50 protein-coding genes (2 of these 50 running past the window's edge) are annotated in these 56,229 nt (G+C 65.7%); 19 read left to right on the top strand and 31 right to left on the bottom strand.

Going from position 1 to position 56,229, the window contains the following annotated elements:
- Both PKKP23_RS17850 and tsaE read right to left on the bottom strand, forming a co-directional pair.
- On the bottom strand, positions 1-1,432 hold the 5' portion of the coding sequence (locus PKKP23_RS17850; protein ID WP_126877887.1) for an N-acetylmuramoyl-L-alanine amidase. 134 nt of this gene lie to the left of the window's left edge; only the first 1,432 of its 1,566 coding nucleotides appear in the window; the start codon lies at positions 1,430-1,432; its stop codon lies off the left edge, out of view.
- On the bottom strand, positions 1,414-2,031 hold the full coding sequence (gene tsaE, locus PKKP23_RS17855) for a tRNA (adenosine(37)-N6)-threonylcarbamoyltransferase complex ATPase subunit type 1 TsaE (protein ID WP_240659049.1): 618 nt from the start codon (positions 2,029-2,031) through the stop codon (positions 1,414-1,416). Before tsaE ends, PKKP23_RS17850 begins: the two co-directional genes overlap by 19 nt.
- A 17-nt stretch (positions 2,032-2,048) precedes the next feature.
- Between tsaE and queG the strand changes: the two genes are divergently transcribed.
- From queG to xerD, 3 genes are read left to right on the top strand one after another with little or no spacing between them, the layout of a single operon-like run.
- Entirely contained in the window at positions 2,049-3,434 is a 1,386-nt protein-coding gene (gene queG, locus PKKP23_RS17860) for a tRNA epoxyqueuosine(34) reductase QueG (protein ID WP_240659050.1), read from the top strand.
- A 57-nt stretch (positions 3,435-3,491) separates the two neighbouring features.
- Positions 3,492-3,965: a methylated-DNA--[protein]-cysteine S-methyltransferase gene (locus PKKP23_RS17865; protein WP_026121874.1), complete on the top strand. Its 474-nt coding sequence runs from the start codon at positions 3,492-3,494 to the stop codon at positions 3,963-3,965.
- Positions 3,962-5,008 carry a site-specific tyrosine recombinase XerD gene (xerD, locus tag PKKP23_RS17870; protein WP_240659051.1) on the top strand — a complete coding sequence of 349 codons (1,047 nt, stop codon included), beginning with the start codon at positions 3,962-3,964 and terminating at the stop codon, positions 5,006-5,008. The genes PKKP23_RS17865 and xerD overlap by 4 nt, the downstream gene beginning before the upstream one ends.
- A gap of 115 nt (positions 5,009-5,123) precedes the next feature.
- On the opposite strand, the gene PKKP23_RS17875 is transcribed toward xerD, so the two are convergent.
- Positions 5,124-6,884: a class I adenylate-forming enzyme family protein gene (locus PKKP23_RS17875; protein WP_420873236.1), complete on the bottom strand. Its 1,761-nt coding sequence runs from the start codon at positions 6,882-6,884 to the stop codon at positions 5,124-5,126.
- Between the two features lie 182 nt (positions 6,885-7,066).
- On the opposite strand from PKKP23_RS17875, the gene ybaK reads away from it, so the two are divergent.
- Complete coding sequence (gene ybaK / locus PKKP23_RS17880) at positions 7,067-7,558, top strand: Cys-tRNA(Pro) deacylase (protein WP_126877889.1); 492 nt, start codon at positions 7,067-7,069, stop codon at positions 7,556-7,558.
- Positions 7,559-7,853: 295 nt separating this feature from the next.
- A complete protein-coding gene (gene plsY, locus PKKP23_RS17885) occupies positions 7,854-8,486 on the top strand; it encodes a glycerol-3-phosphate 1-O-acyltransferase PlsY (protein ID WP_017776915.1) in 633 nt (210 codons plus the stop codon).
- A gap of 106 nt (positions 8,487-8,592) precedes the next feature.
- Here plsY and PKKP23_RS17890 read toward each other — a convergent pair whose 3' ends face one another.
- Entirely contained in the window at positions 8,593-9,078 is a 486-nt protein-coding gene (locus PKKP23_RS17890) for a YajQ family cyclic di-GMP-binding protein (protein ID WP_017776914.1), read from the bottom strand.
- A 154-nt stretch (positions 9,079-9,232) separates the two neighbouring features.
- On the opposite strand from PKKP23_RS17890, the gene murB reads away from it, so the two are divergent.
- Entirely contained in the window at positions 9,233-10,294 is a 1,062-nt protein-coding gene (gene murB, locus PKKP23_RS17895) for a UDP-N-acetylmuramate dehydrogenase (protein WP_126877890.1), read from the top strand.
- Between the two features lie 114 nt (positions 10,295-10,408).
- Here the strand turns inward: murB and argF are convergent, their stop codons facing one another.
- The gene (gene argF, locus PKKP23_RS17900) at positions 10,409-11,338 is read right to left on the bottom strand and encodes an ornithine carbamoyltransferase (protein ID WP_126877891.1); all 930 of its coding nucleotides are present in this window, start codon (positions 11,336-11,338) and stop codon (positions 10,409-10,411) included.
- Positions 11,339-11,814: 476 nt separating this feature from the next.
- On the opposite strand from argF, the gene PKKP23_RS17905 reads away from it, so the two are divergent.
- Positions 11,815-12,162: a DUF3579 domain-containing protein gene (locus tag PKKP23_RS17905; RefSeq protein WP_026121871.1), complete on the top strand. Its 348-nt coding sequence runs from the start codon at positions 11,815-11,817 to the stop codon at positions 12,160-12,162.
- A 163-nt stretch (positions 12,163-12,325) separates the two neighbouring features.
- Here PKKP23_RS17905 and rpsT read toward each other — a convergent pair whose 3' ends face one another.
- Positions 12,326-12,601 carry a 30S ribosomal protein S20 gene (rpsT, locus tag PKKP23_RS17910; RefSeq protein ID WP_017776910.1) on the bottom strand — a complete coding sequence of 92 codons (276 nt, stop codon included), beginning with the start codon at positions 12,599-12,601 and terminating at the stop codon, positions 12,326-12,328.
- A gap of 363 nt (positions 12,602-12,964) precedes the next feature.
- On the opposite strand from rpsT, the gene murJ reads away from it, so the two are divergent.
- Together murJ and PKKP23_RS17920 are read left to right on the top strand one after the other, a co-directional pair.
- On the top strand, positions 12,965-14,515 hold the full coding sequence (murJ, locus tag PKKP23_RS17915) for a murein biosynthesis integral membrane protein MurJ (protein WP_126877892.1): 1,551 nt from the start codon (positions 12,965-12,967) through the stop codon (positions 14,513-14,515).
- A gap of 5 nt (positions 14,516-14,520) precedes the next feature.
- Positions 14,521-15,363: a SirB1 family protein gene (locus PKKP23_RS17920; protein WP_042303350.1), complete on the top strand. Its 843-nt coding sequence runs from the start codon at positions 14,521-14,523 to the stop codon at positions 15,361-15,363.
- A gap of 121 nt (positions 15,364-15,484) precedes the next feature.
- Here the strand turns inward: PKKP23_RS17920 and PKKP23_RS17925 are convergent, their stop codons facing one another.
- From PKKP23_RS17925 to lpxK, 5 genes are all read right to left on the bottom strand, one after another.
- Positions 15,485-16,243, bottom strand: a complete 759-nt coding sequence (locus PKKP23_RS17925) for a 3-hydroxyacyl-CoA dehydrogenase (RefSeq protein ID WP_126877893.1) — start codon at positions 16,241-16,243, stop codon at positions 15,485-15,487.
- A gap of 173 nt (positions 16,244-16,416) precedes the next feature.
- A complete protein-coding gene (gene adk / locus PKKP23_RS17930) occupies positions 16,417-17,079 on the bottom strand; it encodes an adenylate kinase (protein WP_017776906.1) in 663 nt (220 codons plus the stop codon).
- Positions 17,080-17,373: 294 nt separating this feature from the next.
- Positions 17,374-18,174 carry a 3-deoxy-manno-octulosonate cytidylyltransferase gene (gene kdsB / locus PKKP23_RS17935; RefSeq protein WP_126877894.1) on the bottom strand — a complete coding sequence of 267 codons (801 nt, stop codon included), beginning with the start codon at positions 18,172-18,174 and terminating at the stop codon, positions 17,374-17,376.
- A 230-nt stretch (positions 18,175-18,404) separates the two neighbouring features.
- Entirely contained in the window at positions 18,405-18,605 is a 201-nt protein-coding gene (locus PKKP23_RS17940; RefSeq protein WP_126877895.1) for a Trm112 family protein, read from the bottom strand.
- The gene (gene lpxK, locus PKKP23_RS17945) at positions 18,586-19,605 is read right to left on the bottom strand and encodes a tetraacyldisaccharide 4'-kinase (RefSeq protein WP_126877896.1); all 1,020 of its coding nucleotides are present in this window, start codon (positions 19,603-19,605) and stop codon (positions 18,586-18,588) included. The genes PKKP23_RS17940 and lpxK overlap by 20 nt, the downstream gene beginning before the upstream one ends.
- A 610-nt stretch (positions 19,606-20,215) precedes the next feature.
- Between lpxK and xseA the strand changes: the two genes are divergently transcribed.
- Together xseA and sodB are read left to right on the top strand one after the other, a co-directional pair.
- Positions 20,216-21,616, top strand: a complete 1,401-nt coding sequence (gene xseA / locus PKKP23_RS17950) for an exodeoxyribonuclease VII large subunit (RefSeq protein ID WP_126877897.1) — start codon at positions 20,216-20,218, stop codon at positions 21,614-21,616.
- A gap of 451 nt (positions 21,617-22,067) precedes the next feature.
- Positions 22,068-22,649, top strand: a complete 582-nt coding sequence (gene sodB, locus PKKP23_RS17955) for a superoxide dismutase [Fe] (RefSeq protein ID WP_017776902.1) — start codon at positions 22,068-22,070, stop codon at positions 22,647-22,649.
- Between the two features lie 106 nt (positions 22,650-22,755).
- Here sodB and clpP read toward each other — a convergent pair whose 3' ends face one another.
- Complete coding sequence (clpP, locus tag PKKP23_RS17960) at positions 22,756-23,436, bottom strand: ATP-dependent Clp endopeptidase proteolytic subunit ClpP (RefSeq protein ID WP_126877898.1); 681 nt, start codon at positions 23,434-23,436, stop codon at positions 22,756-22,758.
- 196 nt (positions 23,437-23,632) lie between these two features.
- On the opposite strand from clpP, the gene PKKP23_RS17965 reads away from it, so the two are divergent.
- Complete coding sequence (locus PKKP23_RS17965; protein WP_126877899.1) at positions 23,633-24,706, top strand: sigma-70 family RNA polymerase sigma factor; 1,074 nt, start codon at positions 23,633-23,635, stop codon at positions 24,704-24,706.
- 76 nt (positions 24,707-24,782) lie between these two features.
- On the opposite strand, the gene PKKP23_RS17970 is transcribed toward PKKP23_RS17965, so the two are convergent.
- The 3 genes from PKKP23_RS17970 to PKKP23_RS17980 form a co-directional block, all read right to left on the bottom strand.
- Positions 24,783-26,060: an EAL domain-containing protein gene (locus tag PKKP23_RS17970; RefSeq protein ID WP_026121868.1), complete on the bottom strand. Its 1,278-nt coding sequence runs from the start codon at positions 26,058-26,060 to the stop codon at positions 24,783-24,785.
- 287 nt (positions 26,061-26,347) lie between these two features.
- A complete protein-coding gene (gene mdtD / locus PKKP23_RS17975; protein ID WP_051062068.1) occupies positions 26,348-27,799 on the bottom strand; it encodes a multidrug transporter subunit MdtD in 1,452 nt (483 codons plus the stop codon).
- Positions 27,800-27,956: 157 nt separating this feature from the next.
- The gene (locus PKKP23_RS17980) at positions 27,957-29,372 is read right to left on the bottom strand and encodes an aminotransferase-like domain-containing protein (protein ID WP_126877900.1); all 1,416 of its coding nucleotides are present in this window, start codon (positions 29,370-29,372) and stop codon (positions 27,957-27,959) included.
- Positions 29,373-29,497: 125 nt separating this feature from the next.
- On the opposite strand from PKKP23_RS17980, the gene PKKP23_RS17985 reads away from it, so the two are divergent.
- Positions 29,498-29,863, top strand: coding sequence for a DUF2917 domain-containing protein (locus PKKP23_RS17985; RefSeq protein WP_126877901.1), 366 nt, complete (start codon positions 29,498-29,500; stop codon positions 29,861-29,863).
- Between the two features lie 24 nt (positions 29,864-29,887).
- Here the strand turns inward: PKKP23_RS17985 and PKKP23_RS17990 are convergent, their stop codons facing one another.
- On the bottom strand, positions 29,888-31,144 hold the full coding sequence (locus PKKP23_RS17990) for a citrate/2-methylcitrate synthase (protein WP_126877902.1): 1,257 nt from the start codon (positions 31,142-31,144) through the stop codon (positions 29,888-29,890).
- Between the two features lie 158 nt (positions 31,145-31,302).
- On the opposite strand from PKKP23_RS17990, the gene PKKP23_RS17995 reads away from it, so the two are divergent.
- Positions 31,303-32,721 carry a CoA transferase gene (locus PKKP23_RS17995; protein ID WP_126877903.1) on the top strand — a complete coding sequence of 473 codons (1,419 nt, stop codon included), beginning with the start codon at positions 31,303-31,305 and terminating at the stop codon, positions 32,719-32,721.
- Positions 32,722-32,753: 32 nt separating this feature from the next.
- Here PKKP23_RS17995 and PKKP23_RS18000 read toward each other — a convergent pair whose 3' ends face one another.
- A complete protein-coding gene (locus PKKP23_RS18000; protein WP_017776892.1) occupies positions 32,754-33,500 on the bottom strand; it encodes a GntR family transcriptional regulator in 747 nt (248 codons plus the stop codon).
- A 237-nt stretch (positions 33,501-33,737) separates the two neighbouring features.
- Between PKKP23_RS18000 and PKKP23_RS18005 the strand changes: the two genes are divergently transcribed.
- Positions 33,738-34,583: an aldo/keto reductase gene (locus PKKP23_RS18005; RefSeq protein WP_126877904.1), complete on the top strand. Its 846-nt coding sequence runs from the start codon at positions 33,738-33,740 to the stop codon at positions 34,581-34,583.
- A gap of 129 nt (positions 34,584-34,712) precedes the next feature.
- Here PKKP23_RS18005 and PKKP23_RS18010 read toward each other — a convergent pair whose 3' ends face one another.
- The 11 genes from PKKP23_RS18010 to PKKP23_RS18060 all read right to left on the bottom strand — a co-directional run bounded on the left by PKKP23_RS18010 (position 34,713) and on the right by PKKP23_RS18060 (position 47,945).
- Positions 34,713-35,150: a hypothetical protein gene (locus tag PKKP23_RS18010; protein WP_026121866.1), complete on the bottom strand. Its 438-nt coding sequence runs from the start codon at positions 35,148-35,150 to the stop codon at positions 34,713-34,715.
- A 348-nt stretch (positions 35,151-35,498) separates the two neighbouring features.
- Positions 35,499-36,359 carry a hypothetical protein gene (locus PKKP23_RS34320; RefSeq protein WP_205703009.1) on the bottom strand — a complete coding sequence of 287 codons (861 nt, stop codon included), beginning with the start codon at positions 36,357-36,359 and terminating at the stop codon, positions 35,499-35,501.
- A 357-nt stretch (positions 36,360-36,716) separates the two neighbouring features.
- Complete coding sequence (locus PKKP23_RS18020) at positions 36,717-38,945, bottom strand: ABC transporter ATP-binding protein (RefSeq protein ID WP_240659053.1); 2,229 nt, start codon at positions 38,943-38,945, stop codon at positions 36,717-36,719.
- A complete protein-coding gene (locus tag PKKP23_RS18025; RefSeq protein WP_126877905.1) occupies positions 38,942-39,817 on the bottom strand; it encodes an ABC transporter permease in 876 nt (291 codons plus the stop codon). The genes PKKP23_RS18020 and PKKP23_RS18025 overlap by 4 nt, the downstream gene beginning before the upstream one ends.
- Positions 39,814-40,833 (bottom strand): ABC transporter permease, encoded by a 1,020-nt coding sequence (locus tag PKKP23_RS18030; RefSeq protein WP_126877906.1) that lies wholly within the window; start codon positions 40,831-40,833, stop codon positions 39,814-39,816. The genes PKKP23_RS18025 and PKKP23_RS18030 overlap by 4 nt, the downstream gene beginning before the upstream one ends.
- Before the next feature lie 116 nt (positions 40,834-40,949).
- Positions 40,950-42,605 carry an ABC transporter substrate-binding protein gene (locus tag PKKP23_RS18035; RefSeq protein WP_017776884.1) on the bottom strand — a complete coding sequence of 552 codons (1,656 nt, stop codon included), beginning with the start codon at positions 42,603-42,605 and terminating at the stop codon, positions 40,950-40,952.
- 219 nt (positions 42,606-42,824) lie between these two features.
- Entirely contained in the window at positions 42,825-43,343 is a 519-nt protein-coding gene (locus PKKP23_RS18040; protein ID WP_017776883.1) for a cupin domain-containing protein, read from the bottom strand.
- Between the two features lie 195 nt (positions 43,344-43,538).
- On the bottom strand, positions 43,539-45,644 hold the full coding sequence (gene fusA / locus PKKP23_RS18045) for an elongation factor G (protein ID WP_017776882.1): 2,106 nt from the start codon (positions 45,642-45,644) through the stop codon (positions 43,539-43,541).
- Positions 45,645-46,151: 507 nt separating this feature from the next.
- On the bottom strand, positions 46,152-46,658 hold the full coding sequence (locus PKKP23_RS18050) for a DUF192 domain-containing protein (protein WP_126877907.1): 507 nt from the start codon (positions 46,656-46,658) through the stop codon (positions 46,152-46,154).
- A 232-nt stretch (positions 46,659-46,890) separates the two neighbouring features.
- A complete protein-coding gene (locus tag PKKP23_RS18055) occupies positions 46,891-47,088 on the bottom strand; it encodes a hypothetical protein (protein WP_042303276.1) in 198 nt (65 codons plus the stop codon).
- A 290-nt stretch (positions 47,089-47,378) separates the two neighbouring features.
- The gene (locus tag PKKP23_RS18060) at positions 47,379-47,945 is read right to left on the bottom strand and encodes a pseudouridine synthase (RefSeq protein WP_017776879.1); all 567 of its coding nucleotides are present in this window, start codon (positions 47,943-47,945) and stop codon (positions 47,379-47,381) included.
- A 413-nt stretch (positions 47,946-48,358) separates the two neighbouring features.
- Here PKKP23_RS18060 and icd point away from each other — a divergent pair, with 413 nt between their 5' ends.
- Positions 48,359-49,615 carry an NADP-dependent isocitrate dehydrogenase gene (icd, locus tag PKKP23_RS18065; RefSeq protein WP_017776878.1) on the top strand — a complete coding sequence of 419 codons (1,257 nt, stop codon included), beginning with the start codon at positions 48,359-48,361 and terminating at the stop codon, positions 49,613-49,615.
- 136 nt (positions 49,616-49,751) lie between these two features.
- Here icd and PKKP23_RS18070 read toward each other — a convergent pair whose 3' ends face one another.
- Positions 49,752-50,273, bottom strand: coding sequence for a flavin reductase family protein (locus PKKP23_RS18070; protein ID WP_240659054.1), 522 nt, complete (start codon positions 50,271-50,273; stop codon positions 49,752-49,754).
- Positions 50,274-50,277: 4 nt separating this feature from the next.
- Positions 50,278-51,393, bottom strand: a complete 1,116-nt coding sequence (locus tag PKKP23_RS18075; RefSeq protein WP_126877910.1) for an LLM class flavin-dependent oxidoreductase — start codon at positions 51,391-51,393, stop codon at positions 50,278-50,280.
- A 170-nt stretch (positions 51,394-51,563) separates the two neighbouring features.
- On the opposite strand from PKKP23_RS18075, the gene PKKP23_RS18080 reads away from it, so the two are divergent.
- Positions 51,564-52,049 carry a winged helix DNA-binding protein gene (locus PKKP23_RS18080; RefSeq protein WP_017776810.1) on the top strand — a complete coding sequence of 162 codons (486 nt, stop codon included), beginning with the start codon at positions 51,564-51,566 and terminating at the stop codon, positions 52,047-52,049.
- Positions 52,050-52,900: 851 nt separating this feature from the next.
- Here PKKP23_RS18080 and cspD read toward each other — a convergent pair.
- A complete protein-coding gene (cspD, locus tag PKKP23_RS18085) occupies positions 52,901-53,107 on the bottom strand; it encodes a cold shock domain-containing protein CspD (protein WP_017776809.1) in 207 nt (68 codons plus the stop codon).
- A gap of 592 nt (positions 53,108-53,699) precedes the next feature.
- Between cspD and clpS the strand changes: the two genes are divergently transcribed.
- The gene (gene clpS, locus PKKP23_RS18095; protein WP_017776808.1) at positions 53,700-54,014 is read left to right on the top strand and encodes an ATP-dependent Clp protease adapter ClpS; all 315 of its coding nucleotides are present in this window, start codon (positions 53,700-53,702) and stop codon (positions 54,012-54,014) included.
- Positions 54,011-56,229, top strand: partial view of an ATP-dependent Clp protease ATP-binding subunit ClpA gene (gene clpA / locus PKKP23_RS18100; protein WP_017776807.1) — the 5' portion only. The gene runs 79 nt beyond the window's last position; 2,219 of the gene's 2,298 nt are visible here — the first part of the coding sequence; it begins with the start codon at positions 54,011-54,013; the stop codon falls past the right edge of the window. The genes clpS and clpA overlap by 4 nt, the downstream gene beginning before the upstream one ends.

Consider the following 56,229-nt stretch of genomic DNA (forward strand, 5'->3'; position numbering starts at 1 on the left):
AGGCGGTCTCCACGAGGATCGACGGAATGTCCGGCGCCTTCAGCACGGCGAAGCCCGCCTGTTCCACCGCACCCTTGTGCAGCTTGTTGATGTCGCCAATCTCCTTGAGCACGAAGTTGCCGTAGCGCAGCGAGTCGCGAATCTGCGCGGTGGTGGACATGTCGAAGAGCGCGCGGTTGACGGTGGCGTCCGCAGTCTTGATGTTGATGCCGCCAATCAGGTCCGACGAGTTTTCCTTGTTCGCCATCCAGCGCGCCGCGGCGCTCGACGCACCGTGTTCCGAGAGCGCGAACACGGAGGAGCCGCGCGCTTCGGGCGTGGTGAACGCATCGGCGTGGATCGAGACGAACAGGTCCGCGCCCACGCGCCGCGCCTTCTGCACGCGCACGTTGAGCGGCACGAAGAAGTCGGCGTCGCGCGTCATCATGGCGCGCATGTTGGGCTGGGCGTCGATCTTCGCGCGCAGTTTCTTCGCGACGTCGAGGGCGATGTGCTTCTCGTAGCTACCGCCGCTGCCGATGGCGCCCGGGTCTTCGCCGCCATGGCCGGGGTCGATCGCGACGGTGAGCAGGCGCACTGTGTTGCCCCGGCCGCCTTTCGGTGTGGTGAACGCGTAGGTGTCGCTGTCGGTGCCGTCGTCCGTGTTGCCGCCGCTCTTGTCCCGCGCGATGGCGGCAGGCGGCTGCGTGGGCTTCGGTGTGGCGCGCGGACCCGCGGGACCATTCGCGCCCGCGGCGGGCGGCGTATGTGCCGCCGAGGGTGGCCGCGGCACGTCGCCCGCCGAACCGCCGTTCTGCGCGTAGCGCTGGAAGAACGCCTCGCTGTTGTCGGCTGAGCCGGGCGGCGTGTTGGGGCCGCCCAGCGTGGCCGCGGGCGGGGCGCTGTTCTCATTGAGCTGCTGCTCCTTGCGCTCGGTCTGCGCAAGCAGGTCCATCAACGGGTCAGGTGCCACGGCCGGGTAGAGGTCGAAGACGAGCCGGTAGCGGTACGAGCCCACAGGCTGCAGCGTGAACACCTGCGGCTTCACCTGGCCTTTGAGGTCGAACACCATGCGCACCACGTGCGGCTGATATTGCCCCACGCGCACGGACTGAATCTGCGGATCGTTCGGCGTGATCTTGGAGACCAGGTCGCGCAGCGACTGGTCGAGGTCGAGCCCGTTGAGGTCGACCACGAGCCGGTCCGGTCCTTGCAGAAGCTGCTGCGTGTTCTGCAGCGGCTGATCCGATTCGATGGTGACGCGCGTGTAGTCGCGCGCCGGCCACACACGCACGCCGACCACCGACGTTGCCCAGGCGAGGCGCGGCGCAACGAGCCCGAGCACGAGCGTGGACGCGCCCGCCCGCAGGATCTGCCGGCGTCGCCAGTTGTGGCTCGCGGTGGCGGCGGATTCTATGGAGCGGAACGGTTTGATTAACATCTTTCCAGACATGCCTTTCCTGTTTCGCTGTACGCGCGCGCGGTGAGGGCACGCGCGTCATGCTCTTTGCCGTTCCGCAGTTCGCTCACGACGTCGAGCGAAAAAACGAGATCCGGCACGCCGAGCAGCGCGCCTGCCCGCTGAGGCCATTCGACGAGGCAGATCGCGCCGCTGCCGAAGTACTCGCGAAAGCCGGCATCGGCCCATTCGGCCGGATCGGCAAAGCGGTACAAATCGAAGTGATAGAGCTCGAGTTCCCCATCCGGCGTTTCCACGGCATAGGGTTCGACGAGCGTGTAGGTCGGACTGCGCACCCGGCCGATGTGGCCGAAACCGCGCAGCATGGCCCGCACGAGCGTGGTCTTGCCGGCGCCCAGGTCGCCGGTCAGTTGCACCTGCAGGCCCTCGAATGCCGCGCCGCCTTGCGTTGCCTCGGCGCTCGCCTTGGCGTGGCGTACCTCGGCAATCGCGTGCGCTGCGCGCGCGCCGAACGCCTGGGTGGCCGCGTCGTCCGCGAGCGCGAAGTGGCGCTCGAGCAGGACGGTGGCGTGAGCCAGGCTGGTGAGTGCTTCGTGGCCTGACGTGCCGGCGGTACCGGGCGTATTGGGCATTCTCGTAAAATGGCGTGATGAACCGAAGTTCGCCTCTCTCTTCCTGCACACCCTTGCCAGAGCACGACAGCGCGAGCGGTCGTGATGGTGTGCATGCTGGCCGGGACGCGCCCTCGAATGAGGCGCTGGCGTCGCTTGCGGCGCGCATTCGGGCGTGGGGGCGCGAACTGGGTTTCGGTGCGATCGGTATCAGCGATACCGACCTCTCCGATGCCGAAGCGGGCCTTGCCGCGTGGCTCGAAGCAGGCTGCCACGGCGAGATGGATTATATGGCCAAACATGGGCTCAAACGCGCACGCCCGGCTGAGCTTGTGGCCGGAACGCGACGCGTGATCACCGCGCGCATGGCCTATTTGCCGGCTTCGGCGCTCGCCGTCGAAGCGACCCGTGAGCACGATGAAAGTGCTTCGCAAGGCACGCCACCCTCGCAGCCCGCTCGTGACGACTGGCGGGACCGCGAGCGCGCGCGGCTGGCTGACCCTGCCGCGGCGGTTGTCTCCGTCTACGCGCGCGGCCGCGACTATCACAAGGTTTTGCGCCAGCGGCTGCAGCACCTCGCGCAGCGTATCGAAGACGAGATCGGTGCCTGCGGCTACCGCGTCTTCACGGATTCAGCGCCGGTGCTCGAAGTCGAGCTGGCGCAGAAGGCCGGCATCGGCTGGCGCGGCAAGCACACGTTGCTGCTGCAGCGCGACGCCGGGTCGCTCTTCTTTCTCGGTGAAATCTATGTGGACTTGCCGTTGCCCACCGATGCCGAGTGGCACGGGGGCGATGCCGCCGGCGCAGCGAATGTAGCCAATGCGACCGCAGATTCACGCACGTACGACGCACCAACGATCGCGCGGCCGGACGCTGAAGCCGCTGCCCCGCATTCGGCACACGCGCCCGAAACTGCGGGCGCGCATTGCGGCAGTTGCACGCGCTGCATCGGTGCCTGTCCCACGGGGGCGATCGTGGCGCCTTATCAAGTGGACGCCCGGCGCTGCATCTCGTATCTCACCATCGAGCTGAAGGGCAGCATTCCCCAGGACTTGCGGCCGCTGATCGGCAATCGTGTGTATGGCTGCGACGATTGCCAGCTCGTGTGTCCGTGGAACAAGTTCGCGCAGGCCGCGCCCGTTGACGATTTCGACGTGCGGCACGGGCTGGACCGCGCGTCGCTGGTCGAGCTGTTCGAATGGACCGAGAGCGACTTCGACACGCGCCTGCAAGGCAGCGCGATTCGCCGGATCGGTTACGCGTGCTGGTTGCGCAATCTCGCGGTCGGCATGGGCAACGCGCTGCGCTCAACGGCTTTGCCAGCCGAAGCGCGCGAGGCCATCGTAGAAGCGCTGCGCCGACGTGCCGGCGACGCGTCGCCGCTCGTGCGCGAGCACGTGCAATGGGCGCTCGAGGCAGCGTAGAGTAGCGGGGCGCGGCCGTGGCCCTGCCCGCGCCCGCGATGAGGAGAACGCAACATGATGTTCAACGCCGTGATCGATGCGCCGTTCGGCAAGGTGGGCATTCGCACTCAGGCCGATGCCGTGCGCGAGATCGTCTATCTGCCCGAGTCGGTGAAGAACGTGGCGCCCGATTCGGCGCTCACGCGCCGCGCGGTGCAGCAGATCGAGCGGTATTTCGAGCGCGCCTCGGCCACCTTCGATCTGCCGCTCGCTGAAGTAGGCACCGCGTTTCAGCGGCGCGTCTGGCAGGCCATCAGCGAGATTCCGCCCGGCATCGTGCTGACCTACGGCCAGCTCGCGAAGGCCGTGAGTTGCGGCTCGCCGCGCGCGGTCGGCCAGGCCTGCGGCGCCAACTATTTTCCGCTCGTCATTCCGTGCCACCGCGTGGTGGCTTCGGGCGGCATCGGCGGATTCGCGAATCACGACGACGACGGCTACTTCCGCAAAGTGAAGCGGTGGCTGCTCGCACACGAGGGTGTGCCCTACGCATGACGACTGACATCAAACGCGCCGCCACGCAACCAGACGACATCGCGCCAACGCCGGGCGCCGCTTCTGCCGACCTCGCGGGCGCAGAAACGGTGACGGCAGAAACAGCGACAACGGAAACCGCAGCCGAGGAAACCATAGCCGCTTCGCCGCTGCTCACCGTGAGCCTTGCCTCGATCGACGCCTTTTGCGATTCGCTCTGGCTCGAACATGGTCTGTCGCGCAACACGCTCGACGCCTACCGGCGCGATCTGCGTCTTTTTGCCGAATGGCTCGCGAAGGCGCGCAACGGCTCGCTGGATACCGCCACCGAAACCGATCTGCTCGCCTACAGCGCGGCGCGCAAGGAGAGCAAATCGACCTCGGCGAACCGTCGGCTCTCGGTGTTCCGGCGCTACTACGGCTGGGCCGTGCGCGAGCACCGCGCGCAGGGCGACCCTACGGTGCGCATCCGCTCGGCGAAGCAGCCGCCGCGGTTTCCGTCCACGCTCTCCGAGGCGCAGGTGGAGGCGCTGCTCGGCGCACCCGACATCGATACGCCGCTCGGCCTGCGCGACCGGACGATGCTCGAATTGATGTACGCAAGCGGCCTGCGCGTGACGGAACTCGTGACGCTAAAAACAGTGGAGGTCGGCCTCAACGAAGGCGTGGTGCGCGTGATGGGCAAGGGCTCGAAAGAGCGGCTGATCCCGTTCGGCGAAGAGGCGCACGCGTGGATCGCGCGCTATCTGCGCGACGCGCGGCCCGCGTTGCTCGGCGCACGCACGACGGACGCGCTCTTCGTCACGGCACGGGCCGAAGGCATGACGCGCCAGCAGTTCTGGAACATCATCAAACGACACGCGCGCGCAGCCGATGTGCACGCGCCGCTCTCGCCGCACACGCTGCGGCACGCGTTCGCCACGCATCTGCTCAATCACGGCGCCGACCTGCGCGTCGTGCAACTGCTGCTCGGGCACAGCGACATCTCTACGACGCAGATCTACACCCACGTGGCCCGCGAGCGGTTGAAGTCGCTGCACGCGCAGCATCATCCGCGCGGGTGATTTGCGGTTGAAGTGCGGTTGACGCGCAGCTCACTGCTACGCGCATCCTTCTCCCGCGGTTCCTTCGGCGTTTGCCGCCCGCTCGGCGCGCGGCAAGCGCCGGGCAAAGCGTCCGTCAGACCAGTTCGCGCAGCTTGTGCTTCAGGATCTTGCCCGTGGACGCCGCCGGCAGCGCCGGCATGATGCGGATGTGCGCGGGCCGCTTGTAGGGCGCAAGACGCGCGCTGCACCATTCGTCTAGCGCCTGCGTCGTCACGGTGGCGCCCGCGGCGAGCTCCACGAAGGCGATGACTTCCTCGTTGCCTTCCACCGGCCGTCCGATCACGGCGGACTGCATCACCGCAGGGTGCGCGTTGAGCACGTGCTCGACTTCGGACGGATACACGTTGAAGCCCGAGCGAATGATGAGTTCCTTGCTGCGGCCCACGATGTGCATGGCGCCGTCCGGATCCTCGCGCGCGAGGTCGCCGGTCTTCAGCCAGCCGTCTACGGTGACCGCGGCGCGCGTGAGTTCCGGGCTGCGGTAGTAGCCGAGCATCACGTTCGGTCCACGCACCCACAGTTCGCCGATCTCGCCGCGCGGCACGTCGCGGCCCTCGGGCGACACGTAGCGCACTTCGACGCCTGGAATGGCGTGGCCCACGGAGCAGTCCGCGCGGGGTGCGTCGAGCAGAGTCTGCGCCACGGTCGGGCTGCTCTCGGTCATGCCGTAGCCGTTGTGGAGCGTCACGCCATACGCGCTTTCCACACGCGCCTTCAGCGCGGCATCGAGCGGCGAGCCGCCCGAGTAGGCGAAGCGTAGCCGCGGCGCGCGCCATTCGAGATGCTCTGTTTGCAGATAGTCGAGCAGCTTTGCGTGCATCGCTGGCACGCCCTGAAAGATGGAGACGTGCTCGTCGGCCAGCGCGCGGCGCACCGCTTCGGGCACGAAGCGCGGCGCAAGCCGTAGCGTGGCGCCCGCGTACAGGCTGCCGAGGCACACCGACGCGAGACCGTACACGTGCGAGATGGGCAGCACGGCGTAGACGACGTCGTCGGCGTTCACGCGGCGCAGCGTGCTGGAGACCGCCGCGATGAACAGCAGGTTGCGATGCGAGAGCATCACGCCCTTCGGCGTGCCGGTGGTGCCTGTCGTGTAGATGAGGGCCGCGCATTGGCGGTCGGCTTGCGTTTCTACGGGTTCGGCGAGTGCGCTTTCGGTGTTGTGCGCGTTGTGCGTGTCGCTTGCGTCGCTCTTGTCGGTTTGCCAGTGCCACGCGCCGATATCGACCGGTCCGGCGGGCGCGGGCGTGGCGCCGTGTCGTTGCGCGTGGGCGCGCGCATCGGGCGAACTGGCGACGACGTAGGCCGTGAGCCGAGGCCGCGCATGTGCGCGAATGGCGTCGAGTTCGGCCGCCGAGAGCCGCGCGTTCGAAACGAGGGCCCACGCGTCGAGCCGGGTCGCGGCGAAGAGCAGCACGATTTGCGCGACGCTGTTTTCGGCGACGATCATTACGCGGTCGCCGCCTCGCACGCCATGCTCGCGCAAGCGTGCGGCCGTGGCGTCCACGGCCTCGGCGAGCTGCGCGCGCGTGATGACGCGTAGGCGCTCGCGGCCTGCTTCGTCGGCATCGTGCGCATCTTCGATCAGCGCGACGCGGTGCGGGTCGTGCGCGGCGAGTCGAATGGGAATGTCGGCGATGCGGTCGGGCAGGGTGGCGAGCAGCGCGGCGATGTCGAACGAATGGATGGACACAGGCGCGGTGTGCGAGGGCTGCGCCTGTGCGTCGCCGTGGTGAGGCGCGGCATGCGGATGCGAGCGGGCGGTCAAAGCGGTCTCCTCCTGTGCTTCGCCGCGATTGTACGGGCGCGGCGCGAAGCTGGCTGTGTGCGGCATGTGGAGCGTGGACGGCGGGTGAGGCCTGTGCGGCCTGTGCGGCATGTGCGACGGACAGATGCGCCGCCGGCAGATTGCGAACGATCGTGCCATAACTGCTGGGCACGGACAACGGGCGGTTCGTTCATCCCGCTTTGCCTCCCGTCGTACCCTTCGTTCGGACCGGCCATTACAATGCGCCGATGAGCAAGAACCGACACGTTTCCGAAACCCCCGCCACGCAGTTCCTCAGGCGCCATGGCGTGCCCTTTGACGAGTATCCGTACGAGTACGTCGAGCATGGCGGCACGGCCGAATCGGCGCGTCAGCTGGGCGTCGACGAGCATCTCGTCGTCAAGACGCTCGTTATGGAAGACGAGCACGCGAAGCCGTTGATCGTGCTCATGCATGGCGACTGCAAGGTCTCGACCAAGAATCTGGCGCGGCAGATCGGCGCAAAGCGCGTGGAGCCCTGCAAGCCCGAGGTGGCGAACCGGCATTCCGGGTATCTGGTGGGCGGTACGTCGCCGTTCGGCACGCGCAAGGCCATGCCGGTGTATGTGGAGTCGAGCATCCTCGAACTCGAGCGGATCTATCTGAATGGCGGACGGCGGGGCTTTCTGGTGAGTATCGAGCCGTCGGTGCTGACTGCGCTGCTGGAGGCCAAACCGGTGCAGTGCGCAAGCGTCGATTGAGTAGAGGTCTCAGCGCGGCCTTTGCCCGGCAGCGCTTTCCTCAAAGCAGTGTACCAGGGGCGTTTGAGTTGACCGGTGCCGCGCGGGCCGCGCGACGAAAGGGCTCCGGTAGAATGAGCGCCTTTGCGGGGCGGCGCGGCCGTGGGGCGCGTGGGTCCGGCGTCAGGGTTTTTCCGGCTCGCGCTTGCACGGATGCTGCCTGACCATGCGCGCGGATGCCGGCGATGGTCCCGCTGTTCGCGCCGTCCCAGCCGTTCATCCAGTCTTCCGATTCATTACAAGAAGAGTTACCTGCATGTACAACCTGATCGTTGCCGTCCTGGCCTATCTGATCGGCTCGGTGTCGTTTGCCGTGGTCGTCAGCGCCGCAATGGGTCTCGCCGACCCGCGCTCGTACGGCTCAGGCAACCCCGGGGCGACCAACGTGCTGCGCAGCGGAAACAAGACCGCCGCGATCCTCACGCTGCTCGGCGATGCGTTCAAGGGCTGGCTTGCCGTGTGGCTCACGGCGCATTTCGCATCGCGCTTCGGCCTGGACGACGATGCGATTGCGCTGGCCGCCATTGCCGTGTTTCTCGGCCACCTGTACCCGGTGTTCTTCCGCTTCAAGGGTGGCAAGGGCGTGGCGACGGCGGCGGGCGTGCTGCTCGCGATCAATCCGGTGCTGGGCATCGCCACGGCGCTCACGTGGCTCATCATTGCGTTCTTCTTTCGCTATTCGTCGCTGGCGGCGCTCGTGGCCGCCGTGTTCGCCCCGCTCTTCGACGGTTTCCTGTTCGGCGCAAACGTGATCACGCTGGCGGTCTTCGCGATGAGCGCGCTGCTCATCTGGCGTCACCGCTCGAACATTGCCAAGCTGATGGCGGGCAAGGAAAGCCGCATTGGCGAGAAGAAGGGCGCGACGCCGCCGGCGGGTAGCCGGCATTGACGTGATGCTGGAGTGGGGCGGTGCCGGCTGCGGCTGCCGTTGTGAGGAGGCGGGGCCCGGCCGCGCTGGGCCGGGTGCCGTTTGATCGCTTGATCGCTTGAATCGATCAGTCGCGGAAGTTGTTGAAATCGAGCGGCGTGTCGCTCACTTCCTTGCGCAGCATTGCGATTACGCTTTGCAGGTCGTCGCGCTTGGCGCCTGAAACGCGCACTGCGTCGCCCTGAATGCTGGCCTGCACCTTGATTTTGCTGTCCTTCACGAGCCTGACGATCTTCTTGGCCAGATCGCCGGACACGCCCTTCTTCACGGTGATGACCTGCTTCACCTTGTCGCCGCCGATCTTCTCGATCTTGCCGTGCTCGAGGAAGCGCACGTCCACGTTGCGCTTCGCCATTTTCGACACCAGCACGTCTTTGACCTGCCCGAGCTTGAAGTCGTCGTCGGCATAGGCGGTGAGTTCGTGCTCTTTCTGCTCGACACGCGCGTCGGAGCCCTTGAAGTCGAAGCGCGTCGAAATTTCCTTGTTGGATTGCTCGATCGCGTTCTTCACCTCGATCATGTTGGCTTCGCAAACCACGTCAAACGATGGCATTGGTTTCTCCCAGTAGTGCAGTGGAGGCGGCGCAAAGCCGCCGTTCGCACTCGCTATAATCACGGACCGGCCGTCATTTTACCGACGCCGTCCCCTTTTGCCCAAGGCTCGCGCGCGCTGCGCGGCCGCATGTGTGAAGACACGCCGCCCCCCGATGTCCGTTCCCTCCGTTCCCGCTGTTTCTCTGGCCGACCCCGTCTGGTTTGCCGCCGACTATCCCTTGCGCGAGCACAACACCTTCGGGTTCGACGTGCGTGCGCACTTGCTGTGCCGCATCGAAAGCGAAGCGCAGTTCGCGGCTGCGTTGACCGATCCGCGCGCAAAGGGGCTGCGTACGCTGGTGTTGGGCGGCGGCAGCAACGTCGTGTTGACGCGCGATTTCGATGGACTGGTGCTGTTCGTCGCTTTGCGCGGACGCGAAGTGGTGCGCGAAGATCGCGACGCCTGGTATGTGCAAGCGGCGGCAGGCGAGACCTGGCACGAGTTCGTGGCCTGGACGCTCGAGCAGGGCATGCCGGGCCTCGAAAATCTCGCGCTGATTCCGGGTACCGTGGGCGCGGCGCCCATCCAGAACATCGGTGCGTATGGGCTCGAGATGGGCGAGCGCTTCGCGTCGCTGCGGGCCATCGAGCTGGCGACGGGCACGGCGCACGAGTTCGATGCCGCGGCCTGCCGGTTCGGCTATCGAGACAGCTTCTTCAAGCGCGAAGGCCGCGGCCGGTTTGCGATTACGTCGGTCACCTTCAGGTTGCCGAAGGCGTGGCAGTCGCACGCCGATTACGCCGATATCGCGCGCGAATTGACGGCGCAGGGCAAAGCGGACAATCCCGATGCCCAGGCGATCTTCGATGCGGTGGTAGCGGTGCGGCGCGCGAAGCTGCCCGATCCGCGCGAACTGGGCAACGCAGGCAGCTTCTTCAAGAATCCTGTGATCGACGCGGTGCAGTTCGAGGCGTTGCGGGCGCGCGAGCCGGAGGTGGTGTCGTATCCGCAGCCCGACGGACGCGTGAAGCTTGCGGCGGGCTGGCTGATCGACCGTTGCGGCTGGAAGGGCCGCGCGTTGGGGCACGCCGCGGTGCACGAGCGCCAGGCGCTGGTGCTTGTCAATCGGGGCGGCGCGACGGGGGCCGAGGTGCTCGCGCTCGCGCAGCGCATTCAGCAGGATGTGATGCTGCGTTTTGGCGTGGCACTGGAACCCGAGCCGGTCGTGCTCTGAGTGCTGCTCTGCGAGCCCGCGTTTCACGGCGCCAGGAGATCGTGAAACGAAAACCGGCGGTCTTCACCACCGGTTGGTCTGCGTCTGCTACGGTCCCGCGCCAGCGTTTGCCGCTCAGTGATTCAGCCGGCCGAGCAGCAGAAATTCCATCAGCGCTTTCTGGACGTGCAGGCGGTTTTCCGCTTCGTCCCAGACCACGCTTTGCGGTCCGTCGATCACTTCCGCGCTCACTTCCTCGCCGCGGTGCGCCGGCAGGCAGTGCATGAAGAGGGCGTCGGGCTTCGCGCGGGCCATCATGTCGGCATCCACGCACCAGTCCGCGAATGCCTTTTTGCGGGCTTCGTTTTCCGCCTCGAAACCCATACTGGTCCAGACGTCTGTCGTGACGAGGTCGGCGCCGGCGCACGCTTCGTTCGGGTCGTCGAACTCTTCGACGAACGGCGCGCTTTCGGGCGCCACGAGCGCGCAGTCGAGCCGGTAGCCGGGCGGCGTGGAAAGCCGCAGCGTGAAGCCCAGAATCTGCGCGGCCTGGATCCACGTGTACAGCATGTTGTTCGCGTCGCCCACCCAGGCCACGGTCTTGCCGCGAATCGGGCCGCGATGTTCGTAGTACGTGAACACGTCCGCGAGCACCTGGCACGGGTGGTACTCGTTCGTGAGACCGTTGATGACCGGTACGCGCGAGTTTTCCGCGAAGCGTTGGATGATGTCCTGCCCGAACGTGCGGATCATGATGATGTCCACCATGCGCGAAATGACCTGTGCTGCGTCTTCGATCGGTTCGCCGCGCCCAAGCTGCGTGTCGCGCGTGCTCATGAAGACGGCGTGGCCGCCAAGCTGGAAAATGCCGGCTTCGAACGACAGACGCGTGCGCGTTGAGTTCTTCTCGAAGATCATCGCGAGCGTGCGGTCGTGCAGCGGATGGTACGTCTCGTAGTTCTTGAATTTGCGTTTGAGAATACGGGCGCGCTCCAGCACGTACTCGTAGTCTTCCAGCGAGAAATCCTTGAACTGCAGGTAGTGGCGAATGTTCCGGGAGGTCATGAAAGGAATACGGCGGTTAGCCTGACCGGCACGGTGGATGTGTACCGGGAAACGCCGCTGTGATTGGTGGTAAGTCGATGCAGCATAAAGGATTTTGCCGCGTTTGACGAGTCGGCCGGAAGGCCGGTGGAGCCTGCCCGAACGGCCCGGTGGTGGCTTGGTTGCAGTGCGGAAAAAAGCGGCGTGCGCTATAATGCTCCGGTTTTTTCAGGCCCAGCGAGCAGGTCTCGCGCTTGCGGGTGAACCCTGCGCACGCCCCCGCGGTGTGCGGTTGCGGGCTATCCGCAGAATAAGGTCGGGACGATGCCGGGCAGGCCTGTCCGCATGTCCCGCCGCACGCCTCACGGGTCTTCGATGCATCGGGCCGGCTACGCCGGCAGCGCATGGAAGGGTCGCGAAGGTGGGGCGTCAGCCCGGCCACGCGTCACGGCGGGCACGCCAGGTGTAACGCAGCGCAGTCACTCAGGTATTCCTACATGGCCGAAACACCCCCAACCGAGTATTTCATCCAGGGCATTACCAAAAGCGGGAGAAAGTTTCGACCCAGCGACTGGTCCGAACGCCTCGCCGGCGTCATGTCATGCTTCGGTCCTAGTGCGCGGGAGTTGCGGGGACCGAACGCCCGTCTGCAGTATTCGCGCTACGTGCGGCCCACCATGATCGGCGACCTCAAGTGCGTGATTCTCGATTCCCGGTTGCGTGACATCGAACCCATGGCGTTCGATTTCGTCATGAACTTCGCGAAAGACAACGATCTGGTTGTGACCGAGGCCTGCGAATTGCCGCCGGAACACGGCACGCAGCAAAAAGCCAAAGACCGCTAACGACGCTCTACGCGCGGCCCATCTCGGCGCGGTGCCTTGCTTGCACCGCTTGCTTGTACCGTTTGCGAGACGGGCAAGCGGCAACAAAAAAAGCCCGCCGAAGCGGGCTTTTTTTGTTGCGCAGTGGAAACAGGAGGCGGCCCGCTGTGCGGGCCTGCCGGATTTACTGCGCGCTTGCCTGCAGCGCCTTGACGGCGGCAGCGAGGCGGCTCTTGTGACGAGCGGCCTTGTTCTTGTGAACGATCTTCTTGTCGGCAATGATGTCCATCGTCTTTGCCGATGCCTGGAAGATCTCGGCGGCCTTGGCCTTGTCGCCGGCTTCGATTGCCTTGCGAACGGCCTTGATGGCGGTACGGAACTTCGAGCGCAGCGCCGAGTTGTGCGAATTGGCTTTGGCGGCCTGACGGGCGCGCTTGCGTGCTTGTGCGGTGTTAGCCATGACGGTTCCCTTGTCCTGTTTCCTGCTGTGATCGCGGCGAAAGGCCCGGAGATTTACCGCCGGTTCCCTTGCTTTCAGTGCCCGGCAAGCCGGACGAGCTTCGAAACCGGCGATTATAGCAACAAAATCAGGGCTGTGGCAAATGAAGACTGCGGCCAAGCTTGGGCGGGCTGAGGGGACGGCTGACAGGCCATTTCCGCCTGATGTTGCCGATCAGCGAACGTTTGTACGCGCGACCGGTCCGATCTCGCTTGTGCCCTGGCCTCGCTGCCGCGCGCTGCGCCGCGTGCACGAGCGTCCGCTGCGCGGGCCGGCCAGCGGGCTGTCGAGCCCATCACCCGGCTTCCGTATAATAAGCGCCCCATGAATCTATTCCGAGCCCTGCTGACGGTCAGCGGCTTCACGCTGCTGTCGCGCGTGACCGGACTGGCCCGCGAAACGCTGATTGCCCGCGCGTTCGGCGCGAGCCAGTTCACCGACGCTTTCTACGTCGCTTTCCGCATTCCGAACCTGTTGCGCCGCATTTCCGCCGAAGGCGCGTTTTCGCAGGCATTCGTCCCCATCCTCGCCGAGTTCAAGAACCAGAAGGGCCACGATGCAACCCGCGCGCTCGTGGACGCGATGTCCACCGTACTCGCGTGGACGCTGGCCGTGCTTTCGCTGCTCGGCATCGTGGGCGCGTCGTGGGTCGTGCTGGTGGTTGCGTCCGGTCTGCAGGCCGAGGGCGAGGCGTTCAGGCTGGCCGTCGTGATGACGCGGATCATGTTCCCGTACATCGTGTTCATCTCGCTCACGTCGCTTGCGTCGGGCGTGCTCAACACCTACAAGCTCTTCTCGCTGCCCGCCTTCGCGCCGGTGCTGCTCAACGTGTCGTTCATCGCCGCGGCAGTATTCGTGGCGCCGCATATGAAGCAGCCCGTCTATGCACTCGCATGGGCCGTGATCGTGGGCGGGGTGTTGCAGTTCATCGTGCAACTGCCGGGGCTGAAGAAAATCGACATGATGCCGCGCATCACCATGCGGCCCGTCGCGGCGCTCGCCCACCGGGGCGTGAAGCGTGTGCTTGCGAAGATGGTGCCCGCGATGTTCGCGGTGTCGGTCGCACAGATCAGCCTCATCATCAATACCAACATCGCATCGCGCCTGGGCGCCGGCGCGGTTTCGTGGATCAACTACGCGGACCGCCTGATGGAGTTCCCCACCGCGCTGCTCGGCGTTGCCTTGGGTACGATCCTGCTGCCCAGCCTCTCGAAGGCGCACGTGGACGCGGACACGCACGAATATTCCGCGCTGCTCGACTGGGGCCTGCGCGTGACGTTCCTGCTCGCTGCGCCCAGCGCCATTGCGCTCTTCTTCTTCGCCGAGCCGCTCACGGCCACGCTGTTCCACTACGGGCTCTTCAACGGCCGCTCCGTCGTCATGGTGGGCCGCGCGCTCTCGGCTTACGGCGTGGGGCTGGTCGGACTCATTCTCATCAAGATTCTCGCGCCCGGTTTTTACGCGCGCCAGGATATCAAGACGCCGGTGAAGATCGGCGTTGCGGTGCTTGTCGCGACCCAGGTCGGCAACTACGTGTTCGTGCCCATCTTCGCGCACGCCGGGCTGACCTTGTCGGTCGGGCTCGGCGCTTGCATGAACGCGCTGCTGCTGTTCATCGGTTTGCGCCGACGCGGCATCTATTCGCCGCTGCCGGGTTGGACGGCATTTTTCGTGCAACTGCTCGGGGCATGCCTCGTGCTGGCAGGCACCATGCACTGGTTCGCGATCAACTTCGACTGGATCGGCATGCACCGCCAACCCTTCATGCGCATCGCGTTGCTGGGTGCCTGTCTCGTGCTGTTCGCGGCGCTATATTTCGGTATGCTTTGGCTGATGGGTTTCAAGTACGCGTACTTCAAGAGGCGGGCGAAGTGACCACCATGACGCGGGTTCTCGATTATTTCAGCGCGCTCGTTGCCGAGGACGACAGCCTGCCGCTCACCGAGGCAGCACTCGCGATCGCGCAGGACGCCTACCCGGACGTCGACCTGCAAGGCACGCTCGCGGAGATCGACGAACTCGTCCTGCGCGTGAAGCGCCGCCTGCCGGAGGGCGCCGACGTGCGGCAGAAAGTGGGCATCCTGAACCGCTTCTTCTTTCGCGAACTCGGCTTCGCCTGCAATCTCAACGACTACTACGACCCCGATAACAGCCACCTGAACGTCGTGCTCAAACGCCGGCGCGGCATTCCCATCTCGCTAGCCATTCTGTATCTGGAGATGGCGTCCCAGCTCGATCTGCCTGTGCGCGGCGTATCGTTTCCCGGCCACTTTCTGCTGCGTGTTTCCACGCCCGAAGGCGACGTGATGCTGGACCCGACCAACGGACACTCGCTGTCCGAATCGGAGATGGTCGAGATGCTGGAGCCGTACGTCGCGAAGGCCGGCGAGTCGGTGGGGCGTGCGCTGCGCATGTTGCTGCAGCCGGCCACGCGGCGCGAGATCGTGGCGCGCATGCTGCACAACCTGAAGTCGACGTATCTGCAGACGGAGCGCTGGCAGCGCCTGCTCGGCATACAGCAGCGGCTTGTGATCCTGCTGCCGGAGAGTCTCGAGGAAGTGCGCGACCGTGGCTTTGCCTACGCGCGGCTCGATTACCTGCGGCCCGCGCTCGAAGACCTCGAACGCTACCTGGGCGAGCGGCCCGATGCAGAGGACGCTACCGTCGTGGAATCGCAACTGCACGAATTGCGGCAGCGTACGGAGAACCACGGCGGTAATTGAGCGAAGCCAGAGCCGCGCTTGCGAGCCGCAGGCGCTTGCAGCAAGAAAAAATCCCTCGACAAGGGCGCGCCCCATCGAGGGATTTTTTATGCCGCAGCGAAGGCGGCGCTACGCCCTGCGCTTACTTCGGTTGCATCCGGATCGCGCCGTCGAGGCGAATCACTTCGCCGTTGAGCATCGGATTGTCGAAGATCTGCTTGACGAGCATCGCGTACTCGGCGGGTTTGCCGAGTCGCGAGGGGAACGGCACCATCGCACCGAGCGCGTCCTGCACTTCCTTGGGCATGCCCAGCAGCATCGGCGTTTCGAAGATGCCTGGTGCGATGGTCATGACGCGGATGGCATTGCGCGACAGGTCGCGCGCCACGGGCAGCGTCATGGCCACCACGCCGCCTTTCGATGCCGCATAGGCGGCCTGGCCGATCTGGCCGTCGTACGCGGCCACCGAGGCCGTATTCACGATTACTCCGCGTTCGCCCGCGGCATTCGGCTCGTTCTTCGCCATCGCCGAGGCGGCGAGACGAATCATGTTGAAGGTGCCGATGAGGTTGACCGAAAGGGTCTTCGTGAAGATGTCGAGCGGATGCGGACCTTCCTTGCCGACTGTCTTCGCGGCCGGCGCAATGCCCGCGCAGTTCACGAGCCCGCGCAGCGAGCCCAGCGCGAGCGCGGCGGCAACGGCGCGCTCGCCGTCCTCCTCGCTCGCCACATTGCACCGGACGAACACGCCGCCCAGCTCTTTCGCCAGCGCGTGGCCGGCTTCTTCATTGAGATCGGCGAGAACGGTTTTGCCGCCCTCGTTGGCGATCAGGCGCGCCGTGGCTGCGCCCAGACCCGATGCTGCGCCGGTGATCAGAAAAACGTTGTCGCGAATTTCCATCGTTGCTGCTCCTCCTGGGTTTTCCTGGATGTGTCCAGGTTCTTTGTCCCCGGCCTCGCGGCACGGCGCGCGGGGCCGGGGACAATCGGAGAAAGCAGCCGGAAAGTCGCCGTGCCGCGGTGCCGCCGTACCGATGCGGCGGGGCGCTTGTTTTGTGAACGGCGAGTGGCGGCTTACTTGAGCGCGTCGAACACGCGCGCGCGGATTTCGTCCACGGAGCCGAGGCCTGAAATGCGCCGGTATTCGGGCGCCTTGAGGCCGTTTTCGTCGCCGCGCTGCGCCCACGCCTGGTAGTAGTCGATGAGCGGCTTCGTTTGCGCCACGTACACGTCGAGGCGCTTGCGCACCGTTTCTTCCTTGTCGTCGTCGCGCTGGATGAGCGGCTCGCCCGTGACGTCGTCGACGTTCGCGTTCTTCGGCGGGTTGAACTTCACGTGATAGGTACGGCCCGATGCCGCGTGGACGCGGCGGCCGCTCATGCGCTCGATGATCTCGTTGAACGGCACGTCGATTTCGAGCACATAGTCGATCGCGACGCCGGCCTGCTTCATGGCTTCGGCTTGCGGCAGCGTGCGCGGAAAACCGTCGAACAGATAGCCGTTCGCGCAGTCCGCGTCGAGCAGACGTTCTTTCACGAGGTTGATGATGAGCTGGTCAGGAACCAGATCGCCCGCGTCCATGAAGCGCTTCGCTTCGAGGCCGAGCGGCGAGCCTGCCTTGACGGCGGCGCGCAGCATGTCGCCTGTCGAAATCTGCGGAATGCCGAACTTTTCCTTGATGAAGTTTGCCTGGGTACCCTTGCCCGCACCGGGGGCGCCCAACAGGATCAAACGCATGAGATATCTCCAGATCTATGTGAATTCTTGCGGCGCGATGCGGGCAGCCTGCCTTGCGCATGCCGTTCCTGCATTTGCCTCGTTTTTCTGCTGTTCCTTCGTGCGGGTCTCGCGCTCCGTTACGACACCTGCGACACCGGCGGTGCTGCCGCCTCGCGCAGCAACGTCTTGAAGACGGCGCAGCAAGGCTGGCGCATCACGCATGGGCGTCGGCATTGGCATCGGGAAACACGGGGAAACCCTGGCGCACAAAGGCTTGGGAAGGCGCGCGCGAACGTCCGATTATGCCATGGCTTACTGCGTTGTCAGCCCGAAAAGCGCCTGAACGCGGGCAAGATCGGCGGGTGTATCGACACCGGGCGCCGGCGCATCGGCGGCCACGAGCACTGCGATGCGCTCGCCATGCCACATCGCGCGCAGTTGTTCGAGCGCCTCGACTTCTTCGATCGGCGAGCGGGCAAGCGTAGGGTAGGCGCGCAGGAATCGCGCACGATACGCATAGAGGCCGATGTGCCGATACACCGTTGCCGGCGCGGGCGGCGCGGGCATGGCCGCGACGTTGGGCCAGTGGGGCTGCCATGCATCGCGCGCCCACGGAATGGGTGCGCGCGAGAAGTAGAGCGCGAGGCTGCGCGCATCGAGCACGACCTTCACGACGTTCGGGTTGAAGATCTCGGCGGGATCGGTGATGCGGTGTGCCGCCGTCGCGATGGCGCAGTCCGGATTCGCTGCGAGGTGCGACGCAACGTCGCACACCAGCGCGGGGTCGATCAACGGCTCGTCGCCCTGCACGTTGACGACGATCGTGTCGTCGCTCCAGCCGAAGGTCGTCGCGACTTCCGCGAGGCGGTCGGTGCCCGAGGGATGATCGGCGCGCGTCATCACCGCTTCGAAGCCGTGGTTGCGCGCGGCATCGAGCACGGCCTGCGCGTCGGAGGCGATCAGCACCTGGCTTGCGCCCGACGCCTGCGCGCGCTCGGCCACGCGCACCACCATGGGCTTGCCGCCGATGTCGGCGAGCGGCTTGTTGGGCAGACGTGTCGACGCGAGGCGCGCCGGGACGACGGCAATGAACGGATGGGCGGGAGCGGTCATCGGTGCAACGGGCGGTGAAAGAAGGACGGTGAGGGATGCGTGCGCCGCACGCTGTGCGAAGACGTTTGCATCGGGCGATGCCTGCGCGGCGGGCGACGTGTCAGCGCGCAATCAACCTGCCTGCCGATAGCCGCCGTGCGCTCGTTCTGATTTCAGCAGGTCGAAAGCGCAGCGCCCAGCATCACGATGACAAAGCCCAACGGCACAAAGCCCAACGCAACGTCAGCGCGTCAGACGCCGGGACCCGCGGGATCGACGGGCGTGCCTTCAACCGTCTGACGTGCTTCGTCGACGAGCATGACGGGGATGCCGTCGCGAATCGGGTAGGCGAGCTTGTCCGCGTGGCAGATAAGCTCCTGTGCGGCGCGGTCGTAGCTGAGCGGGCCCTTGCAGATCGGGCAGACGAGGATTTCAAGCAGGCGGGCGTCCACGGAGTTTCTCCACAACCAGTGCGATGAGGCGGTGATCGAGCGCAGCCTGGACAGGTACCACCCAGATGCGCGCGTCGTGCCAGGCCGCCAATTTTACCGCATCCTTTTCGGTGATCAGGATCGCGTCGGCCTCCACATCCTCGAACGGATTCGTCGCGAACGCGTAGTGATCGGGCAGCGCGCGCGTCTCGGGCGAAAGCCCGGCCGCGCGCAGCGTGGCGAAGAAGCGCTCGGGCGCGCCGATGCCTGCCGCGGCGAGCACGCGCTGCCCGGCGAACTGCGCGAGCGGCCGGCGCAGGGCAGGGTTATCGAGATGCCACGCGTCGCCGGGCGCGAGGTCGAGGGCGAACGTGTTCGGCCAGGCCGGGAGCGAGCGCGCGTAGGGATCGTTGACGAGCGTTGCGTCGCGGTGCCGCGAAAGCGGTTCACGCAGCGGGCCGGCCGGCAGCAGAAAGCCGTTGCCACCCAGGCGATGATCGAACACGACAAGTTCCACGTCGCGCGCGAGGCGATAGTGCTGGAGACCGTCGTCGCTCACGATCACGTCCACGTCGCGGTGCGCCGCGCACAGCGCCTGCGCGGCGGCCACGCGGTCCGGACAAACCCAGACCGGCGCACCAGTGCGCCGCGCGAGGAGGAGCGGCTCGTCGCCCGCCACGTCCGGTGTGCTCGCCGAGGTGACGGCCGTCGGCCGTTCGATTCGCGCGCCATAACCGCGCGACACGATGCCCGGCGAGAAGCCCGCCGCGCGCAGCGCTTCCACGAGCGCGATCACGGTTGGCGTCTTGCCCGTGCCGCCCACGGTCACGTTGCCCACCACGACGACCGGCACCGGCGTGCGCACGCTTTTCAGCCAGCCCGCGGAAAAGGCCGCGCGCCGCAGGGCTGCCACGGCGCCGAAGACACACGCGAACGGCGTCAACGCCCACGCGAACGGACCGCGGCGCTGCCATTCGTGGCTGACGCGGCTTTCAAGGCGCGAACGCAGGGCGTCGATCATCGGGGCAAGGCGGTGCGGATGGCACGAGGTGCACGAAGCGAACGAGGTGCACGAGGGGCACGAGGGGCGAGGCAAAGCGCGCGGTCAGACGATTGCGGCTCGGAGAGGGCCGGCGCGCTGAGGTGAGACGCGAGGGGCTGGGCTGCGGGCATCGGCGAGATTTCTCCGGGCGGCTAGGGCGTGCAGTGATGCGGGCGAGGCGCGAAGGCGTTCTGCATCCGGCCCCGCAAAGCCGGCACTCTAGCGCGCGAGGGCCTTGTGCGGCAAGTCGGGGACGGTTGCCAGCGCGGTGCTCAGGACCTCGCGAGGCGCTTCGAGCGCCTGTGGACAACTTTGTGGAGAACCAGCCATCGATCGCCCCGGAAAGCCCGTTCGAAAAGCCTTCCATCGGCGCCCTCCCACGTGGAAGCACGCGCAAATCCTTGTAGATCAAGGGTTTGCGCCGAATTCATTGGCGTTGCAACGGTATTGGGCGGCACTCGCGCGCGCCCGCCTGGAATGTGGACACATTGCGCTTCGCATACAGCCCGCTGGACGCAGCAAGCCCGATCGGTCTATTGTCTGGGCGGCCAGTCAAACGCAAACTGCTGCAAAACCGCTCATTCATCGCATGAACTCCGACAGCTTCGACCGTTCCTCCGATCGTTCATTCACCTCGTCGATTTCGGCGGGTGGCGAGGCCGTGGTGCCGGTTTCGGCGCTCAACCGCGCCATCGGCACGCTGCTCGAACGGTCGTTTCCTCTGGTGTGGGTGTCGGGCGAGGTGTCGAACTTCACGCGCGCCGCGAGCGGCCACTGGTACTTCTCGATCAAGGACGCGCAGGCGCAGATGCGCTGCGTCATGTTCCGTGGACGCGCCCAGTACGCCGAGTTCACGCCGCGCGAAGGCGATCGCATCGAAGTGCGCGCGCTCGTCACGATGTACGAGCCGCGCGGCGAATTGCAGCTCAACGTGGAAGCGGTACGCCGTACCGGCCAGGGGCGTCTCTACGAGGCCTTTCTGAAGCTGAAGGCAAAGCTCGAAGCCGAAGGGCTCTTCGATGCCGAACGCAAGCGGCCGCTGCCCGCGCATCCGCGCGCCATCGGTGTGGTGACGTCAATGCAGGCGGCCGCCTTGCGCGACGTGCTCACCACCTTGTGCCGGCGCGCGCCGCATGTGCCGGTGATCGTCTACCCCGCGCCGGTGCAGGGCGCAGGCGCCGCCGACAAGCTCGCCGCGATGGTGGGTGCCGCGAACGCGCGCAACGAAGTGGATGTGCTGATCGTCTGCCGCGGAGGTGGCTCGATTGAAGATTTGTGGGCGTTCAACGAGGAGGTGCTGGCCCGCGCGATTGCGGGCAGCGCGCTGCCCGTGGTGAGCGGCGTGGGTCACGAAACCGACTTCACCATTGCCGATTTCGCTGCCGACGTGCGTGCGCCGACGCCCACCGGCGCGGCGGAACTCGTGAGTCCGCAGCGTGTGCTGCTGCTGCGCGATCTCGATCATCGGCATGCGATGCTCGCGCGCGGCTTCGGCCGCATGATGGAGCGACGGGCGCAGCAGCTCGACTGGCTGGCGCGGCGGCTCGTGTCGCCCGCGGAGCGGCTCGAGCGGCAGCGCACGCATTTGCAGCAGCTGGCGGTGCGGCTCGTGTCGGCCGGCGCGCGTCCGGTGCGCGATGCGAAGTCGCGCTTTGCGCTCGTGCAGATGCGGTGGCAGCGTTGCCGTCCTGACCCCGCGCGGCACCGGCTGGCGCTCGATGCGCTGGCCCAGCGGCTTCACGGCGCCCTCGCGCGCCGGCACGAGCGCGCGTCGGCGCGCGTGGCCTCACTTGCTGCGCGGCTCGAGGTGTTGAGCCCGCAGCGCACGCTGGAGCGCGGATACGCTGCGCTGCTCGACGTGCAAAGCGGCGAAGCACTGCGCTCGCCCGCTCAACTCAAGCCCGGCAAGCGGCTCACGGTACATCTCGCCCAGGGCGCGGCGGACATTGCGCTTGCCGACGTCCAGCCGCGTTTGACGGAAGGCTTTTGAATTGCCGGGGGCGAGCGACGAAAGCGCAGGGCGTATGAGAAGTCGAGACGAGAAATCAACGCAAATAATCAACGCAAACGCTGGACGCAAACGCCCGACGCAAACGCCCCATCCGAGAAACGCCCGTCAAACCATCGCGGCGCGCTTCTTGCGGCACCGTGCAAAGCGGATCGCTCACGCGACGATACCCGCTGCCGTCCCGCCATCCAGCACGCTGCTGAATGACGTCCCGATGACAGTCCGCGTCGCGACAGCCTGACGCCGGGCGGCACGCACTTTTAACCTTGCCCTTGCTGGCGTAAAGGCAGCTTTTACGCCAGCCACGCCGTTTGTCAGCATGAAGTTCGACAAAAAGGCGCGTGGTTTGCGGGGTTATTCCAAGTCGCCTACAATCCAGTGCTCCACAGCGTCATCCGCAGACTCCCCCATAAACGACAGAAGGATCAGCACCATGGCACAACATACGCTCCCGCCGCTGCCGTACGCGAAGAACGCGCTCGCTCCGCACATGTCCGAAGAGACGCTCGAGTTCCACTACGGCAAGCATCACCAGGCCTACGTCACGAACCTGAACAACCTGATTCCGGGCACCGAATTCGAGAACCTGCCGCTGGAAGAAATCATCAAGAAGGCGTCGGGCGGTATCTTCAACAACGCCGCGCAAATCTGGAATCACACGTTCTTCTGGAACGGCCTTTCGCCGCAAGGCGGCGGTGCGCCGGCCGGCGCGCTGGGCGACGCAATCAACGCGAAGTGGGGCTCCTACGACGCGTTCAAGGAAGCCTTCTCGAAAGCAGCCGTCGCGAACTTCGGTTCGGGCTGGACGTGGCTCGTGAAGAAGGCCGACGGTTCGCTCGACATCGTTTCGACGAGCAACGCCGCCACGCCGCTCACCACGGACGCCAAGCCGCTCCTCACCATCGACGTGTGGGAGCACGCGTACTACATCGACTACCGCAATGCGCGTCCGAAGTTCGTGGAAGCGTTCTGGAACATCGTGAACTGGGACTTCGCCGCGAAGAACTTCGCATAAGGCGTTTGCCGTTCCGTTGCAGCGTTGCTGTAGCGTCGCAGAAAGCCCTCCGGTTCCGGAGGGCTTTGTCGTTTACGGCGTCCGGCGATCTCAGCCGAGCCACGCTTCACACAGGCGAATCGTCTCTCGCCGGCCCAGTCGCGCCGATTGTGCCCATCGTGCCGATCGCGTCGCGCGAACTCAGCACATCGTCGATGAGACCATATGCTTTCGCCGCGCTCGCCGACATGAAGTTGTCGCGGTCGGTGTCTTTGCGGATCTGCTCGAGCGTCTGCCCCGTGCGTGCCGCCAGTACGCCGTCGAGCTGATCGCGCAGATACAGCACTTCCTTCGCCTGGATCTCCACGTCCGCGGCCGTGCCCTGGCTGCCGCCCGACGGCTGGTGGATCATGATGCGTGCGTTCGGCAGCGCGTAGCGCTTGCCCGGATGCCCCGCGGCGAGCAGAAAGGTGCCCATGCTGGCGGCAAAGCCAGTGCAGAGCGTGGATACGTCGGGCTTGATGAACTGCATCGTGTCGTAGATGGCGAGGCCGTCGTAGACCGAACCGCCCGGCGAGTTGATGTAAAAGCAAATATCCTTGTCGGGGTTCTCGGACTCGAGAAAGAGCAGTTGCGCCACGATCAGGCTGGCCGACTGCTCGTTCACGGGCCCGACGAGGAACACGATGCGCTCGCGCAGCAGTCGCGAATAGATGTCGTAGGCGCGCTCGCCGCGGCCGGATTGCTCGATGACGGTGGGCACGAGTCCGAGCCCGGACGACACAACGAAGGGATAACGCGTGTGCATGGATTCCTCGCCAAAACGGGACGTGATCTGCCCTGTTGACGCCCCGGCGCCGCGCCGCGTGACAGAAAAATTTTTCGCGGGAAGGCGCCGCACGGTGTCACACGCCGGGCACGCCGAACGTCATCGGAAAGAAGGGCAGCAAGAAGTCATCGAGGCGGCGCGCAGAAGCCCGCGCGATCATCGAGGAGCGAGACGAATGACGCAGTCTTCCAGCAACAACGGCATCACGGCCTTCGAGGCATTGCGCGCGCGGCTGGAGTCGCTCGCGTACCGGCTGCTGCGCAGCCGCGCGGAGGCCGAAGACGTGGTGCAGGATGCCTGGCTCAAGTGGCACGCCGCCGACGCTAACGCGTTGCGCGAGCCCGCTGCGTGGCTCGCGACCATCACGACGCGCCTCGCCATTGATCGTCTGCGGCGGCTGCGAAGAGAGCGGATGCCGCGCGCGCACGGCGCGCTGCCGCAGACGTGGCCGGGTGATGCGGGCGACGCGGGCGATTCGGGCAACTCGGGCCACGCCGCGGATTGGGCGCCCTCCGCGGAAGACCTCGCGCTGCGGGCCGCCGAGATGTCGCATGGCCTGTTGTTGCTGCTCGAACGGCTCTCGCCCGTCGAGCGAGCAGCCTTCGTGCTGCACGAAGGCTTCGACTGCGACTATGCCGAGATCGCGCGCATCGTTGGCAAGACGCCGGCGAACTGCCGGCAGATCGTGCACCGTGCCCGCGAGAGGCTGCAGCGGCCCGGCATGCCGTCCGCACCCGACGATCCAGCGCGGCACAGGCAGGTGGTCGACCGTCTGCGCGAGGCGATTGCCTTGCAGGACCGGGCGGGTGTTATGGCGCTGGTAGAGGCGACTACGGCGGTGGGGTATGAGGCGGGTGTGCCCCGCGACAGCGCGCGGCTTGTGGAGCGCGACGAGGCGAGCGCGCTTGCCCCCACCTCACAGCGGTTCAGCGACGCCTCTATGCCGGCGCAAGCGCGTGATGGCGTGCTCCGCGCCGAGTCCATCACCACAATCGAAGGCGAACCGCGCGTGGCGCTGCTCGATGCCGAGGGCGAGATCGTCGCGCTTGTCGCCGTATCGGTTGGGCTGGAAGAAAGCGAGGGTGCGCCCGTCGCCCGCATGGCGATCGTCACGGACGCGGCCTTCTTGCGCGCCGCCAATCGGCTGTATGGCGCGCAAGCGATCAAACGGCTGCTTCAGCGGATATTCGAGCAGCCGGCGCGCAGCGGCGCCGTGCGTTGCAGTGCGGAGGAAGCGATCGTCGCGTGACGTGACGGCTATTCACGCAAGCGCACACATAAGCGAGTATCGAGTGGGTATCAAGCGGGCATTAAAAAAGCGCCCATCACGCGCTGCGCCGCGCCGCCATGTCCCAGTTGATATCGACGCACAGCACCTGCATGCCGCGCGACGTGTGCGCCGCGATGGACGCCGTCACGCATAGGTGCGCCTCGTTGATCGAGAGATATGGCGGCGTGAGATGCACGTGGCCGGGCGCGCGCACGGCCTCGATGAAATAAGGGCGACGCTCCCAGCTTGCGCCTTCGGAGTGCAGCAGCGGACTGAAGCGCTTGGCACGCTGCGACGTACGGCCTGTGGGCAGCACGTTGTCGCCGATCTGCCGGCCCGAGCCGTCCAGCAGGAAGCAGCGCGCGGTTTCGCCGAGCTTGAGCAGCGGCGCCGTGGCTTCGGCCATCGAAACGCCGGCCGCCAACTGCTTCGCGGCGCCTTCCAGCGCACGCACGTAGGGCGCGAGGCGCGCCGTCTGGTCGCGTTCGCGGGCCGCCACGCGTTCGCGCAACCGCGCCGAGAGCGCGTCCATGAGTTCCGCCGCAACCTGCGGCTTCACGGGCTCCACATCCGGCCCGGCGAAATACGCGCCCTGCACGAAATCGACGTTGCATTCCAGCGCGATCAGCGCGTCGCGCTCGGTGGCGAGCCCGCCCATCAGCACCAGCTGGCCGGACTCGTGGAGCATCGAAACGAGTCCGGGCAACACACGTTCGATGTGCGAATGGCGCGTGGCCTGCGCAAGGATGCCGCGGTCCAGCGTGACGATGTCGGGCCGCAGGTGCCACACACGGTCGATGTTCGAATGCTTTGCGCCGAAGCCGTCCAGCGCGATCAGGAAGCCCGACTTGCGCAGGCCGTCGATGATCTCGGCAAAGCGCGTCGTCTCGCCGCCCGTTTGTTCCGAAAGCTCCAGCACCACGCGTTGCGGCGGCAGACCGAGCGCCTTCAGGCGCGCGAGCAGCGCGTCGCCGTAGCTCGTATCCATGAGCGCCGCAGGGTGCAGGTTCAGGAAGAGCCACTCGTCGTGGCTGTCGAAGGCGTTGAAGTTGCCCAGATGCAGCGACTCCGTGAGCCGCCCCAGTTCGAGCAGGTCGCCGCGCCGGGCTGCCTGCGTGAACACCTCGTGCGACGAAACCTGCTGCCCCTGTTCGTCATGCGCGCGCAGCGAGGCGTGATAACCGATGGCACGCCGGTGCGCCACCGAAAACACCGGCTGGAACACGCTGAACACGGTGTAACCGCCGTACAGCACGGTGCGCCGGGAGCCTTCGTCGCCGGCCACAGGGCGCGGCGGCTGAAAGCCGGGGGGATCGAGGTCGAGCATGCTCATCATGTCAGTGAGGCGGCGTGTGTGCGGGACTGCGCGAACCGCACGAGAAGAGACTTCGAGTCTACAGGATAGGTCAGCAAGAAGCATGCACAGTTCGAAGACGCCGCCTTCTTGCCGCCTTTCTGACGTGGAGCAGGACCGGGCGGCGCGGTCTCGTGGCATCTGCACACGAACGGTGCGCGGGCTGCCCCGCAGCGGGTCGCAAGCGTGCAGCCGGCGCCCCGGCGGGCGCTCGGGCCGAGGCGAGAATCAATCGAAAGAGGCACGCAGGAGTGCGATGAACCGGCTCAGGCCCGCTCGGAAGGATCTGTTTTCTTCGCCGTGCCGCGGACGTCCGGCGAGAGCTGCGCGAAGATCCACGACGACCCGGCCGTGATGATGCCCACGCACAGGAACGTGGCGTGGAAGGCCGGCAGCACGTGCGTGGCGGTGGCGCGCGGCAGGATGCCGGTGAACGTGGTGAGCATGGCGCCGGCCACGGTCACGCCGAGGCTCATCGAGAGCATCTGCACGAGCGAGAAGAGGCTGTTGCCGCTGCTCGCGCCACCCGTGCCGAGGTCCTTGAGCGTGAGCGTGTTCATCGCGGTGAACTGCATCGAGTTCACGCAGCCGAAGAGCGCGAGCTGCACGAGGCGCAGCCACAGCGGCTCGTTCGGGCTGGAGAGCGAAAAGCTCGCCATCGCCAGTCCGACCAGCACGGTGTTGGTCACCAGCACGCGCCGATAACCGTAACGCGTGATGAGTTGCGTGACGAGCCGCTTGGCCGACATGCCGGCCGCCGCGACGGGCAACATCATGAGGCCCGCTTCGAATGCGCTGTAGCCCAGACCCACCTGGAGCAGCAGCGGAATCAGATACGGCATCGCGCCGCTGCCGATGCGCGCGAACAGATTGCCGAGCAGCCCCACGCTGAAGGTGTGGATGCGAAAGAGGTCGAGCGGGAAGAGCGGCTGCGGGGCGCGTACCGCGTGCAGCCCGTAGGCCACGAAACAGGCGAGGCTCAGGATCAGCAGCACGAGCACGGCAGCGTGTTCGAGGCTCAGTTCGGCGCGGCCGTCGAGCGCAACGGAGATCGCGATCATGCCTACCACGAGCAGCAGATAGCCGGCGAGGTCGAAGCGCGGCGTATCGGGATTGCGGCTGTCGTGCATGAAGATGAAGGTCGCGATGCAGCCCACGATGCCCACCGGCACGTTGATCAGAAAGATCCAGTGCCACGAGGCGATCTTGACGAGCCAGCCGCCCAGCGTCGGGCCGATCAGCGGTCCGATCAGCCCGGGAACGGCGACGAACGAGAGCGCCGGCAGATAGCGCTCGGCAGGAAAGGTGCGCAGCACGGCGAGGCGCCCCACAGGCAGCAGCATCGCGCCGCCCACGCCTTGCACGACGCGCCACACGACGAGCTGCATCAGCGAATGCGCGTTGGCACACAGCAGCGAGCCGAGCGTGAACACGAGAATCGCGCTGAAGAATACGCGCCGCGTGCCGAGTTTGTCCGCGAGCCATCCCGACACGGGAATCATCACTGCCATCGTGAGCGAATAGGCGATCACGACGGACTGCATTCTGAGCGGCAACTCGCCGAGGCTGTTCGCCATGGCGGGCAGCGCGGTGTTCACGATGGTGGAGTCGAGCGTCTGCATGAAGAAGCCCGTCGCGACGAGCCACAACATGACAGTGAGGGAACGGGCAGACGGCGTAGCGGACGGAGCAGCGGGAGCGGTGGTGGGGACGGGCATGGGCGTGCTGGAGGAGCGGGCCGCGGGCAGGTGGAAGGCAAGTACCGGACAAGTACAGGACTAGTACCGGGCAAATAAGGGGCAGCCGCCATTGTAGGGAAAACAGCGTGTGCCCGCAGTTTGCGCGCCTGCCGATGCAGCGGGCGCGCCCGGGTGGTCAGCCGCTCAGCCGCGCCGCCGCCTCAAAGAACGCACGTGCCCGCGGATCGTTCGCGAATGCGGCATTGATGCGGATCCACGGACTCGGCTGGCCGTCAGGGCGGAAGTAACTGCCCGGCGTCACCGTCACGCCGAGCGGCTCGCCGCAGGCAACCAGTCGCGCCGAGTCTTCGATGTGCGGCACGCGTGCCCACAGGAACTTGCCGCCCTGCGGACGGGCGAACAGCTCCCAGCCGCTCGTCGTGAGCGTCTGCGTCGCGCTGCCGAGCGCATCGCGCATGCGGCGCCGCAGGCGTTCCAGATACTTGCGGTACGCGCCGCGTTCGAGCAGCGCCACGGCTACGGCTTCAGCAAAACGCGAGCCGCCGATACTCGTGAGCACCTTGATGTCGGCGAGGTCTTTCACGATCTGCGGGCTCGCCACCACGTAGCCCACGCGCAGCGAAGACGAAAGCGTCTTCGAAAGCCCACCCACGTAGACCACGTGTTCGAGTTGGTCGAGCGTGGCGAGGCGGTCGGTGGGATCGGTCTGGAAATCGCCGTAGATGTCGTCTTCCACGATGGTGAAGCGGTGCTCGCGCGCCAGCTGCAACAGCCTGAACGCGACGGGTGGCGTCACGGTCGTGCCGGTCGGATTGTGGAACACGGAGTTGATGAAGAACGCGCGTGGCCGGTGCTCGATGAGCATGGCTTCGAGCATGTCGAGATCCGGCCCGTTGGCCGTGCGCGCAATGCCCACCAGCTTCACGCCGTGCAGCTTGAGCAGGCCGTAGAGGTTGTAGTAGCCCGGGTCTTCGACGAACACCGTGTCGCCGCCCTTGAGCATGTAGCGCATCAGCAGGTCGAGCGCTTCGCTTGCGCCTTCGGTGATGAGGATCTGCGACGGATCGACGGCAATGCCGAGCGGCGCGAGGCGCGTTTGCAGATGCTCGCGCAGCTTCACGTTGCCGAGCGGCGTGGCGTAATCGACGAGGCTCGAACCATCGGTGCGCGATACGAGGCGAATAGCCTGGCCGAGGCTCTCCATGTCGCGCCAGGCCTGCGGAATGGAGCCGCTGTCGAGTTCCAGCGTCTCGTCCGGCCGGTTCAGGTGCCGCAGGATGTGAATGGATTCCTCTTCGGCGCGTCGCGGGTCCGAGAGCCCCATGCCGCTCATGCCGAACGTGCCGGGCAGTCCGCGCTCGGACACGTAGAAGCCCGAGCCGTGACGCGAATCGACGTAGCCGAGCGACACGAGCCGGTCGTATGCCTCGATCACGGGAAAGCGGCTGATGCCGTAGTCGGCGGCAAGCTGGCGGATGGACGGCAACTTCGCGCCCGGGTGCGCCGCGCGCGAACGGATCCAGTCCTGCACGCCGGTGACGATCTGTTCGGTGAGCGGCACGCCGCTCGCGCGGTCGAGTTGGAGCTTCATGGGGACTCACTGTCAGGTTTTTCGACTGTACAGTTCAGACCGAACTGTGCAGAACTGTGCATGGGCGCAGCAGCGTCGCCTCGCAATAATGCTCGAACCGTCAATGCCCTTCAAGGAGCACTGCAATGCGCGAAATCCGTACATTCGAACTCGAACACGGCGAGCCCGCGGCCGCCCTGCACGCCGCGCAGCCGCTCGTCCTGGAAGTGCGGGCGGGACAGATCTGGTTGACGGTGGAGGGCGACGCCGGCGATTACTGGCTCGCGGCCGGCGAGTCGTTTGCGCTGCCGCGCGGCGCCCGTACGTGGGTCAGTTCGGGGCGTGCCGGCGCGCGTTTTGTGCTCGCATTCGGTGTGCAAACGACGCGAGGCGGCGCGGCCCAGGCGCCAGGTCTTGCGCTCGGACGCGTGCTGCGGAATTGGGCGCCGAAGTGGAGCCTGGCTCGCTTTGCTGCGCGCTTTGCCTCGCGTTCTGCCTCGCGCCTCGCGTGACCGGCGGCGCCCCGCAAGTCAACGTCATTCACCCGCGACGGTTTCGTATTCCCCCACATACCGTGCGCGCGGACGGATGAGCCGGCCGTCCGCCGCCTGCTCCATCGCATGCGCGATCCAGCCCACCGTGCGCCCCACGGCGAACAGCGTGAACGCGGCGCCGTGCGGCAACCCCAACACGCGCTCGATAGCGGCAAGCGCGAAATCCACCGTAGGAAAGACGCCTGTCGTCTCGTGGACGGCGCGCGCCAGTGCGTCCACCTCGCGCATCGATGAGCGCGCGGGCGCGCATTCGGCCAGCAGTTCGAGCAGCAGCCGCGCACGCGGATCGCCGTCCGGATAGAGCGGGTGCCCGAAGCCCGGCAGGACCGCGGCGGGGCGCTCGGGCGCAGCCGTCGCGCTGCCGTGCTCATGTGCGGCGAGCCGGGTGGCGAGATAGCGGTTCAGGTCGCCGGCGCGCGCGGCTTCGTCGAAGAGGGCGGCGACGCGCGCTGTCTCGCCGCCGTGACGCGGCCCGGCCAGCGCCGCGAGCCCGCCCGCCACGGCGCCGAACAGATGCGTGCCCGTGGACGTAATGCAGCGCACCGTGAACGTGGACGCGTTGAGTTCGTGATCGGTGCAGAGCACGAGCGCTGCACGCAGCAGATCGGCTTGCTGGCGATTGCGCACGCCCCAGGCCGCGGCAAGCTGGCGATGCAGCGGATCGGCCGACGGCGCCGCCGAGATCATCGCCGCCGCCACGAAGCGCAGCACGAGCGCTGCCGTATCGAGCTGCGCGTCGCGGCCAAGTGCCCAGACGCGCGGCATCTGCGCGGCTGCAGCCGGCAACAGCACGAGCGCGCGATCGAGCGGCGTGCTGTCGGCCCATAGCTTGAGCCACGCCGCCCATTGCGCGGCGGCGAGCGGAGCGGCGGGCGCCTCTGCAATGCGGTGCGGCGTGCATTCCCAAAGCAGCGCGGCGACGTCTTCGAGCGTCGCGGTGCGCGCGAGCGCGGTGGCGTCGCGGCCGCGATAGAAGAGCCGGCCGTCGGCGATCAGCGAGATCGACGATTCGAGCACCGGCACGCCCCAGTCCAGCACCTTCTGCGCGACCTTGCCGGCGCGCTTGCCGTCGGCCTTGCGCCGCGCGAGACGGCGCACGTCGGTTGCGGCGTAGCGGCGCCGTTTGCTCGCCGGGTCGGGCGCGGATTGCAGCATGCCGCGGCTCACGTAGGCGTAGAGCGTGGCAAGGCTCACGCCGAGCGCGTCGGCGGCTTCGGATGCGGTCATATAGCTGGACATGGCGGCCTGGGCGGAAAAACCGGAGAAATCGATATATGTTGATTATCTTAATCAAGATTGATCGGTGTGGTCGGGAAATCTAGACTCGTTTCACTTCGGTTGTTTCGCCTCACCTTTTTCGACCCACTCACACCGCCGGATCCGCCCGGCTGCCGATCATGACGCCTCGTCTCGCTCTGGAACATCTGTGGTCTCTTGCCGGATGCGATCCTGCTGCGCTCGATTCGATCCATCTGGACGGCAACGACCCGGGCTTGCCTTCGGTTTATCGCGTGGGCACGCTGGCCGCCTCCACGATCGGTGCCGCGGGGCTTGCCGCAGCGGAATGCTTCCGGCTGCGCACAGGTTGCCGCCAACGCGTGGAGGTGGACGTGCGACGCGCGCTCGTCGCATTTCGCAGCGAGCGCTATCTGCGCGTGAACGATGAGTTGCCACGCGAGCTGCGTCACCCTGTGACCGGCTTTTACGCCACGCGCGATGGCCGCTGGATTCAGCTGCACACGAACTTCCCGCACCATCTGCACGGTGTGCTCTCGGTTCTGGGCTGCGAAAACAGCCGCGAGGCGGTGGCCGAAGCGATTCGCGGCTGGGATGGCGCCGCGCTCGATACCGCGCTGGCAGACGCCGGCCTCTGCGCGGCGCTGGTTCGCTCGCCGCGCGAATGGGCCGCGTTGCCGCAGGCGAGAGCCATCGCGGACCTGCCGCTCATCGAGATCGAACGCATTGGCGATGCGCCGCCGCAGCCGCCGGGCCGCGGTGGCGCCGACCGGCCGCTTGCAGGCGTGCGCGTGCTGGACCTGTCGCGGATCATTGCCGGACCGGTGGCGGGCCGCGCGCTCGCGCATCACGGAGCGGACGTGCTGCTCGTCAACGGTCCGCATCTGCCGAACATCGAACCGCTCGTGATCGACAACGGTCGCGGCAAGCGCTCGGCCACGCTCGATCTGCGCGAAGCGGCGGCGCGCGATACGTTGCTCGCACTCGCTTCGGAGGCCGACGTGTTTCTTGAGGCGTATCGCCCCGGCGCGCTCACGGCGCGGGGTTTCGGGCCGCAGGCGCTCGCGCAGCAGCGGCCCGGCATCGTGTACGTGTCGATCTGCGCTTACGGACACACCGGGCCGTGGGCCAACCGGCGCGGGTTCGACAGCCTCGTGCAATCGGCGAGCGGCATCGTGTGGACGGAAAGCGGCGCGGTGAGTTCGCATCGTGCGGGCGGCAACCAGCCGTTCGACGCGCCCCGGCATCTGCCGTGTCAGGCTTTGGATCACGGCACCGGCTATCTTGCTGCGTTCGGCGCGATGGCCGCGCTCGCGCGGCGCGCGAAGGAGGGCGGCAGCTGGCACGTGCGCGTTTCGCTTGCGCAGACGGGGCGCTGGCTACAGTCGCTGGGGCAGATTGAAGACGGTTGGCGCACGCCCGACGTGACGTTCAGCGACGTGGCCGACTGTCTCGAAACGACGGACTCGCCGTTCGGGCGTGTGTGCGCGGCGGCGCCTGCGGAGCGGTTGTCGGAGACGCCGCCGTTCTATGCCCGCCCGCCTGTGCCTATCGGGACAGACGAACCGCGCTGGAGCTGATTCACGCTCAACTGCGACGCCGGCTTGCGAGGCTACTTGCGCAGCTCCGCGACGAAGTCGTAATAGTCGTTGCGGCAATACGTGTCGGTGAGTTCGATGGCGCGCTGATCCGCCGTGTAGCCCACGCGCGTGATGAGCAGCAGCGCTTCGTTCGGCGCAATGCTCATTTGCCGCGCAATCTCTTCGCTCGCGTTGACCGCGCGGAAATGCTGAAGCGCGCGCACGATCGCAAGGCCACGTTGTTCCAGGAAGCTGTACAGCGAATCGCCGATCGCCTGCGGATCGGGAATCAGCGCGGCAGGAAAGGTGGAATTCTCGACGGCCATCACGATGCCGTCCGCGAGGCGCAGCCGCTTGAGGCGCGTGACGGCAGCCGCCGGCGAGAGCCCCAACTGGATCACTTCTTCGCGGCTTGCGGGCTGAATCTCGCGTGAGAGCCACTTCGAGCTGGGCGTGAAGCCGCGGCGCCGCAGCATCTCGCTGAAACTCGTGAGCCGCGAGAGCGGATCTTCGTAGCGCGGCGTGATGAAGCTGCCCGCGCCTTGCGTGCGGCGAATCAAGCCCTGTTCGACCAGCAGCGCAATCGCCTTGCGCGCCGTGATGCGCGACACGCCGAGCGCTTCCGAGAGCACGCGTTCCGAGGGCAGCGCCTCGCCGGCGTTCCAGCGATTCTCGTGAATCGCGTGGCCCAGTTTGCGGGCGAGCTGCAGATAGAGCGGCGTGTCGTTGTCCGGGTCCGGGCGCAGGTCGTGCCAGCGGTCTTCCGAGGGAGCGTTCATAAGGGAGCGGGCGTGAAAGGCGATTGTCGATTTTAAGTCATCGCGTGCGGCCGTTATAGCGAGGTTTCGTGAGGCGGGCGGTGACGCGGCTCGCAAAGGGCTAAACTGGCCCGCTCCGGTTCGCGCCTCGCGTGATCTCGCGTGATGTGCACGCCGCGAGGGTGGTCTCGAGGGTAGTCCTGAAGGAACATGAGGCCCACGCGAAGCAACCGGAATCGAAGCCTTTGAGGAGCGTTCATGGTCACCGAGATTGCAAGTGTCGCGCTGCCCGACGGCGAGCGCATTCCGAAGCTGGGGCAGGGCACGTGGGAGATGGGCGAGCGGCCGGCGCGCCGTGCCGACGAGATCGCGGCGCTGCGGGAAGGCATCGCGCTCGGCATGACGTTGATCGATACCGCGGAGATGTACGGCGAGGGCGCGACCGAAACGCTGCTCGCCGAGGCGCTGCACGGGCTGCGCGACGAGGTGTTCCTGGTGAGCAAGGTGTATCCGCACAACGCGAGCCGGCGCGGCGTGCAAGCAGCCTGCGAGGCGAGCCTCAAGCGCCTGAAGACCGATCGCATCGATCTCTATCTGCTGCACTGGCGCGGCACGGTGCCGCTCGAAGAGACCGTGGCGGGTTTCGAGGCGCTGCGCGAGGCGGGCAAGATTCGCCACTGGGGCGTGAGCAACTTCGACACCGACGATATGGAAGAGCTCTTCTCCGTTCCCGGTGGCGACGCGTGTGCGACCAATCAGATTCTCTACAACGTTGCGCGCCGCGGTCCGGAGTTCGATTTGCTGCCGTGGCTTGCCGAACGGCGCTTGCCCGCGATGGCCTACAGCCCCGTGGACCACGCACGCTTGCCGAAGCGCTCGGCGCTCGACGACATCGCGCACGCGCGCGGCGTGTCCGTGTTTCAGGTCGCGCTCGCGTGGGTGCTGCGACAACCTGGCGTGTTCGCCATTCCGAAGGCGGCGCGCGTGGAACACGTGCGCGACAATCGCCGCGCGCTGGACTTGAACCTCACGGCCGAAGAATGTGCTGCGGTGGACGCGTACTTCAGGCCGCCGCGCGGCAAGCGGTCGCTGGAAATGCTGTAACGGCGGGGAAGGGAACGAAGGAGAGACGGATGCGGCGGCCTTGCGTTTCAGTGATGCGCGAGGCCGCCGCTCTATGTTGCGATTGAATGCGTCACGCGAGACTCGCGTTGCGGCGAGACACGCCGATTCTTACTCGCACGCGTGGTGCATGTGCACCGAGCCCAGCACCGCGACTTCGGCGGGCGTGCGCTTGAGGGCGTCGGCATCGACCTGGCGCGTGTCGGCGACGAACTCGTCCACGATGGCCGGCACCGGCGTGTTACGCAGGCAGAGCGATACGCGTTGCGTCTCGCCGGTGGGCAACGTTCCACGTTGGCCGAGGAACAGCACGCCGTACTGATAGCCGTGAATGATGCCGCGAATGGCGCTTACGCACTGGCCGCGCGAGACGTTGTCCGATGAAGGCTGCTGACACAGCTGCGAGAGCCAGTAAGCCGAGAATGACGGGTCCACCGGTGGAGGCGCCGTGGACGCCTGGGTCTGCGCGCTGGCCGCCGACGCGAGGCCAAACGCGAATGCCGCTGCGAGCGTGAGGCGCGCGGCGCCGTGCGGGAAGTATTGCTTCATGTTGTTGTCCTCCTGCCAGTTTGTCGAAAGGGCTTCGAATGCACTGTAGGAGACTGCGCCGCGCGATTGGTTCCCTGGGTTCGGCTGATCGCTTGCGATCGATGTGGGGCTTTCGCGCGGTTTGTTGGTCGCCGTCAAATGCCGGGCCATGCGCTTCATGTGCGTCAACTGACTCGCTCGGTACGCGACATCCGCAGAAGGGCAAACGGACCGCAGTGCGGTCCGGGCCGCGGCGGTGACGCGCCGACCGGGGGATCGGAGCGCCACCGCCGTCACCACAGAAAGGCGTGACTGGGATGTCATGCCGTTTCGGGGCAGTGTGCGGTGCGGGGGCACCGCCGCGCGGGTCTAACGTCCGCTACCACCGCCACCGTGACCGCCGCCGGGACCGCCGCCATAGCCCCCGCCGAAGCCGCCACCTTTTCCGAAGCCGCCGCCGGGTCCTCCACCCAACCCCCCGCCGAAGCCTCCACCGAAACCGCCGCCCGAACTGCCGCAGCCACAACCTCCACCACCACCGAAACCACCGCCACCGAATCCGCCGCCGGGACCGCCGTGGCCACCACCGCCACCACCGCCACCACCGCCACCACCGCCACCACCGCCACCACCGCCACCACCGCCACCGCCACCGCCACCGCCACCGCCACCGCCACCGCCACCGCCACCGCCACCGCCACCGCCACCGCCACCATTACTCCCGCTCCCTGAAGCTTTCCCGCCTGCCGCCGCCGCTGCGCTGCCAAGTCCGCCAGACGACCCGCTGGCACTCGACCCCGCCGCGGAGCCGCCCACGCCGCCGTTCGCGCCACCTGCTCCACCTGCGCCTCGCCCGCCGTTCGCGCTGTGTGCGCTGCTGGGGTTGCAGGCCGCCGTGCTGTCTACGCCGCTCACGTTGCGATCGCATTCGCGCGGCAGGAACACCGTGGCCGCGTCTTCGGCGGCGGTAATGGTGTCCGCGGATGCCTCGGCGTTGGTCGCCGCGCCCATTCCCGCAGGCGTGTCCTGCGCGAGGAAGATTGCGGCGGCCGTGACGCTCGCAGGAAGCGGGACGTGCGCGCTCACGGCCCACTTCGCTGCGTCCGCGTCATCGCGTGCGCCTGCCGCGCAGGCCGGCGCTGCAACGAGCAGACCGACCATCGAGGCAACCGCCACCGCGACCTGCCACGTCAACGTATGGCAGTCCTGATCAACTTCTTTGTTATTCATAGCTTATCTCCCTGGAGTCCCGGCGCCTCGTCACCGGAACTCTTCACTGTCTCATGCAGGGCGTGCCCGTTATCTCCAGGTTTTGCCGACCCCGTGTCGTGCCGCGCGCAGCGCTCCGCCGTCGCGCGGCTCGACCTGCATGAGACCCGCGTCTTGTGGTTCATCCGTCGCGTGCGAAGGGCATTCGCCAGTCTCTGCCACGATGCGACTCACGGGCCGGATGTGCCTCGTGTTTAGCGATAAATGTGCCACCGGCCGCGAAGGCACGTCGCAGATGGGAGCCGCCGCGGCAGCGGCTCAGCGCCGCACGTGAATTGCGGAAAAACGTTTCGGCGGTGAAACGCGAAGCGCGCGGTCTTATCGCTCGCGCGTAACGTTTTGAAGCGCGCGCAGTTCGGCGACAGGGATGTGGCAGCGAATGCGATGACCGTCGCCGGCATCGGTGAACGGCGGGTCTTCCTGCTCGCAGAGGGCGCCGATCTTGCGCGGGCAACGCGTGTGGAACACGCAGCCCGACGGCGGCGAGGCAGCGCTGGGCGGGTCGCCCGAGAGGCGGATGCGCTTGCCCTGGGAGCGACCGTCGAGTGCGGGCACCGACGAGATCAGCGCTTCTGTGTAGGGATGATGCGGCCCGTCGAACACGGCCGCCGCAGGACCGACCTCGAGCAGGCGGCCCACGTAGAGCACCGCGATGCGATCGGAGAGATAGCGCACCACGTGCAGGTCGTGAGAGATGAAGACGTAGCTCACGCCGTGCTCGCGTTGAAGGTCGGCGAGCAGGTTGAGAATGGCGGCCTGCACGGAGACGTCGAGCGCCGAGGTGGGTTCGTCGCAGACCACGATGCGCGGATTGCCCGCGAACGCTTGCGCAATGGCGACACGCTGCTTGAGCCCCCCCGAAAGCTGCCGCGTGCGGGCGTCGAGATAGCGGTCCGGCAGGCGCACCGCCTCGATGAGTGCATTGAGCCGCGCCTCGCGCGCGGGACCGTGCAGCGAGCCGAGCCGCGACAGCGCGCGGCCGATCAGCCGCTTCACCGGATGCGCCCGGTTCAGTGCCGAATCGGGGTTCTGAAACACGATCTGCAGCGATTTCACCTGGTCGTCGTTGCGTGCGGTGACGCGCGGCGGCAGCGGCGCGCCGTCGAGTTCGATGACGCTGCCTTCGTCGGGCGCGATGAGGCCGAGCAGCAGCTTCGCGAGCGTCGTCTTGCCGCTGCCCGACTCGCCGACGAGCCCCAGCGTTTCGCCGGCCGCGAGATCGAGCGAGACCGCGTCCACCGCGCGCACCGTCGTGCCGCCCACGTGGAACGTCTTCGAGATGCGCTCGGCGCGCAGGATCAGCGTGTCGTCGCGTGGGCGCTCGAGCGTGCCGTCGCCGTTTGCGTTCGCCGCCGTGCCGCTTGTGTCATTCGTGCCGTTCATGCCACGCGTGCCGTCTGCTCCGTTTGCGTCCGTCACGCGCGTGGTCGCACGAGGCAGCTCGATGGCCCGCTCGTGATAGTGGCAGCGCGCCATCTGCTCGCCGTGCGGCGCGTTCACGCGCCAGGGCGGCGGGGCTTCGCGGCGGCAGCGCTCGTCGGCGAGGCGGCAGCGGTCCGCATAGATGCAGCCGGGCGGCGCTTCGCCTGGCGAAGGCAGTTGTCCCGCAATGGTATCGAGCCGGTCGAGGTCCTTGCTGCGGCCGGAAGCGGGCAGGCAACGCAGCAGACCCACCGTGTACGGATGCCGCGGGCGTGTGAACACGTCGCGTGTGGCGCCTTCCTCGACGAGCCGGCCCGCGTAGAGCACGCCCACGCGTTCGCACATCTGGCCGATCACCGCGAGGTTGTGGCTGATGAAGAGCACCGCCATGTCGAGTTCCGCGCGCAGTTGCGCGATGAGGTCGAGCACTTCGGCTTCCACGGTGGCGTCGAGCCCGGTGGTGGGTTCGTCGAGAATCAGCAGGGCGGGGTTCGACGCCAGCGCCATCGCGATCACGATGCGTTGCTGCATGCCGCCCGAGAGCTGGTGTGGAAAGCTCTCCATCACGCGCTCGGGCTCCGCAATGCGCACGCGGCGTAGCAGGTCCGGTGTGCGCGCGAGCGCATCGGTGCGCGAGGCGCCCGCGGCCTCGAACGCTTCGGCCACCTGGCGCGCGACCGTGAGCGACGGGTTCAGCGCGCGTGCCGGGTCCTGATACACCATCGAGATCGCATTGGCGCGCATGACGCGCAGCCGGTCGGCATCGAGCGCGTGCACGTCTTCACCGCCAATCGAGATGCGTCCCGCCTTCACCTTGCCGTTGCGCGGCAGATAGCGCAGCGTCGCCATCGCGACCGTGGATTTGCCGCAGCCCGACTCGCCCACGAGCCCATAGGCTTCGCCGCGACGTACGCGCAGCGAGACGTCGTGCAGCACTTCGCGATCGCGTCCGCGAATACGGTAGGTGACGGTCAGGCCAACAATGGCGAGCGCGTCGGCGCGATCGTTTTTCGCGGCGCCGAAGGTGGGGAACGGCGCGGGCGGCGGCGTGGACGGCGAGGCTTGCGCATCGTTCTGCAAGCTGCCGCGCGAGCCTGTCGGCGTGCCACTCGTCGGGCCATTCATCGGTCGAGCACTCCCTGCACGCCGTCCGCCATGAGGTTCACGCCGACGACGAGCGAGGCGATGGCGAGCGCGTCGAATACGACAGTCCACCAGGCACCGCCCGCCATCAACGTGTACGACTCGGAGAGTGCGAGGCCCCAGTCGGCTGACGGAGGCTGGATGCCGAAGCCGAGGAACGACAGCGTGGCGACGGCGAAGATCGCGTAGCCGAGCCGCACCGTGGCCTCGACGACGATGGGCGGCAGCACGTTCGGCAGAATCTCCACGAACATGATGTAGGGCGCGCGTTCGCCGCGAAGTTGCGCCGCGGCCACGTAGTCGAGGTGGCGTTCCGCGAACACGGCGGCGCGCACCGTGCGAGCCGTGATGGGCGTGAAGGTGATGCCAATCACGAGGATCACGGTGAAGTTCGACGCGCCCACCGCCGCGAGCGCGAGCAGCGCGACGATGACGAGCGGCAGCGCGAGCACGGCGTCGATCACGCGGCCAATCACGTTGTCGACCCAGCCGTCGAAGTAGCCCACCACGAGACCAAGCGCGGTGCCCGCGAGCGTGCCCGCCAGCGTGGCGAGCGGCGCGATCGTGAGGATGTCGCGCGCACCGGCGATCACGCGCGAGAACACGTCGCGGCCCAACTGGTCGGTGCCGAACCAGTGGACGCCGTCCGGTGCAGCGAGCGAGTTGAGCGGGTCTGACGCATAGGGATCGTGCGGCGCGAACCACGGTCCCGCCACGGCGCAGACGATCCACCACAGCACGATAGCGAGCCCCACCACGAACGACGGCGAACGCAGCAGCACGCGCAGACGCTCGAAACGCGGTTCGGCCGCGGCGCGCGTTGTGGAAGACGAAGACGGCGTGAGTGTGCTCACTGCGCGCTCCTCACGCGCAGGCGCGGATTGAGCAGCACGTTGAGCGCGTCGGCCACGAGATTGGCCACGGTGTAGACCACGCCGATGGTGAGCACGCCGGCTTCGAGCATCGGAAAGTCTTTTGCCTTCGCGGCGTTGTAGATGAGCGAGCCGATGCCCTGGTAGTGGAACAGCGTTTCCACCACCACGAGGCCGCCGATCATGTAGCCGAGCTGCGTGGCGGCCACGGTGATGGTGGGCAGGAGCGCGTTGCGCAGCACGTGCCGCCAGATCACCACGCGCTGCGGCAGACCTTTGAGCACGGCGGTGCGCGTGTAGTCGGCGTCGAGCGCTTCCACCGTGCCCACGCGCGCCATGCGCGCGATGTAGCCGAAGAACACGAAGACGAGCGGCAGCACGGGCAGCACGAGGTGCCGCAACTGTTCGAGCACGCCGGCATCGGGCGGCCATGACGCTTCGATGGGCAGCCACCGCAGCCACACGCCGAAGATCAGGATCAGCGCGATCGACGAAACGAACTCGGGCACCACCGTGGCCGACAGCCCCGTAATGCTGATGACGCGGTCGAGCCAGCGCCCGGCGTGCATCGCGGCCCAGACGCCGCCTGCAATGCCGAGCGGCACGACCACGACGAAGGCGAGCAGCCCGAGCTTCGCCGAATGCGCGAGCGCGTCGCCGATGAAAGGCCCCACCGGTTCACGGTAGGCATACGAGAGGCCCATGTCGCCGCGCACGAAATGCGTGATCCACTCGACGTACTGCGTGACAAGCGGGCGGTCCACGCCGAGTTGATGATCGAGTGCGGCCACCGCGCGCGCATCGGCGAGCGGGCCCAGAATCGCGCGTCCGATGTCGCCCGGCAGCAACTGGCCGCCCGCGAACACGATCACGGAAAGCAGCCACAACGTGATGGCCGACAGCACGAGGCGCGTCGCCAGAAAACGCGCGATGCGCGCGGCGTTGCCGCTGGCTGCGCGCCGGGCGCGAGGAGTAGGAGAGAAGACCGAGGTCGACATCGAAGTTCTCGAGGCACGTTCATGCGGGCTGCGGCTCACCGCGCACAACCCGCCGCGGGCGTGTCTTCGCGACCGCGGTGGGCTGTGCGCGCCTCATGCGCTGTACGCCCGGCACTTCAGGCGGCCAGCACCGCGCGGTCGAAATACAGTTGCGCGATGGCCGTGAAATGCACGCCGTTCAATGCAGCGCGGCGTGCGATCAGCTGATCGTAGAAGTACGGAATGATCACGGGCGTTTCGTCGAGCAGCAGGGTTTGGATTTGCCCGGCGATCTTCTTCTGCGAGGCGACATCCAGCGCGGCAACGAACTGCGCCACCAGTTGGTCGTACTGCGGGTTCTTGAAGTGCGCAGCATTCCATGTGCCACCGCTCGTGAGCGGCGCGTTGAGGAACACGTTGGGCACGCCGCGATGGCCGTAGTCGGTGATGCCGAGCGGCGAGTCGAGCCAGTCCGATTTGCCGAAGGTGCCTGCGCCGTAATACTGATTCTGGCTCTCCACCTTCAGCGCGAGCTGCACGCCGATCGCTTTCGCTGCGTTCTGCACGACCACGGCGAGGTCGGGAAGCTCCATGAACTTTTCGGTGGTCAGCGGCGCCTCGAAGCCGTGTCCCGCGCCCGCCTGCGCGAGCAGCGCCTTCGCCTTCGCGACGTCGAGCTTGCGCTGCGGCACGGAGGTATTCGACGAGGGAAACACCGGCGCGAACGGACTGTCGTTGCCCACCACGGCGCGGCCGCGGAAGAGCCCGCGCACCATCACCTCGCGGTCGATGGAGAGCGCCAGCGCCTGGCGCACGCGCTTGTCCTTGAACTGCGGGCTGTCGGTGCGCATGTGGATCTGGCGATGGGCGCTGGAGCGCACGCCGTCCACCTTGAATTCCGGGTTGTTGAGAATGCCCGTGCCGCCCTGCACGGTGAACGTGCCCATTACGTCGGCCTGGCGGCCCTGCAGCGCGAGAATCTGCGACTGCTGGTCTGCATAGAACGAGAACTGCACGCGCTGCGGCAGTGCCTTGTCGCCCCAATAGTCGGGATTGCGTACGAACGAGGCGCCCACTTTCGGCTGGTATTTTTCGAGCTTGAACGGCCCGGTGCCGATGAAGGTCTTCTCGTAGTTGCCCGTATAGCTCGCGGGCAGGATCACGGCGTTGTAGTTGTCCGAAGAGACGTAGTACGGGAAGTTGCCGTTCGGCGCGTCGAGATGGAAGGCGACCGTGTGGTCGTCCACGGCTTTCGCGCCGCCCTTCGAGAGCACACCCTTCAGCACCGAGAGCGCCGCCGATCCGGCTGCGGGATCGGCGAGGCGGTCGAAGGTGGCGACTACGTCTTTCGCGGTGAACGGTGCGCCGTCGTGGAACTTCACGTTCTGGCGCAGCTTGAAGGTCCACACGTCGCCCTTCGCGTTCGGCTGCCACGAGAGCGCGAGCGCGGGTTGCAGCGTGCTGTGCTCGTCGTCGTTGACGAGGAATTCGCCGGTCTGGTTCAGCAGGCACAGGCCGCCTGCGTCCGTGACGGTGAGCGGGTCCACGGCGCCTGCGGGCATCAGATGGGCCACGCGAATCGTCTGATTGCTTGCGGTGCCCTGGGCGCGTGCGCGCGGTGTGGCGAGCAGACCGCCGCCCACGAAGGCGAGGCCGATCACGCTGGCGTGCCTCAGCAATTCGCGCCGGCTGAGCCGGCCGGCGAGGAATTCGTCGATTGCGTGGTTGCCGAAGCTGTCGGCGTGGCGCCGGAGCAGTTCGAGGGCGACGCTGGGATCCGCGGGAGTCTTCATCGATAAGGGTTCCGTTCTGTTCCGTGTTTTGCCGGAGTGCGTGCGCGGATGGCGCGGGGTGCCTGCCACACGTCATGCGCCGGGTGCGGCGCAGCCTGTGTCAGGAAACGACAGCAGAAGAGCGGTATTGCGATGACGAATGCGGGTTCAGTGTAAGCGATTGGCCCGCGATGCGGAACGGGCCGCGTCGCGCTGGAAAAACCGATGCCGCAGCGGCGCTCAGTGCTCGTGCGGATGCTTGTGGATCGGATCGACCCAATAGACGGCTTCGGGTTGCTCGACCGCGTCGATGTCGAGGTTCACCACGACCGTCTCGTTGTCGCTGCGCACGAGCACGCATTCGAGCGGCTCGTCGGTGCTCGCGTTGATCTCCTGGTGCGGCACGAACGGCGGCACGAAGATGAAGTCGCCGGGACCGGCTTCAGCCGTGAATTCGAGATGTTCGCCCCAACGCATGCGAGCGCGCCCGCGGACCACGTAGATCACGCTTTCGAGCGGACCGTGGTGGTGGGCGCCGGTCTTCGCGTCGGGATGAATTCTCACCGTGCCGGCCCAGATCTTCTGCGCGCCCACGCGGGCAGCGTTGATGGCGACCGCGCGGTCCATGCCCGGCGTCTGCGCCGTGTTGACGTCGAGCTGGTCGCCGCGGATCACCTTGACGCCGTTGTCGCGCCAGTCCGGCGCCGGGGTGTCGCGATGGTCGTGATCGTCGCGATGATCGTCATGGTCATGGCTCATGCTGTGCTCGCTGGGATGGGATTCGGGAGAGACGCCGGACGGCGCCGCGCAGTGTGTAACGGTTGCGGGCGTCGTCCGGCTCGAGGTGCTGCTGAAGGCGTTACATGAACAACCGCATGAACAACCGCATGAACAACCGCATGAACAACCGCATGAACAACCGCATGAACAACCGCATGAACAACCGGGCGCGGCTCAGCGCTTCGCGCTCATCACGGCTTCCGCGATGTTTTGCGGCGTTTCGGCGTAATGCTTGAACTCCATCGTGTAGGTGGCGCGGCCCTGCGTGAGCGAACGCAGCGTCGTGGAGTAGCCGAACATCTCCGCGAGCGGCACTTCGGCGCGCACGATCTTGCCGCCGCCTCCCGCGATGTCCTCCATGCCCTGCACGATGCCGCGCCGGCTGGAGAGGTCGCCCATCACGTTGCCCATGAAGTCTTCGGGCGTTTCCACTTCCACGGCCATCGTGGGTTCGAGCAGCACGGGCTTCGCGCGGCGCATGCCTTCCTTGAACGCCATGGAACCGGCCATGCGGAAGGCGTTTTCGTTCGAGTCCACGTCGTGGTACGAGCCGAACGTCAGCGTGACCTTCACGTCCACCACCGGGTAGCCCGCCAGCACGCCGGCCTTGAGCGATTCCTGAATGCCCTTGTCGACGGCCGGGATAAATTCGCGCGGAATCACGCCGCCCTTGATGGCATCGACGAATTCGTAGCCCTTGCCCGCCGGCTGCGGTTCGAGCGTGATGACGGCGTGACCGTACTGGCCGCGGCCGCCCGACTGCTTGACGAACTTGCCTTCCACATCTTTCGCCGTGGTGCGCACCGTTTCGCGGTACGCCACCTGCGGCTTGCCGACAGTGGCTTCCACGCCGAACTCGCGGCGCATGCGGTCCACGATGATTTCGAGGTGCAACTCGCCCATGCCCGAGATGATGGTCTGGCCGGATTCCTCGTCGGTCTGCACGCGGAACGACGGGTCTTCCTGGGCGAGGCGGTTGAGCGCAATGCCCATCTTTTCCTGGTCGGCCTTCGTCTTCGGCTCCACGGCCTGGGAAATCACCGGCTCCGGGAACACCATCTTCTCGAGGATGATGATGTTGTTCGGATCGCAAAGCGTGTCACCCGTGGTCGCTTCCTTGAGCCCCACGGCCGCTGCGATGTCGCCCGCGCGCACTTCCTTGATTTCCTTGCGCTCGTTCGCGTGCATCTGCAGGATGCGGCCGAGGCGTTCCTTCTTGTCCTTCGTGGCGTTGAGCACGGTGTCGCCCGATTCGACGACACCGGAGTAGACGCGGAAGAAGATCAACTGGCCGACGAACGGGTCGGTCATGATCTTGAAGGCGAGCGCCGAGAACGGCTCGTCGTCGCTCGGGTGACGCTCCGCTTCCTTGTCGTTGACGTCGTGGCCGAGAATCGCGGGGATGTCGACGGGCGAGGGCAGGTAGTCGATCACGGCGTCGAGCATCGCCTGCACGCCCTTATTCTTGAACGCGCTGCCGCAGAGCATGGGCACGATCTCGTTGCGGATGGTGCGTTTGCGCAAGGCGCCCTTGATTTCGTCCTCGGTCAGGCTCTCGTGGTCGGTCAGATACTTTTCGAGCAACTCCTCGTCTGCTTCCGCCGCCGCTTCCACCATCTTCTCGCGCCACTCGTGGGCGAGGTCGGTGAGGTTGGCCGGAATGTCCTGATACTCGAACTTCACGCCCTGGCTTTCCTCGTCCCACAGGATGGCCTTCATCTTCACGAGATCGACCACGCCCTGGAAGTGGTCTTCGGCGCCGATCGGAATCTGGATGGGCACGGCCACGCCTTTGAGGCGCTCGCCGATCTGCCGCTGCACGCGGAAGAAGTCCGCGCCCACGCGGTCCATCTTGTTGACGAACGCGATGCGCGGCACCTTGTACTTGTTCGCCTGGCGCCACACGGTTTCCGACTGCGGCTGCACGCCGCCCACGGAGTCGTAGACCATGCACGCGCCATCGAGCACGCGCATCGAACGCTCCACTTCGATCGTGAAGTCGACGTGGCCCGGGGTGTCGATGATGTTGATGCGGTGCTCGGGATAGTTGTTCGCCATACCGCGCCAGAACGCCGTGGTGGCCGCCGAGGTGATCGTGATGCCGCGCTCCTGCTCCTGCTCCATCCAGTCCATGGTCGCGGCGCCGTCGTGCACTTCGCCGATCTTGTGATTCACGCCGGTGTAGAACAGGATGCGTTCGGTCGTGGTCGTTTTGCCGGCATCGATGTGGGCGCTGATCCCGATGTTGCGATAGCGCTCGATGGGAGTCTTGCGGGGCACGTTTATCTCCTTGGAATGGCGCGCCGGTGGAGTCTCTCTGGCAGGCCGCGGCGCGGGCTGCGGTCTGCACGGCGGGCCGCGAGCCGATCAGGCTCGCGAACCGAGACTACTAGCATAGCGCGCGGTGCGGGCTTTTGCAGGGTTCTTGCCAGGCCGGCGCGCCCGCTGCGAGCGCGCGTCGAGCGGGGCAGCGGTTCGGGCGGACAGCGCCGGCCGGACCAGGTCGCAAATGATCGCAAACGGCTTGCCCGGGGTCGCGTGGTCTGTTGATGCGAGCGGTGCGGGAAGAGTGCGCGACTGACGCCCGGTGGAGAGAGAACGCGCCGGCGCAAAAAAGCCGGTGCCATTCACGTCACCGGCCTTGCCCTGGCTGAAGGTTGGATGGCGTCGTCGGCAGAGCGGGCCTGGCATGGTCCGCTGTAGCCGGTACTCGACGACGCCCATTCGTCCGAACGATGCGGGACGGGCGCAAATCGAGCGCTCCGCCTCCCATCGAGTTACATCGCGTTATTGCGGCTGGGGCAGCCCCTGAATCTTCATGCCGGGCTTGATGCCCTTCGACTGAAACCAGCCTTTGCTCATTTCGAGTGCATAGACACCGTTGTTGCGCGGGCAATGGTTATTCGTGGTTTCCGCCTGCATTTCATCGACGTCGGTGATCGTGCCGTCGGCGCGAATGAACGCGATCGACAACGGGATCAGCGTGTTCTTCATCCAGAAGCAATGCACCGCGTTTTCGTTGAACACGAACAGCATGCCTTCGTTCGGCGCGAGCTGCGTGCGATACATGAGGCCCTGTTCGCGATCGGCGTCGTTGGCCGCGACCGCGGCATCGACCACAAACATGCCCACGGTGAGCTTCACGCGTGGGAACTCGCTGGGTTGTTTCGCGCCGGGCGGCATCTGCTGCGCCTCGGCGTTACCCGCGCCCGCAAGGGCAAGCGACACGGCGGCAACGGGCAGTACAGCGGCCAATGCGAGGCGCGCAATCAGCGAGCGCAGGAAGATTCGCACGAGAGGGCTCCTTGGGCGAGAAAGAGTAACCCGCGCATGTTACGCGAGCGCGTCAAGATGGGTCAAAAGACGGACGGTGCGGCCGGATATCGCGTGGCCCGCTGGGTGGCCAAAGCGGGTGGCGCAAAGCGTCGCTCCAAAAACAAAAGGCAGATCGCCTCGAGGGTGATCTGCCTTTCAACGCCGTAAGAACGGCAGAACTGCGTGTTCTTGACTGCGTTTTTACAGCAACTTATTCCGAAGCGGCCGAAGCGGCTTCAGCCTTCGCTGCCTTCTTGTGCGACTTCTTTGCCTTGTGGGTCTTCTTCGCCTTGTGAGCCGACGAAGCAGCAGCAGCCGGAGCAGCCGAAGCAGCTTCCGGAGCCGAAGCTTGTGCGAAAGCAGCCGTTGCGAACAGGCCAGCGACCAGAGCGGCGATCAGTTTGTTCATGTTTTGAATCCTCAGCTTGAGTTAATTAACCAAGTGACCCGGTCATTGAGTCACGACGGTAAACGTGCCATCCACCTTTCGGTTGACAGTAGCCGGCGCAAATTTGTCCTTGCTGCTGCCAGCGGTCGGAACCGTCCCGTGCGCCTTATGAGGCAGGCGGGAAGGACCTGAAGGCTGAATGCCGGATAGCTTCGGGGGCATCTGCGAGCAATAACGCATCGTGTTGCGAGCCGGTTGACGCGTGCTGTTGTAACGAATGTTTGCTCGTCATGACACCGTTATCCGAGCGATCAGACGCCATCCCACGGTGCACGGGGCGGCAGGTCCATGCTTTCGCCGGGCTGCAACCCGAGCGAGAAGATGTCGAGGGCGCCGATGCCCACGCGCACCAGCCGCAAGGTAGGGAACCCCACGGCCGCGGTCATCCGCCGCACCTGACGGTTCTTGCCTTCTGTGATCGCGAGCTCGATCCAGGTGGTCGGAATGGCCGCGCGATAGCGGATAGGCGGCGTGCGCGGCCAGAGCGTGCCGGGCGGTTCGACGAATTCGGCGCGACACGGCCGCGTCACGTAATCGCCCAGGTCGACGCCGCGCGCGAGCGCTTTGAGCGCGGCGTCGTCCGGTGCGCCTTCCACCTGGGCCCAGTAGCGTTTCACGAGTTTGTGGCGTGGTTCGGCGATGCGGGTCTGCAGCGCGCCGTCGTCCGTGAGCAGCAACAGGCCTTCGCTGTCGGCATCGAGCCGGCCCGCGGGATACACGCCCGGCACCTTCACCCAGTCGGCGAGCGACGGGCGGGTTTCGTGAGGCGAGAACTGGCAGATGGTGCCGAACGGCTTGTTGAGGGCGATGAGACGCATGCGAATGAGGCGCGACCGAGGGTCGCCGGGATGGAGCCGCCGACGGGCCGGTTCTATGGCAAATGACGAGATATTAATGCATAATATGAAACGCCAACTCTTTTGTCTTATATAAGACTCAAGACTGAACCGGGCAATACGTGTGGCATGGCGCATCGTGTTCGTGGGTTGCGGTCCCGTCGCGTTGTGGCATGGCGGCATGCGTGCCGGCGCCGCGTTCTCGCTCCAGCGTGGGCTAGAATAGCGGCCTGGCCGCGTGAGGCAGACCGGCGCTCTCCACGCGAGAGGCAGCTGTTGCGCTCAGGCTGCCGGCCGCCAGCAGTCCCGCGCCGCCGGCCCGTTGCCGGCAGGCCGCGCCCCGGTTCCGCAGGCCCAAACCGCTTCCACCAGCACAGCCATCACTGGAGTCGATCATGCCGTATCAGCACATCAAGGTTCCGACCGGCGGTGACAAGATCACTGTCAACGCGGATTACTCGCTCAATGTTTCCGACCAGCCGATCATTCCGTACATCGAAGGCGATGGTACGGGTGTCGACATCACGCCGGTGATGATCAAGGTGGTCGACGCGGCGGTCGAAAAGGCGTACGCGGGCAAGAAGAAGATCCACTGGATGGAAATCTATGCCGGCGAGAAGGCGACCAAGGTCTACGGCCCGGACGTCTGGCTGCCGGAAGAGACGTTCGAAGTGCTCAAGGAATACGTGGTGTCGATCAAGGGCCCGCTGACCACGCCGGTGGGCGGTGGCATCCGCTCGCTCAACGTCGCGCTGCGCCAGGAACTCGACCTGTACGTCTGCCTGCGCCCCGTGCAGTACTTCAAGGGCGTGCCGTCGCCGGTGCGCGAGCCGGAAAAGACCAACATGGTCATCTTCCGCGAGAACTCGGAAGACATTTACGCCGGCATCGAATGGGCCGCCGAATCCGAGCAGGCGAAGAAGATCATCAAGTTCCTGCGCGAAGAAATGGGCGTGAAGAAGATCCGCTTCCCGGAAACGTCGGGCATCGGCATCAAGCCGGTTTCGCGCGAAGGCACGGAGCGTCTGGTGCGCAAGGCGATCCAGTATGCGATCGACAACGACCGCCGCTCGGTCACGCTCGTGCACAAGGGCAACATCATGAAGTTCACGGAAGGCGCTTTCCGTGACTACGGCTACGCGCTGGCGCAGAAGGAATTCGGCGCGGAGCTCATCGACGGTGGCCCGTGGATGAAGTTCAAGAACCCGAAGACGGGCAACGAGATCGTCGTGAAGGACGTGATCGCCGACGCGTTCCTGCAACAGATCCTGCTGCGTCCGGCCGAATACGACGTGATCGCCACGCTGAACCTGAACGGCGACTACGTCTCGGACGCGCTGGCGGCACAGGTGGGCGGCATCGGTATCGCGCCGGGCGCGAACCTGTCGGACTCCGTCGCCATGTTCGAAGCTACGCACGGCACGGCGCCGAAGTACGCGGGCAAGGACTACGTGAACCCGGGCTCGGAAATTCTCTCGGCTGAAATGATGCTGCGCCACCTCGGCTGGACCGAAGCGGCCGACGTCATCATTTCGGCGATGGAAAAGTCGATTCTGCAGAAGCGCGTGACGTACGACTTCGCGCGTCTGATGGAAGGCGCGACGCAGGTTTCCTGCTCGGGCTTCGGTCAGGTGTTGATCGAAAACATGTAAGCGTTGGTGCCGGGACGTTCGGCAACGTCCCGCGAGATGTGAAAAACCCAGCTAGATCTCTGGTCTAGCTGGGTTTTTTGTTGCCCAGGCCGTAACAGTAGCGCGGCGACAGTTCCCCACCATGCAAGCCGACGCGTCAGCTTGCCCCTGCCAATGTTCTGGCAAGCGTCGTGTATTGCCCTTGCCAGTAGACCAGCGGGCCTGGCGCCGATTCGTCGCGCGCGAGCGCGCGTACGCGGCCGATGACGAGAATGTGCCCGTGGCGCACGAGTAACTCCTCCGCCTCGCAGTCCATGGCGACGACGCTGTCCGCAAGGAGCGGCGCGCCGTCTGGCGTCATCTGCACCCACTCGTCGTTGCCGTAGCGTGCGGCGCCCTGCTCGCCGCGAAAGCCCGTGAAGCGCTCGGCAATCGCGCGATGCTCGGTGCGCAGCAGGTTCACGCCGAAGCGCCGCGTGCGCGACAGCAGTCCCGCAGAGGAACTGGTGGCTTTCAGCGACGCCACCACCATGGGCGGCTCCGCTGAAAACGAAGTCACCGAGGTCGCCGTGAAGCCGCTGCGCTCGTCGCCGTCCGCGACCGTCACGACGCAAACCGCCCCCGCAAAACCACGCATGGCTTGCACGAAGCGTTTGCTCAGTGCCGGTGTATCGTTCAAGGCGTCAGGCTGCACGGCGCGTTTCACGCGGGCTGCGCAGCCCGTGTGCCTCCAGGATGGGCAGTACCGTGTCGCGGAAGTACGGGAATTCCTTGACGTAATCCACGAACGACAGCGTCGTGCCTTTGAAGCCGGCTTCTGCAAGCGAAATCAGACCCGCGGCGACCTGCTGCGGGGTCCCGACGAGCGGAAAGCCGCCATGTCCGGCCGCCATGCGGTCGCGGATCAGTGCGAGCAGGTCGTGGGGGAACGAGTGCGCATTCGCGAACTGGAGCGCGACGAGGTTGTCGACCGCGCCCCAGTCTGCGTTGTCCTGTGCGAAGTACTGGAGATACTGGCGCGCCTCCTCTTCTGTAGGGCGGCAGACCACGTGCGAGAACGTCAACACGTTTACCGCCTTGTTCGCTGCGGCAGCCTTCTGCTTGAGGTCGGCCACTTCCGCGCGGGACCGCTCCAGGTCGATTGCCGGCGTGAACAGGAAATTCGCGTTGCCGATGGCGAAGTCGCGCCCCTCGCCGGAACCCGCGGCGTTCAGGATAGGCGGACGCTCGCCGTTCCACGGGCGAGGCAGGCCGTAGACGTTCTTCAACTGGAAGTTCGCGCCATCCCAGTTGAACGGGCCTTCGTGGGTCCAGATCTTCTGCACGATATCGAACCACTCCTGGGCGTACGCGTAGCGCTTGTCGTGACCCGTCGCGAGCGGCAGACCGAGCGCTTCGTATTCGGGGCGGTTCCAGCCCGCCACGATGTTGAGTCCGGCGCGTCCCGCGCCGATCTGGTCGAGCGTCGCGATCTGTTTGGCCACGACCACGGGATGGTTGGCTGCCGTGTGAATGGTCGCGAAGACCGTGAGGTTGCGCGTCTTCGCGAGCAGGCCCGCAGCCCACGTCATCGTTTCCAGCACGGAGCCGTGGAAGTCGGTCTCGCCGCCGTAGCCGATCCAGCGCGCGATGGGCAGCATAAAGTCGATGCCGGCTTCGTCCAGCATCACTGCGAGTTTCTCGTTATTCTCCCAGGAGTTGTCCCAGCGCTCGCCGATCTTCGTCACCGACATCCCGCCCGAGCAGTTCGTCGCGAATGTGCCAAGAATGAAATCCCTGGTGTTCAGAATTCGTCTCATATCCATCCTGTCGCAGTAAAATTTATCCACACGGCGGGTGCCTCGCGGCGGTCCCACCGTCCCAACCCAGTCGACGGCACAGGCCGCAACCGCGCGATTCCGCAATGACCGAAAGATCACGCAGAACCCCGAAAAACGCTGCTACTGCCGAACATCGCTGGCATCTCGCGATGGACGATTTCAGCGTCGAGATCACCGATCTCGAATACGCCGTCATGCGGCTCAATCAGTCGTTTTCACGCTGGCAGTCCGAATGCATGGGTGCCGTCCTCGGCGTCGCGCTGAGCGGACAGGAAAACGCACTGATGCACGTCATTCACATGCACGAACGGCCCAAGACCATTCGCGATTTACTGCATATGACCAATCGGCAAGACGTCGCTAATATGCAGTACGAACTACGTAAGCTGATCAAGTCCGGCCTGATCGAAAAGAACGGCACGGCACGCACCGGCGTGTACTACTCCACGACATCGGAAGGCGCGCGCGTATGCGAAGACTACGCAGCGTTACGCCGCAGCGTGCTGCTCAAGATGGCCCAGTCGACCTCGGGCATCCAGTCCGCGGCTACCGCTGCCACGGCCTGCCTCGAACAAATGGAGCGCGTGTACGAAACCGCCACGCGTGAGGTCGCAACGTTCCATCGGCGGCGCTAACTCTGGAGTTCTTGATCGCAGTCTTTCAAATCAAATTTCACATTGAATATTTATTTGATCGAATCCTAGAGCAGCCGATTTTCGGCTGCAACCGATTTCGGCTAGGGGAAAACACCATCCGATGGAGGGGGGGCGGATGAATGTGGTGACCGCGCGATGTTGGCTGCACACGAGCAACTCGCGGACCATCGAATAGCGGGCTCGGGAGAATGCCGGAGCATCTGCGGTCCACGCGGGCTTCTTGAGCGAATACCGAGCGAGCAACGATGCAGACCATGGCGCGCTGTGCTGGCCGTCGCGGGCACCTGGTCGATCAGACGCGGGCATCACCCGGAAGATCAAGCTGTTCCGTAGTTTTGACGGGTGAGGGCGCGGATGTGCAGTCGGGATCGGACCTTGACGATTGATCCTTGAAGTTTGGCGTTCGGGACGCAGTCGAGCATCCGAGCCTGCCTCAAGCACGGTGCGAGGAGTTGCGCCGTGACATCTGGGCGCCTTGTCGGCGCGTGCTGCCTTTGTCTATGGACCGGCTGGTGTGTTCTGGCGCCCGCGCGGTCTTCGGATACCACGACTTCGTTTCGTCCGGCCGCGCTGTAGCGACGTCATCATTTACACCCTGCCTGCGTTCCGCGCATGCCAGGTGTTTCATTTCGCGCTCGCCACGATGACGAAGGCGAACGGTATGAAAACGTTTTCGAAGGGAACCCTGCCAGTTTGCATCCGTCGATACGGGAAGTGTTCCCTACCGACCAGGACTTCGCGGTGCGTTTGACTCGCACTGTGCACCGATCAGGCGCACAAAAAAAGAAACCCGGCCAAAGCCGGGTTTCGAGGAGCGGGATCGAATCGTCTCAGGCAGCTGCCTGGATGTTCGATGCCTGTTTGCCCTTCGGGCCTTGCACGACCTCGAAGCTTACCTTCTGGCCTTCCTTGAGGGTCTTGAAACCGTTCATCTGGATAGCCGAGAAATGAGCAAACAGATCCTCGCCGCCTTCGTCGGGCGTAATGAATCCGAAACCTTTCGCGTCGTTAAACCACTTGACCGTACCAGTTGCCATACCAACTTCCCCTGTAACTCATGTCACTACCACGAGCACGCTCGAAAAGCTCGACGGCCACATATGCGGCCGTCCCCTCCTCACAAGCTCACCAACGGCATTTTTTCGAAAATATGAGGCAGTGAAAAAAGTGCCAGCTTGATTGTTGAGGCTCTTTATTCAAGTGTCAAGCACATTTTGTGGGGTGGCCCACAGCGTTGTAAAAGAATCGGTTTCCAGGGTTTCCACGGCTTTTCTTATGTGCGGTGGCGCAAGGTGCCTGACTTGAAAAACCGCATAATCCTCGCATATGGCATGGGTATGTTCATGGGCGCGCAACTATGTCGCGCGGGCCGCCTCAGTGGCTGCCGCAGCGGCATTTTTTGTGGCCCACGCCCTGGCGCGGGTTGTGCGATACTCGATTCGAACCTCTCCCGGCGCGGTTATGTGCCGCGGCGAGGGGCGGGAGTATCCCGGAACGACCGGTGCCGCAGCCGGTCTGGTTACAGGGTGCGCGAGGCCTGGCACGCCGGGTGCGCGTGCATCGGTCGCCGGCCGGCCGGTCGGGTTTCGGCAGGATTGCGGGCCTGCCCGAGTTGTTTAGAATGGGTGTATGGCGATTATCCCGGACAAGCAGGACGGCACCGTACTGGAGCGGCAGGAACAAAAGCTGAAACCGCCTTCCATGTATAAGGTGGTGCTGCTGAATGACGACTACACGCCAATGGAATTTGTCGTGATGATCGTGCAGGAGTATTTCAATAAGGATCGCGAGACCGCGACGCAGATCATGCTCAAGGTCCATCGTGAGGGTCGGGGGGTATGTGGGGTCTATACGCGGGACATTGCGTCGACCAAAGTTGAGCAAGTAGTTACCCACGCACGGCAGGCCGGGCATCCGCTGCAGTGTGTGATGGAGGAAGCATGATTGCCCAGGAACTGGAAGTCAGCCTGCACATGGCGTTCATGGAAGCACGCCAGGCACGGCATGAGTTCATCACGGTCGAACACCTGCTGCTGGCCCTGCTGGATAATCCCACGGCCGCAGAAGTGCTGCGCGCGTGTGCAGCCAATATTGAAGACCTGCGCCAGAACCTGCGCAACTTCATTCACGACAACACGCCTACCGTGCCAGGCACGGACGACGTCGATACGCAACCTACGCTGGGTTTCCAGCGTGTGATTCAGCGCGCGATCATGCACGTGCAGTCTACGTCCAACGGCAAGAAGGAAGTGACGGGCGCGAACGTGCTCGTCGCGATCTTCGGCGAGAAAGATTCGCACGCCGTCTACTACCTGCAGCAGCAGGGCGTCACGCGCCTCGATGTCGTGAATTTCATTTCGCACGGTATCGCGAAGACGAACAGTAGCGACGCGGCGAAGGCAAGCGACGCCAATGCCGAGTCCGAAGAGGCGGCCGCGCAGAAGGAAACGCCGCTCGCGCAATTCACGCAGAACCTGAACCAGATGGCCAAAGACGGCCGCATCGACCCGCTGATCGGGCGCGAGGCGGAAGTCGAGCGTGTGGTGCAGGTGCTGTGCCGCCGGCGCAAGAACAACCCGCTTCTCGTCGGCGAAGCCGGCGTGGGCAAGACCGCGATTGCCGAAGGGCTTGCATGGCGCATCACGCGCGGCGAAGTGCCCGACATTCTCGCGGACGCGCAGGTGTATTCGCTCGACATGGGCGCGCTGCTTGCCGGCACCAAGTACCGCGGCGACTTCGAGCAACGTCTCAAGACGGTGCTCAAGGAATTGAAAGAGCGTCCGCACGCCATCTTGTTCATCGACGAAATTCACACGCTGATCGGCGCGGGTGCCGCATCGGGCGGTACGCTGGACGCGTCGAATCTGCTCAAGCCTGCACTCTCGTCGGGCACGCTCAAGTGCATCGGCGCGACGACCTTCACCGAATATCGTGGCATCTTCGAAAAGGATGCGGCGCTGTCGCGGCGCTTCCAGAAGATCGACGTGACGGAGCCTACCGTCGAGCAGACGGTGGCGATTCTGCGAGGCCTCAAGTCGCGCTTCGAAGAGCATCACGGCGTGAAGTACTCGTCGGGTGCGCTCTCGGCGGCGGCTGAACTGTCGGCGCGCTTCATCACCGACCGTCATCTGCCGGACAAGGCCATTGACGTGATCGACGAAGCGGGCGCGGCGCAGCGCATTCTGCCGAAGTCGAAACAGAAGAAGACGATTGGCAAGACCGAGATCGAGGAAATCATCTCCAAGATCGCGCGCGTGCCGGCGCAAAGCGTGTCGCAGGACGACCGCAGCAAACTGCAGACGCTCGACCGTGACCTCAAGGCCGTGGTGTTCGGGCAGGATCCGGCCATCGACGCGCTTTCCGCCGCCATCAAGATGGCGCGCGCGGGCCTCGGCAAGACCGACAAGCCGATCGGCGCGTTCCTGTTCTCGGGCCCGACCGGTGTCGGCAAGACCGAAGTGGCGCGTCAACTCGCGTTCACGCTCGGCATCGAGCTGATCCGCTTCGACATGTCGGAGTACATGGAGCGCCATGCGGTGAGTCGCCTGATCGGTGCGCCGCCGGGATACGTCGGTTTCGATCAGGGCGGTCTGCTGACCGAGGCCGTCACCAAGAAGCCGCATTGCGTGCTGCTACTCGACGAAATCGAGAAGGCGCATCCGGACATTTTCAACGTGCTGCTCCAGGTCATGGACCACGGCACGTTGACCGACAACAACGGTCGCAAGGCTGACTTCCGCAACGTCATCATCATCATGACGACGAATGCGGGCGCCGAAGCAATGCAGAAGTCGTCCATCGGCTTCACGAATCGTCGCGAAACGGGCGACGAGATGCAGGACATCAAGCGCATGTTCACGCCTGAGTTCCGCAACCGGCTCGACGCGATCATCAGCTTCCGCTCGCTCGACGAAGAGATCATCCTGCGCGTGGTCGACAAGTTCCTCATGCAGCTCGAAGACCAACTGCACGAGAAGAAGGTCGATGCGCTCTTCAGCGACGCACTGCGCAAGCACCTGGCGAAGCACGGCTTCGATCCGCTGATGGGCGCACGCCCGATGCAGCGGCTGATCCAGGACACGATCCGCCGCGCACTGGCCGACGAACTGCTGTTCGGCAAGCTGCTGAACGGCGGCCGTGTGACGGTCGACGTGGACGA

The sequence above is a fragment of the Paraburkholderia kururiensis JCM 10599 = LMG 19447 genome, from assembly GCF_003986935.1.
Lineage (GTDB): Bacteria > Pseudomonadota > Gammaproteobacteria > Burkholderiales > Burkholderiaceae > Paraburkholderia > Paraburkholderia kururiensis.

Excerpts from the sequence above, each read along its gene's own strand:
- PKKP23_RS18035 (WP_017776884.1), bottom strand. The coding sequence starts at position 42,605 with ATGAAGACTCCCGCGGATCCCAGCGTCGCCCTCGAACTGCTCCGGCGC.
- PKKP23_RS18080 (WP_017776810.1), top strand. The coding sequence starts at position 51,564 with ATGGACGATTTCAGCGTCGAGATCACCGATCTCGAATACGCCGTCATG.
- murJ (WP_126877892.1), top strand. The coding sequence starts at position 12,965 with ATGAATCTATTCCGAGCCCTGCTGACGGTCAGCGGCTTCACGCTGCTG.
- tsaE (WP_240659049.1), bottom strand. The coding sequence starts at position 2,031 with ATGCCCAATACGCCCGGTACCGCCGGCACGTCAGGCCACGAAGCACTC.
- PKKP23_RS18060 (WP_017776879.1), bottom strand. The coding sequence starts at position 47,945 with ATGCGTCTCATCGCCCTCAACAAGCCGTTCGGCACCATCTGCCAGTTC.
- PKKP23_RS18030 (WP_126877906.1), bottom strand. The coding sequence starts at position 40,833 with ATGTCGACCTCGGTCTTCTCTCCTACTCCTCGCGCCCGGCGCGCAGCC.
- clpS (WP_017776808.1), top strand. The coding sequence starts at position 53,700 with ATGGCGATTATCCCGGACAAGCAGGACGGCACCGTACTGGAGCGGCAG.
- PKKP23_RS18075 (WP_126877910.1), bottom strand. The coding sequence starts at position 51,393 with ATGAGACGAATTCTGAACACCAGGGATTTCATTCTTGGCACATTCGCG.
- PKKP23_RS34320 (WP_205703009.1), bottom strand. The coding sequence starts at position 36,359 with ATGAATAACAAAGAAGTTGATCAGGACTGCCATACGTTGACGTGGCAG.
- PKKP23_RS17920 (WP_042303350.1), top strand. The coding sequence starts at position 14,521 with ATGACGCGGGTTCTCGATTATTTCAGCGCGCTCGTTGCCGAGGACGAC.
- sodB (WP_017776902.1), top strand. The coding sequence starts at position 22,068 with ATGGCACAACATACGCTCCCGCCGCTGCCGTACGCGAAGAACGCGCTC.
- plsY (WP_017776915.1), top strand. The coding sequence starts at position 7,854 with ATGTACAACCTGATCGTTGCCGTCCTGGCCTATCTGATCGGCTCGGTG.
- PKKP23_RS18020 (WP_240659053.1), bottom strand. The coding sequence starts at position 38,945 with ATGAATGGCCCGACGAGTGGCACGCCGACAGGCTCGCGCGGCAGCTTG.
- icd (WP_017776878.1), top strand. The coding sequence starts at position 48,359 with ATGCCGTATCAGCACATCAAGGTTCCGACCGGCGGTGACAAGATCACT.
- PKKP23_RS17995 (WP_126877903.1), top strand. The coding sequence starts at position 31,303 with ATGACGCCTCGTCTCGCTCTGGAACATCTGTGGTCTCTTGCCGGATGC.
- mdtD (WP_051062068.1), bottom strand. The coding sequence starts at position 27,799 with ATGCCCGTCCCCACCACCGCTCCCGCTGCTCCGTCCGCTACGCCGTCT.
- PKKP23_RS17985 (WP_126877901.1), top strand. The coding sequence starts at position 29,498 with ATGCGCGAAATCCGTACATTCGAACTCGAACACGGCGAGCCCGCGGCC.
- xerD (WP_240659051.1), top strand. The coding sequence starts at position 3,962 with ATGACGACTGACATCAAACGCGCCGCCACGCAACCAGACGACATCGCG.
- PKKP23_RS17980 (WP_126877900.1), bottom strand. The coding sequence starts at position 29,372 with ATGAAGCTCCAACTCGACCGCGCGAGCGGCGTGCCGCTCACCGAACAG.
- adk (WP_017776906.1), bottom strand. The coding sequence starts at position 17,079 with ATGCGTTTGATCCTGTTGGGCGCCCCCGGTGCGGGCAAGGGTACCCAG.
- PKKP23_RS17905 (WP_026121871.1), top strand. The coding sequence starts at position 11,815 with ATGGCCGAAACACCCCCAACCGAGTATTTCATCCAGGGCATTACCAAA.
- PKKP23_RS17970 (WP_026121868.1), bottom strand. The coding sequence starts at position 26,060 with ATGAGCATGCTCGACCTCGATCCCCCCGGCTTTCAGCCGCCGCGCCCT.
- rpsT (WP_017776910.1), bottom strand. The coding sequence starts at position 12,601 with ATGGCTAACACCGCACAAGCACGCAAGCGCGCCCGTCAGGCCGCCAAA.
- PKKP23_RS17865 (WP_026121874.1), top strand. The coding sequence starts at position 3,492 with ATGTTCAACGCCGTGATCGATGCGCCGTTCGGCAAGGTGGGCATTCGC.
- PKKP23_RS18000 (WP_017776892.1), bottom strand. The coding sequence starts at position 33,500 with ATGAACGCTCCCTCGGAAGACCGCTGGCACGACCTGCGCCCGGACCCG.
- PKKP23_RS17890 (WP_017776914.1), bottom strand. The coding sequence starts at position 9,078 with ATGCCATCGTTTGACGTGGTTTGCGAAGCCAACATGATCGAGGTGAAG.
- queG (WP_240659050.1), top strand. The coding sequence starts at position 2,049 with ATGAACCGAAGTTCGCCTCTCTCTTCCTGCACACCCTTGCCAGAGCAC.
- PKKP23_RS18040 (WP_017776883.1), bottom strand. The coding sequence starts at position 43,343 with ATGAGCCATGACCATGACGATCATCGCGACGATCACGACCATCGCGAC.
- cspD (WP_017776809.1), bottom strand. The coding sequence starts at position 53,107 with ATGGCAACTGGTACGGTCAAGTGGTTTAACGACGCGAAAGGTTTCGGA.
- kdsB (WP_126877894.1), bottom strand. The coding sequence starts at position 18,174 with ATGACCGCTCCCGCCCATCCGTTCATTGCCGTCGTCCCGGCGCGCCTC.
- ybaK (WP_126877889.1), top strand. The coding sequence starts at position 7,067 with ATGAGCAAGAACCGACACGTTTCCGAAACCCCCGCCACGCAGTTCCTC.
- PKKP23_RS17965 (WP_126877899.1), top strand. The coding sequence starts at position 23,633 with ATGACGCAGTCTTCCAGCAACAACGGCATCACGGCCTTCGAGGCATTG.
- PKKP23_RS17925 (WP_126877893.1), bottom strand. The coding sequence starts at position 16,243 with ATGGAAATTCGCGACAACGTTTTTCTGATCACCGGCGCAGCATCGGGT.
- xseA (WP_126877897.1), top strand. The coding sequence starts at position 20,216 with ATGAACTCCGACAGCTTCGACCGTTCCTCCGATCGTTCATTCACCTCG.
- PKKP23_RS18010 (WP_026121866.1), bottom strand. The coding sequence starts at position 35,150 with ATGAAGCAATACTTCCCGCACGGCGCCGCGCGCCTCACGCTCGCAGCG.
- murB (WP_126877890.1), top strand. The coding sequence starts at position 9,233 with ATGTCCGTTCCCTCCGTTCCCGCTGTTTCTCTGGCCGACCCCGTCTGG.
- clpP (WP_126877898.1), bottom strand. The coding sequence starts at position 23,436 with ATGCACACGCGTTATCCCTTCGTTGTGTCGTCCGGGCTCGGACTCGTG.
- lpxK (WP_126877896.1), bottom strand. The coding sequence starts at position 19,605 with ATGATCGACGCCCTGCGTTCGCGCCTTGAAAGCCGCGTCAGCCACGAA.
- PKKP23_RS18005 (WP_126877904.1), top strand. The coding sequence starts at position 33,738 with ATGGTCACCGAGATTGCAAGTGTCGCGCTGCCCGACGGCGAGCGCATT.
- PKKP23_RS17990 (WP_126877902.1), bottom strand. The coding sequence starts at position 31,144 with ATGTCCAGCTATATGACCGCATCCGAAGCCGCCGACGCGCTCGGCGTG.
- PKKP23_RS17875 (WP_420873236.1), bottom strand. The coding sequence starts at position 6,884 with ATGCCGCACACAGCCAGCTTCGCGCCGCGCCCGTACAATCGCGGCGAA.
- argF (WP_126877891.1), bottom strand. The coding sequence starts at position 11,338 with ATGACCTCCCGGAACATTCGCCACTACCTGCAGTTCAAGGATTTCTCG.
- PKKP23_RS18055 (WP_042303276.1), bottom strand. The coding sequence starts at position 47,088 with ATGAACAAACTGATCGCCGCTCTGGTCGCTGGCCTGTTCGCAACGGCT.